The sequence below is a fragment of the Pseudomonas sp. BJa3 genome (genome assembly GCF_026343815.1).
Taxonomy (GTDB): Bacteria; Pseudomonadota; Gammaproteobacteria; order Pseudomonadales; family Pseudomonadaceae; genus Aquipseudomonas; species Aquipseudomonas soli.
Map to the genome: position 1 here is coordinate 1 of NZ_JAOXMC010000014.1, position 57,671 is coordinate 57,671.

38 protein-coding genes (1 of these 38 running past the window's edge) are annotated in these 57,671 nt (G+C 67.5%); 20 read left to right on the top strand and 18 right to left on the bottom strand.

Annotated elements, in window-relative coordinates:
* Positions 1-249, top strand: a 249-nt coding sequence (locus OH705_RS18020) for a hypothetical protein (RefSeq protein ID WP_267302679.1), incomplete at its 5' end; no start/stop codon positions are given.
* Here OH705_RS18020 and OH705_RS18025 read toward each other — a convergent pair.
* From OH705_RS18025 to OH705_RS18050, 6 genes are all read right to left on the bottom strand, one after another.
* Entirely contained in the window at positions 178-960 is a 783-nt protein-coding gene (locus tag OH705_RS18025) for an amino acid ABC transporter ATP-binding protein (protein WP_023632410.1), read from the bottom strand. The two genes, OH705_RS18020 and OH705_RS18025, sit on opposite strands and share 72 nt — an antisense overlap.
* 23 nt (positions 961-983) lie before the next feature.
* The gene (locus OH705_RS18030; RefSeq protein WP_267302680.1) at positions 984-2,228 is read right to left on the bottom strand and encodes an FAD-dependent oxidoreductase; all 1,245 of its coding nucleotides are present in this window, start codon (positions 2,226-2,228) and stop codon (positions 984-986) included.
* Positions 2,229-2,244: 16 nt separating this feature from the next.
* A complete protein-coding gene (locus tag OH705_RS18035; RefSeq protein ID WP_023632573.1) occupies positions 2,245-2,955 on the bottom strand; it encodes an ABC transporter permease in 711 nt (236 codons plus the stop codon).
* Positions 2,952-3,671 (bottom strand): ABC transporter permease, encoded by a 720-nt coding sequence (locus OH705_RS18040; protein ID WP_023632572.1) that lies wholly within the window; start codon positions 3,669-3,671, stop codon positions 2,952-2,954. The genes OH705_RS18035 and OH705_RS18040 overlap by 4 nt, the downstream gene beginning before the upstream one ends.
* A gap of 104 nt (positions 3,672-3,775) precedes the next feature.
* On the bottom strand, positions 3,776-4,528 hold the full coding sequence (locus OH705_RS18045; protein WP_267302681.1) for a transporter substrate-binding domain-containing protein: 753 nt from the start codon (positions 4,526-4,528) through the stop codon (positions 3,776-3,778).
* Between the two features lie 26 nt (positions 4,529-4,554).
* Entirely contained in the window at positions 4,555-5,427 is an 873-nt protein-coding gene (locus OH705_RS18050; protein WP_110605815.1) for a MurR/RpiR family transcriptional regulator, read from the bottom strand.
* 143 nt (positions 5,428-5,570) lie between these two features.
* Between OH705_RS18050 and OH705_RS18055 the strand changes: the two genes are divergently transcribed.
* The 5 genes from OH705_RS18055 to OH705_RS18075 all read left to right on the top strand — a co-directional run bounded on the left by OH705_RS18055 (position 5,571) and on the right by OH705_RS18075 (position 37,438).
* On the top strand, positions 5,571-6,596 hold the full coding sequence (locus OH705_RS18055; protein WP_267302682.1) for an Ldh family oxidoreductase: 1,026 nt from the start codon (positions 5,571-5,573) through the stop codon (positions 6,594-6,596).
* Between the two features lie 213 nt (positions 6,597-6,809).
* Positions 6,810-19,637 (top strand): non-ribosomal peptide synthetase, encoded by a 12,828-nt coding sequence (locus tag OH705_RS18060; protein WP_267302683.1) that lies wholly within the window; start codon positions 6,810-6,812, stop codon positions 19,635-19,637.
* Entirely contained in the window at positions 19,634-34,168 is a 14,535-nt protein-coding gene (locus OH705_RS18065; protein WP_267302684.1) for a non-ribosomal peptide synthetase, read from the top strand. Before OH705_RS18060 ends, OH705_RS18065 begins: the two co-directional genes overlap by 4 nt.
* A gap of 109 nt (positions 34,169-34,277) precedes the next feature.
* Entirely contained in the window at positions 34,278-35,432 is a 1,155-nt protein-coding gene (gene macA / locus OH705_RS18070) for a macrolide transporter subunit MacA (protein WP_267302685.1), read from the top strand.
* 2 nt (positions 35,433-35,434) lie between these two features.
* Complete coding sequence (locus OH705_RS18075; protein ID WP_267302686.1) at positions 35,435-37,438, top strand: MacB family efflux pump subunit; 2,004 nt, start codon at positions 35,435-35,437, stop codon at positions 37,436-37,438.
* Positions 37,439-37,493: 55 nt separating this feature from the next.
* Here the strand turns inward: OH705_RS18075 and OH705_RS18080 are convergent, their stop codons facing one another.
* Complete coding sequence (locus OH705_RS18080; protein WP_023632066.1) at positions 37,494-38,141, bottom strand: helix-turn-helix transcriptional regulator; 648 nt, start codon at positions 38,139-38,141, stop codon at positions 37,494-37,496.
* Positions 38,142-38,364: 223 nt separating this feature from the next.
* On the opposite strand from OH705_RS18080, the gene hisN reads away from it, so the two are divergent.
* A complete protein-coding gene (hisN, locus tag OH705_RS18085) occupies positions 38,365-39,156 on the top strand; it encodes a histidinol-phosphatase (RefSeq protein WP_267302687.1) in 792 nt (263 codons plus the stop codon).
* Positions 39,157-39,180: 24 nt separating this feature from the next.
* Positions 39,181-40,227 carry a metal-dependent hydrolase gene (locus OH705_RS18090; RefSeq protein ID WP_267302688.1) on the top strand — a complete coding sequence of 349 codons (1,047 nt, stop codon included), beginning with the start codon at positions 39,181-39,183 and terminating at the stop codon, positions 40,225-40,227.
* A gap of 80 nt (positions 40,228-40,307) precedes the next feature.
* Here OH705_RS18090 and OH705_RS18095 read toward each other — a convergent pair whose 3' ends face one another.
* Both OH705_RS18095 and OH705_RS18100 read right to left on the bottom strand, forming a co-directional pair.
* Complete coding sequence (locus OH705_RS18095; RefSeq protein ID WP_023632068.1) at positions 40,308-40,490, bottom strand: hypothetical protein; 183 nt, start codon at positions 40,488-40,490, stop codon at positions 40,308-40,310.
* 101 nt (positions 40,491-40,591) lie between these two features.
* Positions 40,592-40,933 carry a hypothetical protein gene (locus OH705_RS18100; RefSeq protein ID WP_038706052.1) on the bottom strand — a complete coding sequence of 114 codons (342 nt, stop codon included), beginning with the start codon at positions 40,931-40,933 and terminating at the stop codon, positions 40,592-40,594.
* Between the two features lie 161 nt (positions 40,934-41,094).
* On the opposite strand from OH705_RS18100, the gene OH705_RS18105 reads away from it, so the two are divergent.
* Positions 41,095-41,916, top strand: coding sequence for a shikimate 5-dehydrogenase (locus tag OH705_RS18105; protein WP_267302690.1), 822 nt, complete (start codon positions 41,095-41,097; stop codon positions 41,914-41,916).
* Between the two features lie 108 nt (positions 41,917-42,024).
* Here the strand turns inward: OH705_RS18105 and OH705_RS18110 are convergent, their stop codons facing one another.
* The 3 genes from OH705_RS18110 to OH705_RS18120 form a co-directional block, all read right to left on the bottom strand.
* On the bottom strand, positions 42,025-42,270 hold the full coding sequence (locus tag OH705_RS18110) for a hypothetical protein (RefSeq protein WP_023630255.1): 246 nt from the start codon (positions 42,268-42,270) through the stop codon (positions 42,025-42,027).
* 95 nt (positions 42,271-42,365) lie between these two features.
* Positions 42,366-42,893 (bottom strand): lactoylglutathione lyase, encoded by a 528-nt coding sequence (gene gloA / locus OH705_RS18115; protein WP_023630254.1) that lies wholly within the window; start codon positions 42,891-42,893, stop codon positions 42,366-42,368.
* Positions 42,894-43,099: 206 nt separating this feature from the next.
* Positions 43,100-43,456 (bottom strand): histone-like nucleoid-structuring protein, MvaT/MvaU family, encoded by a 357-nt coding sequence (locus tag OH705_RS18120; protein ID WP_031314950.1) that lies wholly within the window; start codon positions 43,454-43,456, stop codon positions 43,100-43,102.
* A gap of 344 nt (positions 43,457-43,800) precedes the next feature.
* On the opposite strand from OH705_RS18120, the gene OH705_RS18125 reads away from it, so the two are divergent.
* Together OH705_RS18125 and cobF are read left to right on the top strand one after the other, a co-directional pair.
* Positions 43,801-45,090 carry an OprD family porin gene (locus OH705_RS18125; protein ID WP_094012111.1) on the top strand — a complete coding sequence of 430 codons (1,290 nt, stop codon included), beginning with the start codon at positions 43,801-43,803 and terminating at the stop codon, positions 45,088-45,090.
* Positions 45,091-45,154: 64 nt separating this feature from the next.
* Positions 45,155-45,904 carry a precorrin-6A synthase (deacetylating) gene (gene cobF / locus OH705_RS18130; protein WP_031314949.1) on the top strand — a complete coding sequence of 250 codons (750 nt, stop codon included), beginning with the start codon at positions 45,155-45,157 and terminating at the stop codon, positions 45,902-45,904.
* Positions 45,905-45,940: 36 nt separating this feature from the next.
* Here the strand turns inward: cobF and OH705_RS18135 are convergent, their stop codons facing one another.
* Positions 45,941-46,246, bottom strand: a complete 306-nt coding sequence (locus tag OH705_RS18135; protein WP_038706054.1) for a hypothetical protein — start codon at positions 46,244-46,246, stop codon at positions 45,941-45,943.
* Positions 46,247-46,406: 160 nt separating this feature from the next.
* Here OH705_RS18135 and OH705_RS18140 point away from each other — a divergent pair, with 160 nt between their 5' ends.
* The 3 genes from OH705_RS18140 to OH705_RS18150 are packed head-to-tail and all read left to right on the top strand — an operon-like array spanning position 46,407 to position 48,528.
* Positions 46,407-47,030: a secretin and TonB N-terminal domain-containing protein gene (locus tag OH705_RS18140; protein WP_244916752.1), complete on the top strand. Its 624-nt coding sequence runs from the start codon at positions 46,407-46,409 to the stop codon at positions 47,028-47,030.
* A 17-nt stretch (positions 47,031-47,047) separates the two neighbouring features.
* Positions 47,048-47,590 carry an RNA polymerase sigma factor gene (locus tag OH705_RS18145; RefSeq protein ID WP_046855432.1) on the top strand — a complete coding sequence of 181 codons (543 nt, stop codon included), beginning with the start codon at positions 47,048-47,050 and terminating at the stop codon, positions 47,588-47,590.
* A 29-nt stretch (positions 47,591-47,619) separates the two neighbouring features.
* The gene (locus OH705_RS18150; protein ID WP_267302691.1) at positions 47,620-48,528 is read left to right on the top strand and encodes a FecR family protein; all 909 of its coding nucleotides are present in this window, start codon (positions 47,620-47,622) and stop codon (positions 48,526-48,528) included.
* On the opposite strand, the gene OH705_RS18155 is transcribed toward OH705_RS18150, so the two are convergent.
* The gene (locus OH705_RS18155; RefSeq protein ID WP_160290702.1) at positions 48,521-49,114 is read right to left on the bottom strand and encodes a type II secretion system protein GspJ; all 594 of its coding nucleotides are present in this window, start codon (positions 49,112-49,114) and stop codon (positions 48,521-48,523) included. The two genes, OH705_RS18150 and OH705_RS18155, sit on opposite strands and share 8 nt — an antisense overlap.
* Positions 49,111-49,545, bottom strand: a complete 435-nt coding sequence (locus tag OH705_RS18160) for a GspH/FimT family pseudopilin (protein ID WP_094012116.1) — start codon at positions 49,543-49,545, stop codon at positions 49,111-49,113. Before OH705_RS18160 ends, OH705_RS18155 begins: the two co-directional genes overlap by 4 nt.
* A 116-nt stretch (positions 49,546-49,661) precedes the next feature.
* Here OH705_RS18160 and OH705_RS18165 point away from each other — a divergent pair, with 116 nt between their 5' ends.
* Positions 49,662-50,102: a general secretion pathway protein GspC gene (locus OH705_RS18165; protein ID WP_263160251.1), complete on the top strand. Its 441-nt coding sequence runs from the start codon at positions 49,662-49,664 to the stop codon at positions 50,100-50,102.
* On the opposite strand, the gene OH705_RS18170 is transcribed toward OH705_RS18165, so the two are convergent.
* Complete coding sequence (locus tag OH705_RS18170; protein WP_023631011.1) at positions 50,084-50,563, bottom strand: GNAT family N-acetyltransferase; 480 nt, start codon at positions 50,561-50,563, stop codon at positions 50,084-50,086. The genes OH705_RS18165 and OH705_RS18170 overlap by 19 nt on opposite strands.
* A gap of 243 nt (positions 50,564-50,806) precedes the next feature.
* Between OH705_RS18170 and OH705_RS18175 the strand changes: the two genes are divergently transcribed.
* The 4 genes from OH705_RS18175 to OH705_RS18190 all read left to right on the top strand — a co-directional run bounded on the left by OH705_RS18175 (position 50,807) and on the right by OH705_RS18190 (position 55,073).
* Complete coding sequence (locus OH705_RS18175; RefSeq protein WP_267302692.1) at positions 50,807-51,427, top strand: LysE family translocator; 621 nt, start codon at positions 50,807-50,809, stop codon at positions 51,425-51,427.
* A 17-nt stretch (positions 51,428-51,444) separates the two neighbouring features.
* Positions 51,445-52,317: an alpha/beta fold hydrolase gene (locus OH705_RS18180; RefSeq protein ID WP_104443927.1), complete on the top strand. Its 873-nt coding sequence runs from the start codon at positions 51,445-51,447 to the stop codon at positions 52,315-52,317.
* Positions 52,318-52,438: 121 nt separating this feature from the next.
* A complete protein-coding gene (locus tag OH705_RS18185; protein ID WP_038706059.1) occupies positions 52,439-53,575 on the top strand; it encodes an HlyD family secretion protein in 1,137 nt (378 codons plus the stop codon).
* Entirely contained in the window at positions 53,565-55,073 is a 1,509-nt protein-coding gene (locus OH705_RS18190) for an MDR family MFS transporter (protein WP_110605727.1), read from the top strand. The genes OH705_RS18185 and OH705_RS18190 overlap by 11 nt, the downstream gene beginning before the upstream one ends.
* Before the next feature lie 3 nt (positions 55,074-55,076).
* On the opposite strand, the gene OH705_RS18195 is transcribed toward OH705_RS18190, so the two are convergent.
* Both OH705_RS18195 and OH705_RS18200 read right to left on the bottom strand, forming a co-directional pair.
* The gene (locus OH705_RS18195; RefSeq protein WP_267302693.1) at positions 55,077-55,682 is read right to left on the bottom strand and encodes an START domain-containing protein; all 606 of its coding nucleotides are present in this window, start codon (positions 55,680-55,682) and stop codon (positions 55,077-55,079) included.
* Positions 55,683-55,762: 80 nt separating this feature from the next.
* Entirely contained in the window at positions 55,763-56,599 is an 837-nt protein-coding gene (locus OH705_RS18200) for a bifunctional allantoicase/(S)-ureidoglycine aminohydrolase (protein WP_023630973.1), read from the bottom strand.
* Between the two features lie 235 nt (positions 56,600-56,834).
* Here OH705_RS18200 and OH705_RS18205 point away from each other — a divergent pair, with 235 nt between their 5' ends.
* A protein-coding gene (locus OH705_RS18205) for a hypothetical protein (RefSeq protein ID WP_023630974.1) crosses the window boundary here: on the top strand, positions 56,835-57,671 show its 5' portion. Its footprint extends 72 nt past the window's final position; the window shows 837 of its 909 coding nt (coding positions 1-837); its start codon is at positions 56,835-56,837; the stop codon falls past the right edge of the window.

Here is a 57,671-nt window from a genome sequence, read left to right on the forward strand (position 1 = left end):
GAAGTTACGGGCGGCGCCTACACTGCCGCAGCTGTCGCTAGTGAGTTTGAAACTAATCTTGAGATCAAGATCAAGATCAAGATCAAGATCAAGATCAAGATCAAATCTTCATATATTGCATCGCTGTTTTGCAGGGGGCGGCCAGGGTTGCGTGTATCTGCACAGGACCACGAACCATTAATGCAGAATCTGCTTCAAAAACGCCTGTGCCCGCGCCGTCCTGGGCTGCCCGAAGAACACTTCCGGTGAAGAGTCCTCGATGATTTGCCCACCTTCGAGAAACAACACCCGCTCTGCCACCTGTCGTGCAAAGCCCATCTCGTGGGTCACGCAGAGCATGGTCATGCCGGTACCGGCCAATTGCACAAGAACGTCCAAAACTTCGGCCACCATCTCCGGGTCGAGCGCCGAGGTCGGCTCGTCGAACAGCATGATCCTCGGCTTCATGCACAACGCCCGGGCGATCGCCACCCGCTGCTGCTGACCGCCAGAGAGCTGGCTGGGGTACTTGTTCGCCTGGCTTTCGATACCGACCTTGCTCAGGTACGAGCGCGCCCGTTCCTCGGCGTCCCGCCGCGACAGGCCGCGCACGCTCATCGGTGCCAGCAGGCAATTGTCGAGCACGCTCATGTGCGGGAACAGGTTGAAGTGCTGGAACACCATGCCGATCTCGCTGCGCACCTTGGCGGCCTCGCGGCCAGTGCTGGCAAGGTCGGTGCCGGCCACGCGAATGCTGCCCTGCTGGGCGATCTCCAGGCGGTTGATGCAGCGGATCAACGTCGACTTGCCCGAGCCCGAGGGGCCGCAGAGCACGATCCGTTCGCCCTCGCGTACCGACAGGTCGATATCGTGCAGCACATGGAACGCGCCGTAATGCTTGTTCAGGCCCTCGATACGGATCAGCTCCGGGCGCGGGTCGGGGGCAGGGTGCCGGCTGGCAAGGCTCAAGGGTGCGGTCATCTTGTTGTTCTCCCGCTCAAGGTTCAGGCGAAGCGTGCGGCGCTGTAGGGCGCAGGGTCGGTGAAGGGGCGCTCGCCGGTCATCAGCTCCGCCAGCAGGCGGCCGCTGACCGGGCCCAGCGTCAGGCCATGATGGGCATGGCCGAAGTTGAACCACAGCTGCTTGTGCAGCGGCGCCGGGCCGATCACCGGGCGCATGTCCGGCAGGCACGGGCGGCGGCCCAGCCAGGGCTTGTCGTCCAGGCGCTCGCCCAGGGCCGGGAACAGCTTGCGCGCCAGGGCCTCGCAGCGGCGCAGCTGGATCTCATTGGCCGGGGCATCGCTGGCGGCGAATTCGATGCCGGTAGTCAGGCGCACGCCCCGCGCCATCGGCGCCAGGACATAGCCGCCCTGGGTGTCGCAGATCGAGTGGCCCAGTTCGGCGCCGTCGCGGGTCGCGTAGTGCATGTGGTAGCCGCGCTTGATCCCCAGCGGAAAGCGGTAGCCCAGCCGTTCATAGAGGTCGGCCGACTGCGGGCCGAGGCAGGCCACCACCTCGTCGGCGGTCAGCGTGCCGCGGCGGCTGTCAACCTGCCAGCCACTCTCGACCTGGCGCAGGCTACGCGCATCGCCGTGGAGGAACTGCCCGCCACGCTGGACGAACAGCGCGGCATAGCCACGGGTCAAGCCGCCGGGGTTGCTCACGGTCTTCGGGTCAAGCCAGTGGATGCCACCGATCACCCCACCGTCCAGTTGCTGCTCGCGGGCCTGCAGTTGCTCGCGCTCGAGGATCTCGTAGCGCAGGCCATAGCGGGCCAGGCCTTGAAGGTCGTGCTTGGCCTGGGCGAACAGCGTGGCGTCGCGGTACACCTCGATCCAACCCTTGGCCTGCACCAGCCCTTGCAGGCCGGCGGCTTCGATCAGCGCATCGTGTTCCTCGACGCTGCGCTGCACCAGCGGCAGCATGTCGGCGGCGGCCTTGGCCAGGCGTCCGGGGGCGGACTGGCGCCAGTAGCTGAGCAGCCACGGCGCGGCCTTGGGCAGGTGGGCGAGGCTGTAGCGCACGTCGGGCTGGCGGTTCAGGCCATAGCGCAGCAGGGCGCTGTACTGGCGCGGGAAGGCATAGGGGATCACGCTGGAGCGCTCGATCAGCCCGGCGTTGCCATGGCTGGTGCCGCTGCCTGGCTCGTCGCGGTCGATGAGGATCACCTGGCGTCCGCGGGCCTGCAGGTGCAGGGCGGTGCTGACGCCGACGATGCCGGCGCCCAGGACGATGGTCTGGCAATGCATGGAAGGTTTCCTTCAGTCAGTTCAGGTGGCGGCCCAGGCGGGCTTCCAGGTGTTTCAAGGTGCGCCGGACCGCCTCGACGATCAGCAGGTAGAGCACTGCCGCCCACAGGTAGATCTGGAAGTCGAAGCTGCGCGAGAAGGCCAGCTTGGTCACCCCCATCAAGTCGTAGATCGTCACCAGCGAGGCAATCGCGCTGGCCTTGATCATCATGATCAGCTCGTTGCCCAGCGGGCCGATGGCCACCAGCAGCGACTGCGGCAGGACCACCTTGAAGAAGGTGGTCGAGCGCTTGAGGTTGAGTGCCTTGGCCGCCTCGTACTGACCCGGCGCGACCGCCATCAGACTGGCGCGGAAGATCTCGGCCTGATAGGCCGCCGTGTTGAGGGTGAAGGCGAGCAGGGCGCAATACCAGGCCTCGCGGAAGAACCACCAGAGGCCCATCTCCTGCCAGAAACCCTTGAGCGAACCCAGCCCGTAGTACAGCAGGAACAGCTGGGCCAGCAGCGGTGAACCGCGGAAGAAATACACGTAGCCAGCCGCCAGGCGCCGCAGCACGCAGCTGGGTGACATGCGCGCCAGCGCCAGGAGCATGCCCAGCAGCGCGCCGAGGGTGAACGAAATCGCCACCAGCTTGGCGGTGACCAGCAGGCCATCGACGAAACGCGCGCCGTAACGGTCCAGCAAGTCCGGGTCGAGCACGTAGGCCAGCAGTTGCTCCAGGCTCATGGGCGGGCTCCTTGCAAATGGCGGTTGCTGCGCCGCTCGAGCAGGGCGAAGACCCTGCCCGACAGCGCCGAGAACAGCAGGTAGACCAGGCAGGCGACGCTGTAGAACAGCATCGGCTCCTTGGTCACGCTGACCGCGAGGTTGGTCTGGCGCATCAGGTCGATCAGCGAGATGGTCGAAACCAGCGAGGTGTCCTTGAGCAGGCTCAGCCAGTTGTTCGACAGGCCCGGCAGGGCGATGCGCGTTAGTTGCGGCAGCACCACCTTGAAGAACCCGGTGCGCTTGCCCAGGCCCAGGGCCGAGCAGGCCTCCAGCTGGCCCTTGGGCAGGGTCTTGAAGGCCATCAGCCAGATCTCGCTGGAGAATGCGGCGAACACCAGGCTGAAGGCGGCCATGGCGGCGAGGAAGGTGTTGATCAGCACCTCGCCTTCATAGCCCAGCGCGGCGAGGAGCTTCTGCGCGGCGATCTGGCAGCCGTAGTAGATGATCAGCAGGGTGAGCAGTTCTGGCAGGCCGCGAAACACCGTGGAGAAGAGGGTGGCCCAGGCCCGCGGCAGGCGTTTGCGAGAACGCGCGGCGAGCGCCACCAGCAAGCCCAGTGGCAGGCCGATGGGCAGGCAGGCCAGGGCCAGCGACACGGTCACCAGCGCGCCGGCCAGCAACGCCTGGCCCCAGCCGCCGCTGGCGAAGGAAAGCAGGGAGAGTTGATCGAGCATGGCTAACCCCCAGGAAACAGTTGCCCTGGTGGGAGCGGGCTTGCCCCGCGATGGCGTGGTTCACTGATCAGGCGCCATCGCGCGGCAGGCCGGCCTCCACGAGATTACTGGTAGATGTCGAAGGCGAAGTACTTGCTCGCGATCTTCTGGTAGGTGCCATTGGCCACGATCGCCGCCAGCGCCTCGTTCAGCCGGGTGCGCAGGGCCGGGTCGTCCTTGCGCACGGCAATCGCCGCGTCGGCCTTGGTGCCGTCGACGTCGCCGAGGATCTTGCAGCAGTCCTTGCCATTCTTGTTCAGCCATTCGTGCAGCGGGAACTTGTCGGCGATCACCCCGTCCAGGCGCCCGGCGGCAAGGTCTGCGTTGGCTTCGTCAAGGGTCGGGTACAGCTTCACGTCCGCGCCGGCCTTGCCGTATACATCCTCGGCGTAGATCGCCTGGGTCGAGGCGGATTGCGCGCCGACCGTGTAGCCCTTGAAGTCGGTCTGCGCGTCGCTGATCGGGCTGTCCTTGGCGACGGCCACGGTCAGTGGGGTGCGGTAGTAGTGGTCGGTGAAGGCGATCTTCCGGCGCCGTTCCTCGGTGTCGATCATCGAGGCCACCACCGCGTCGTACTTGCGCGCCATCAGCGCCGGAATGATGCCTTCCCAGTCCTGGGCCACCAGGGTGCACTCGACCTTCATCTGTTCGCACAGGGCATGGGTGATGTCGATGTCGAAGCCGTGCAGCTTGTTGTCGGCGTCGACGTAGTTGAAGGGGGGATATGCGCCTTCAGTGGCAAAGCGCAGGGTCTCGGCACTGGCGTGGCCCGCCAGCAGCAGGGCGCACGCACCCACCACAGCCATGGTTCCTTTCATCTCGCACCTCGGTCATCGCACTCTTGCTATTGTTGTTTGCCCGCCGGCCACGAGGTGTAGCCGACGAACTCGTTATGTAGAGCGGCAGTTGCTTCCAAGCGTTTTTCAACATCCGGTCCGAGCTGCTTGCAGACCTCGTTGACCATCAGGTGCACCCACGACAGCATGGTCGCGGTGGATTCCCAGAACAGGTTGAATTCGGTGGGGATGCGGAACACCTCGTCGGCTTCGGCATCGGCCCAGTCACAGAAAGTGTCGGTGACCAGGGTCACCGGGATGCCCAGCGCACGGGCCTTGTGGCACAGCTGCAGGGCGTGGCGCGAATAACGGCGTGCTTCGAACACCACCAGCGCGCAGTCTTGCGGGCGCCCCAGCAATACCTCGCCGAAATGCCCGGCGCTGCCATCGACCAGTTGCACGCCGTCGCGCAGGTACTGCAACAGGTGGCTCATGCACATGGCCACGCCACGCTCGGTCTGAAAGCCGGCGACGAATATCCGGGGTCTATCGGCCAGGCGGCGGGCGACCTGTTGCCAGGTCTCGCCGCGGCTGTACTCGTGCACGCGCACCAGCGCGGCCATTTCCAGCTCCAGGCTGCCTGAGCGCTGGTCGTCCTCGGGTTGCTGGCGAAACGCCTGCAGGCGGTCGCCGGCCAGCCACGGGCCGTCGCCCAGGTCGTTCTGCAGGTCCTGCTTGAGAGCCTTGAGGTGGGCATAGCCCAGGGCGCGGCAGAAGCGGCCGACGCTCGATTCGCTCACGCCCAGCTTGGCGGCGATGCTGGCCGAGGTCTGGAAGGGCAGTTCGTGGAGGTTGGCGAGCATGTAGCTGGCGATCTGGCGGCCCGAGGCGGCAGCGCTGTGCAGGCTGCTTTCCAGGCGTTGCTTGATCGATTGGCTCATGGTCGGTTCCGGTTGATTTCTGGCGTGGAAGCCAAAATGGCTGTTTTCTGTCATCAAGTCAATATTTGACAGATAGCTGTCATTGGCGGGAAAGTCTGTGCAGTTGCGCTGTAGCGATTCCAATTCCAAGAAAGGAGCTCCAGATGTCTTCACCTTCCACCGGCCCTGTCGTGCGCGTGCCTTTTACCGAACTGCAGGCATTGCTCCAGGCAATCTTCGCGCGGCATGGCTGCAGCGCGGCAGTGGCCGCCGTACTCGCCGACAACTGCGCCAGCGCCCAGCGTGACGGTGCCCACAGCCACGGGGTGTTCCGTATTCCCGGTTATGTCTCGACCCTGGCCAGCGGTTGGGTCGATGGCCGCGCCGAGCCGCAGGTAACCGACCTGGCACCGGCCTATGTGCAGGTCGATGCCAAGGGCGGTTTTGCCCAGCCGGCCCTGGCCGCGGCCCGCGCGGTGTTGGTGGAGAAGGCGCGCACGGCCGGCATCGCGGTGCTGGCGATCCACAATTCGCACCATTTCGCCGCGCTGTGGCCGGATGTCGAGCCATTCGCCGATGAAGGCCTGGTGGCCCTGAGCGTGGTCAACAGCATGACCTGCGTGGTGCCCCACGGTGCGCGCAAACCGCTGTTCGGCACCAACCCCATCGCCTTCGCCGCGCCTTGCGCGGGGCACGACCCGATCGTCTTCGACATGGCCACCAGTGCCATGGCCCATGGCGACGTGCAGATCGCCGCCCGGGCCGGCGAACAGCTGCCGTCGGGCATGGGCGTGGATGCCGCCGGCCAGCCGACTACTGACCCCAAGGCGATTCTCGAAGGCGGCGCCTTGCTGCCATTCGGCGGCCACAAAGGCTCGGCGCTGTCGATGATGGTCGAGCTGCTGGCGGCGGCGCTGACGGGGGGCCATTTTTCCTGGGAGTTCGACTGGTCCGGGCATCCGGGGGCAAAGACCCCGTGGACCGGGCAGTTGCTTATCGTGATCGACCCGGCCAAGGCGCAAGGCGAGCGTTTTGCCCAGCGCAGCCGGGAACTGGTAGAGCAGATGCAGGAAGCGGGGCTGATGCGCATGCCGGGGGAACGGCGCTACCGTGAGCGTGAAGTGGCACTGCGCGAAGGCGTGGGATTGTCCGAACGGGAGCTGGCCGAGTTGCAAACACTCGCTGGCTGAACCCAAGTTCCATTGTTCAGGGTACCGGTGCGGACCTGCTTCGCACCGGTGTCCGGCCTTCCACCGCACTCTGCTCACACCGTGAGCGCTGCGCCTCCCTGGCGTTGAGCCCCGCTGCTCCTGCCGTTGTCCCCCCTTCCCATGTCAGCCCGCCCCCCCGCGATCCATTAGCGTTCCGAGCATTTCCGACTGGCAAAAGCAGGATGCTTACCAATGCTCTTCAGCGAACTCATGGCAGCGCTTTCCACCCGTGCGATCCGACTCCAGCGCGAGGAGGCCGACCTGATCGTCGAGGGCGATGACGACACGCTCGATGAGGTGTTGTGGGACGCATTGGCGACGCACAAGCCAGCGCTGCTGGAGATGCTCGCGGGCCTGGAGGATGGCTGGCTGAGCCCGGCGCTGCGCATAACCCCCGACATGCTGCCCCTGGCCGGGCTCGACCAGGCCGCCATCGACCGCATCGTCGCCACGCTGCCTGGGGGCGCGGCGAATCTCCAGGACATCTACCCGCTGGCGCCGCTGCAGGAGGGCATGCTCTACCACCACCTCACGGCCGCCGAGGGCGACCCCTATGTGCTGCAGGCCCAGCTGCGTTTCGCCAGCCCGGCGCACCTGCAGGCGTTCGCCGAGGCGCTCGACTGGGTGATCCAGCGCCATGACATCCTGCGCACGGCACTGGCCTGGGAATACCTGGACCAGCCGCTGCAGGTGGTGTGGCGCAAGGCGCCGCTGGCGTGCGAGGCAGTCGGGAACCTGGACGGTGACGAGCCGCTGGAGCAACTGCGCGCCCGTTTCGACTCGCGTCATTACCGCATGGACCTGGCCCAGGCCCCCTTGCTGCGCCTGGTACATGGCCAGGATCGCGATGGCCGGGTGCTGGGCCTGCTGCTTTTCCATCACACGGTCATGGACCACACCGGCCTGGACATCGTGCGCCGCGAGATCCACGCGTATCTCGCGGGTGACAGCGAGCGTCTGCCAGCCCCGGTGCCGTTCCGTGACCTGCTGGCCAGGAGCCGCCGGGCTCAGGACGACCAGGCCCATGAAGCATTCTTCGGCGCCATGCTGGCCGATATCGACGCACCGACCCTGGCCTTCGGCGTCCAGGAGGTGGCCGGCCAAGCCATGGAGGAGGCCCGGATCACCCTGGCGCCCGGCCTCAGCCAACGCCTGCGCGCCCAGGCCCGGTCGCTCGGGGTCAGCCCGGCCAGCATCATGCACCTGGGGCTCGCGCGCCTGTTGGGCGCGTGGTCCGGGCGCGGGTCGGTGGTGTTCGGCAGCGTGCTGCTGGGGCGCATGGCGGCGGGCGAGGGCGGCGAACACGCCCTCGGGATGTTCATCAATACCTTGCCGCTGCGGGTCGACCTGCAGGGGCAGGGTGTGCGGGATGCACTGTTGCTGACCCACCGCCAATTGACCGCACTGCTCGGCCACGAACAGGCACCACTGGCCCTGGCCCAGCGTTGCAGCGGTGTGGTGGCGCCGATGCCGTTGTTCAACAGCATGCTCAACTATCGCCATAGCGCGGCAGGTGACGCCGCCGCGGTGATCGCGGTGGCGCCGGGCATCGATGTGGTCGGCACCGAAGAGCGTACCAACTACCCCTTGAACCTGGCGGTCGACGATCTGGGTGACGATCTGCGCCTGACGGTCCAGGTCCTCGCTGAATGGGGCGCCGAGCGACTGTGCGGACAACTGCGACAGGTGTTCGAGGGGCTGGTGGAGGCGCTCGAGCGCGCCCCCGACCTGCCCGTGCTGGCGCTGCCGGTGCTGACGCCCGAGGAGCGCCATCAACTGCTGACCGGCTGCAACACCACGGCCGCCGAACACGATCTCGACCAGCCGCTGCACGCGTTGTTCGAGCGCCAGGCGCTGCTGCATCCACAGGCGGTGGCCATCGAGGCGGAAGGTGGACAGCTGACCTATCGGCAGCTCAACGAACAGGCCAACCGCCTGGCCCACCACCTGATCGCCCTGGGCGTGCGCCCCGACGACCGGGTGGCGATCTGCGTCGAGCGTGGCCCGTCGATGGTGGTCGGCCTGCTGGCCATCCTCAAGGCCGGTGGCGCCTATGTGCCAGTGGACCCGAGCTACCCGGCCGAGCGCATCCGCCACATGCTCGTCGACAGCGCGCCGTTGGCGGTGCTGGTGCACGCGGCCACCCGCGAGGTGCCGGGCCAACTGGCGGTGCCGCGTGTCGACCTCGACCAGGCGGGCTGGGAAAGCCTGCCGGCGACCGACCCACGGGTGGTCGGGTTGACCTCGCGCCACCTCGCCTATGTGATCTACACCTCCGGCTCCACCGGGCTGCCCAAGGGCGTGATGGTCGAGCACCGCAGCGTGGTCAACCTGGTGCACTGGAGCGCCGGGCTGTGCCCCGCGAAGGCGGGCGCCGCGGTGCTGCACAAGACCCCGATCAGTTTCGACGCCTCGGTGTGGGAGCTGTTCTGGCCGCTGGGCAGCGGCCTGCGCCTGGTGCTGGCGCGGCCGGACGGCCAGCGTGACGCGGACTATGTGGCGCGGCGGATCATCGAGTCCAGGGTCAACGTGGTGCAGTTCGTGCCGGCGCTGTTGCAGCAGTTCCTCGAACAGGCGCGCAGCGCACAGTGCGGCAGCCTCACCGACATCGTCTGCGGCGGTGGCGAGCTGACCGAAGCCCTGGTGCGCCAGGTGCGCGAGCGCTTGCCGCAAGTGCGCCTGCACAACGTCTACGGCCCCACCGAAACCACGGTCGATTGCAGCGTCTGCACCCTGGAGCCCGATCAGCCCGTGCCGGACGGCGCGCTGCCGATCGGCCGGCCGATCGACAACACCCGCCTTTACGTACTGGACGGCGCGGACCAGCCGCTGCCGTGGGGCGTGGCCGGGCACCTGCATATCGGCGGCGTGGGGGTAGCGCGTGGCTACCTGGGCCTGGCCGGGCAACAGGCCGAACGCTTCATCGACAGCCCGTTCGTGCGCGGCGAGCGCCTGTACCGCAGCGGTGACCTGGTGCGCCAGCGCGCTGACGGTTCGTTGCAGTTCGTCGGTCGCAACGATCACCAGGTCAAGCTGCGCGGCCTGCGTATCGAACCGGGCGAGATCGAAGCCTGCCTGAGCCGCGTGGACGGCGTGCGCGAGGCGCTGGTGCTGGTCCACGAACACCCGCACAGCGGCCAGCGCCTGGTCGCCTACCACACTGGCCAGGATCACGCCGCGCAGTACCTGCGCGAGCGTCTGCTGGAGCAGTTGCCCGAGTACATGGTGCCGGCACTGTTCATCCACCTCGATGGCATGCCGCTGACGCCCAACGGCAAGGTCGACCGCAAGGCCCTGCCGGCGCCCGAAGCATCGGTGCGCCAGTACCAGGCGCCCCAGGGCCCGATCGAGACCGCCCTGGCGGCGATCTGGGCGGACCTGCTGGGTGTCGGGCCAGTGGGGCGTGACGACAACTTCTTCGAGCTGGGCGGCCACTCGCTGCTGGCGGTGCGCCTGGTGGAACGCATGCGCCAGCAGGCGCTGGCGGCCGATGTGCGGGTGCTGTTCAGCCAGCCCACGCTGGCCGCGCTGGCGGCGTCGGTGGGTGGCCGGGCCGCTGTCGAGGTGCCGGCCAACCGCATTCCGGCAGGTTGCACGCTGATCACCCCGGACATGCTGCCCCTGGCCGATCTCAATCAGGACGCCATCGACACACTGCTGCGGCAGATCCCCGGTGGCGTGGCCAATATCCAGGATATCTACGGCCTGGCGCCGTTGCAGCAGGGCATCCTCTACCATCACCTGGCCAGCGAAGGCGCCGACCCCTATGTGGTGCAGGCGCGTTTCGCCTTTGCCGGGCAGGCCGAGCTGGACGCCTTCGTCGCCGCGCTGAACCAGGTCATTGCGCGTCACGACATCCTGCGCACCAGCCTGCATTGGCAGGGCCTGGACGAGGCAGTGCAGGTGGTCTGGCGCGAGGCGCCGCTGCTGCTGAGCCCGGCGCTCGAAACGCCACGGCTCGACCTCGGCCAGGCGCCCTTGCTGCGCCTGAGCAGCCAGCGGCAGGACGGACGCCTGGAGGCGACCCTGCTGCTGCATCATATTCTTGTCGACCACACCGCCGTGGAACAGCTGATGCTCGAAGTGGGGGCACTGTTGCAAGGCCCCGCAGAGCTGCCGGCCAGCATCCCGTATCGCAACTACGTGGCCCAGGCACGCCTTGGCGCGGACCCTCAGGCCGACGAGGCACTGTTCCGCGAGCTGCTGGGCGATATCGACGAACCGACCGAAGCGTTCGGCCTGCGCGAGGCGATGGCCGAAGCCCATTCGGTGGGTGAAAGCCGCTGGCCATTGGAGCCGGCGCTGGTCGCACGCCTGCGCGGGCAGGCCAGGGCGCTGGGGGTCAGTGTCGCCAGCCTGGTGCACCAGGCCTGGGGCCAGGTGCTGGCGCAGATGTCCGGCCGTGAGGAGGTGGTGTTCGGCACCGTGCTGCTCGGCCGCCTGCAGGGCGGCGAGGGCGCCGACCGGGCGCTGGGCATGTTCATCAATACCTTGCCACTGCGGGTCAGCGTGGGGGCTGCGGGCGTGGCCGAGGGCGTGCGCCTGACCCACCAGCGCCTGGCGCGCCTGCTGGCCCATGAACAGGCCTCCCTGGCCCTGGCCCAGCGCTGCAGCGGCGTGCCGGCCTCGCAGGCGCTGTTCAGCAGCCTGCTGAACTATCGCCACAGTGCTGGCCAGCCTGCGCAGGGGCCCGTCTGGCAGGGGATTGAACTGTTGACCGCGCAGGAGCGCAGCAACTACCCGCTGGTGGTCAGCGTCGACGACTATGGGGATGATTTCCGGTTGACGGTGCAGGCCGTGGCGTCGGTCGATGGCGAGCGCGTCTGCCGCTTGCTGCAGTGGGCCTTGACGCAGTTGGTCACGGCGCTGGAGCAGGCGCCGCAGGTCGCGCTGCACAGCCTGCATGGGTTGCCCATGGTCGAGCGCGACTGCGTGCTGGGTCGCTTCAATGCCACGGCACGCGACTACCCGCGCGACCTGGCCGCCCACCGCCTGTTCGAAGCCCACGCCGCGAGTACGCCAGAGGCACTCGCGGTGATCCACGGTGAACGCCAGTGGAGCTATGCCCAGCTCGATGACCAGGCCAACCGCCTGGCCGTCTACTTGCTCGAGCAGGGCGTGCGCGCCGGTGATCGCGTGGCCTTGTTGCTGCCACGCTCTTTCGACCTGTTGGCGGCCCAGCTGGCGGTAAGCAAGTGCGCGGCAGTGTTCGTACCGCTTGACGGCAATGCCCCGGTCGAGCGCCAGGCGTTCATGGTCGGTGACAGCGGGGCGGCGTTGCTGCTGACCCATAGCGACCAGCCCGAAGTGGCGGGCCCGCGCCGGGTCGAACTCGACCGGCTCGACCTGAGCACCTATGCGGCTGCGCCGCTGGGCCTGGCGGTGGACGCCGGCAGCGCGGCGTACATCATGTACACCTCCGGCTCCACCGGCACGCCGAAGGGCGTGCAGGTGCCGCACCGGGCCATCGTGCGCCTGGTGATCAACAACGGTTTTGCCGACTTCAACCACCAGGACCGCGTGGCCTTCGCCTCCAACCCGGCGTTCGACGCCAGCACCCTGGAAGTCTGGGCGCCGCTGCTCAACGGTGGCGCGGTCGTGGTGATCGACCAGGACCAGGTGCTGTCGCGCCAGGGCCTGCGCGAAGTGCTGCTGGATCAGGGCGTCACCGTGCTATGGCTGACCGCCGGCCTGTTCCACCAGTTCGCTGACGACCTGCTGCCGGCGTTGCGTGGCCTGCGTTACCTGATGGTCGGCGGCGATGTGCTGGACCCGGCGGTGATTGCCCGGGTACTGCGTGACGGCGCGCCGCAACACCTGCTCAATGGCTACGGCCCGACCGAGGCCACCACCTTCAGCACCACCCACGAAATCACCGCGGTGGGCGAGGGCAGCATCCCGATCGGCACACCGATCGGCAACAGCCGCTGCTACGTGCTCGATGCCCGCCAGCAACTGCTGCCGGTGGGGGCGGTGGGCGAGTTGTACATCGCCGGCGACGGCGTGGCCCTGGGTTACCTGGGCCAGCCAGAGCTGACCGCCGAGCGCTTCCTGCCCGATCCGTTCAACGGCGGCACGATGTACCGCAGTGGCGACCTGGTCAGTTGGCAGGCCGACGGCACCCTGCGCTACCTGGGCCGTGCCGACCAGCAGATCAAGCTGCGCGGTTTCCGCATCGAACTGGGCGAAATCGAGGCGCGCCTGGGCGAATGCCCGGGCGTGCGCGACGCGGCGGTGATCGTGCGTGAGGACGCGCCGGGCGACAAACGCCTGGTGGCGTACTTCACCGGCGAGACCCCGGCCATCGGCGAACTGCACGAGCGTCTGCAAGGTGTACTGCCGGACTACATGCTGCCGTCGGCTTATGTGCGACTTGAAGCCTTGCCATTGACCGCCAATGGCAAGCTCGACCGCCGTGCGTTGCCGCAGCCGGGCAGCGAGGCCGTGGTCAGCCGCGCCTTCGAGGCGCCGCAGGGCGAGGTGGAGACGGCACTGGCCGCAATCTGGGCCGAGGTGCTCAAGGTCGAGCAGATCGGTCGCCACGACCACTTCTTCGAGCTGGGCGGCCACTCGCTGCTGGCGGTGAGCCTGGTCGAGCGCATGCGCAAGGCCGGCCTGGCTGCCGACGTGCGCGTGCTGTTCGCGCAGCCGACCCTGGCCGCGCTGGCGGCGGCAGTAGGTTCGGGGCGTGAAGTCAAGGTGCCGGCCAACCGTGTCCCCCACGATGCGACCCGGATCACGCCAGAGATGCTCAGCCTGATTGATCTCGACCAGGCCAGCATCGACTGCATCGTCGCCAGCGTGCCGGGCGGCGCCGCCAATGTGCAGGAGATCTACCCGCTGGCGCCGTTGCAGGCGGGCATCCTCTATCACCACCTGAGCGCGGAGCAGGGCGATCCGTACCTGTTGCAGTCGCGCCTTGCCTTTGACAGCCTCGAGCGCCTGCTTAACTGGGCAGCGGCCTTGCAACAGGTCATCGACCGCCACGATATCCTGCGCACTTCGGTGGTCTGGGAAGGCCTGGCGGAGCCGGTGCAGGTGGTCTGGCGCCAGGCCGACCTGGCGCTCAGCGACGTCACCGGCCTGGGTGAGGCGTCCGTGATCGAGCAGTTGCTGGCGCGTTTCGATGCCCGCCAGCAGCGTCTGGACCTGACTCGGGCGCCCTTGCTGCGGCTGGTCTATGCCGAGGATCCGCGCCAGGGCGAGTGGGTGGCGCTGCTGCAGTTCCACCACCTGACCCTCGACCACGCCGCCATGGCCGTGGTCGGCGAGGAGATGCAGGTGCTGCTGGACGGGCGTGGCGCCACGCTGCCTGCCGCGGTGCCGTATCGCAATTATGTCGCCCAGGTCTGCCTGGGCGACGATCAGGCCAGCCATGAGGCGTTCTTCCGCGCCCAGTTGGGGGATGTCGAAGAACCGACCCTGCCCTTTGGCCTGGCCGATGTGCAGGGCGATGGCGGGCGGGTCGAGCATGCTGCCCTGATGCTGCCTGACGCCCTGGCCCAAGGCCTGCGCGAGCAGGCCCGGCAGCGTGGCGTCAGCGTCGCGAGCCTGGTGCACCTGGCCTGGGCGCGGGTGGTGGGCGTGCTGGCAGGGGGTCGCGATGTGGTGTTCGGCACCGTATTGATGGGCCGCCTGCAAGCCGGCGAAGGCGCCGACCGCGCCCTGGGCATGTTCATCAACACCTTGCCACTGCGGGTGGACACCGCGCTGCCGGTGGAGCAGGCCGTGCGCGTCACTCATCAGCGCTTGTCGGCCCTGCTCGGTCACGAGCATGCGCCCTTGGCACTGGCCCAGCGTTGCAGCGGCGTGGCGGCTTCGGCGCCGTTGTTCAGTGCCTTGCTCAACTACCGGCATAGCGCCGAGGCGGCCCGGGACGGTGAAGGTATCTGGCAGGGTGTGCGCCTGCTGGGCGGCGAGGAGCGCAGCAACTACCCGTTGACCCTGAGCGTCGATGACCTGGGCGAGGGTTTCTCGCTTAGCGTGCTGGCCGCCGAGGGATTGCCTGCGGCGCAGGTCGGCACGTGGATGGTCAATACGCTAGGCCAACTGTTGCAGGCGCTGGAACGGGCGCCGGGCCAGGGACTCGATCATCTGCCGATGCTGGATGACGAGGCTTTGCGCCAGGTGGTGGAGGGCTTCAACGCCACTGCCGTCAATTATCCGCAAGGCCACACCGTGCATGCGCTGGTCGAGGCCCAGGCGCCCGAGGCGCTGGCCGTGGTGCAGGGCGAGGAAGGCCTGAGCTATGGCGAGCTGAACCAGCGCGCCAATCGCCTCGCCCATTACCTGATCAAGCGTGGCGTGGCGCTGGGCGACCGTGTCGCGCTGTGCCTGCCGCGCGGTCCGCAGCGGCTGGTGGCGATGCTGGCCGTGCTCAAGGCCGGCGCGGCCTATGTGCCGGTCGATCCGGGCTATCCGGCGGAGCGCATTGCCTATCTGCTCAGTGACAGTGCGCCGACGCTGGTGCTGGTCGAATCGAGCACTGAGTCGCTGGTGGGCGAGGTGGCCAAGGTTGCGCTGGATGGCGATGACTGGGCTCATGAAGCCGACAGCAACCCCGTCGTCACCGGTCTGGATGCGGATCAGCTGGCTTATGTGATCTACACCTCCGGCTCCACCGGCCAGCCCAAGGGGGTGATGGTCGAGCACCGTACCCTGGCCAACCTGGTCCACTGGCATTGCCAGGCCTTCGACCTGGGCGCCGGCAGCCACACCTCCAGCGTCGCCGGCTTCGGCTTCGACGCCATGGCCTGGGAGGCCTGGCCGGCGCTGTGCGCCGGGGCGGTGCTGCACCTGCCGCCGGTGCAGATTGGCGGCGAGCATGTCGATGAATTGCTCGACTGGTGGCTGCAGCAGCCGCTGCAAGTGAGCTTCCTGCCGACCCCGGTGGCCGAGCAGGCGCTGCGCCGCGAACGCCAGCACCCGACCCTGCGCACCTTGCTGGTGGGCGGCGACCGCCTGCGCCAGTTCGACCGCGATCCGGGCTTCGTGCTGGTCAACAACTACGGCCCGACCGAGACCACGGTGGTCGCAACGTCCGGTCAACTTCAGCCGGGCGGCGCGCTGCATATCGGCAAGCCGACCGCCAACACCCGCGTCTATGTGCTGGATGCGCAGCGCCAGCCGGTGCCGGTCGGCGTGACCGGCGAGCTGTACATCGGTGGCGCGCAGGTGGCACGCGGTTACTTCAACCGCCCTGACCTTACCGCCGAGCGTTTCCTTGACGACCCGTTCGCTGCTGGCCGGATGTATCGCACCGGCGACCTGGTGCGCTGGAACGCCGACGGCACCCTGGACTACCAGGGGCGCAACGACGACCAGGTGAAGATCCGCGGTGTGCGGGTCGAGCTGGGCGAGATCGAGGCCGCGCTCAAGGCCCAGCCGGGCATCGCCGATGCCGTGGTGCTGGTGCGTGACGAGCGCCTGCTGGCGTGGTTTACCGAAGCGGCGGCGGTCGATATCGAGCGCCTGCGCGAGGGCTTGCAGGCCAGCCTGCCGGCGCACCTGCTGCCGCAAGCCTTGGTCCGCCTGGACGCACTGCCACTGACCAGCCACGGCAAGCTGGACCGCAAGGCGTTGCCGCAACCGGCCATGCTCGCCGCCCAGGACTACGTCATGCCGCAAGGTCCTGTGGAAACTGCCATCGCTGCGCTCTGGGCCGAAGTGCTGGGTATCGAGCGGGTTGGTCGCCACGATAACTTCTTCGAACTTGGCGGCCACTCGCTGCTGGCGGTCAACCTCACTGCGCGTCTGCGTCAGGCCGGCCTGCAGGCCGACGTACGCACCTTGTTCGGCCAGCCGACGGTGGCGGCGCTGGCGGCGACCCTGGGCCAGAGCCATCAGGTCGAGGTCCCGGCCAACCGGATCCCGGCCGGCTGCACCCGGATCACCCCGGACATGCTGCCGCTGGTGGAACTGGAGCCAGCCGCCATTGAACGCATCGTCGCCACGGTGCCGGGCGGCGCGGCCAACGTGCAGGACATCTACCCGCTGGCGCCGTTGCAGGAAGGCATCCTCTATCACCACCTCAGCTCGCTGGAGTACGACCCCTATGTGCTGCAGTCGCCCATGGCCTTCGACAGCCTGGCGCGGCTCGAGGCCTTCGCCGCTGCGTTGCGCCAGGCCATCGCACGCCACGATGTGCTGCGTACCGCCGTGCTCTGGGAGGGCCTGGAGCAACCGCTGCAGGTGGTCTGGCGCGAGGCGCCGCTGCTGGTCGCACCGCTCGAAGGGCAGGACCTGCAACGCCTGGAGCTGAGCCAGGCACCGCTGATTCGCCTGCTGTACAGCGCCGATGCCGGCAGCCAGCGGGTCGAGGCACTGCTGCAGTTCCACCATATCGTCCTCGACCACACCGCCCTGGAGATCATCGGCGCGGAACTGCTGGGCTACCTGCAAGGCACCACGGCACCGCTGCAGGCCCCGGTGCCTTACCGCAACTACGTGGCCCAGGCGCGCCTGGGCGTCAGCCAGGCCGAGCACGAGGCGTTCTTCCGCGAACTGCTGGGTGATATCGACGAGCCGACGCTGCCCTACGGCCTGAGCGACGTGCAGGGTGATGGCCAGGCTATCGAGGAAGCCCAGCTGTGGCTGGACGAGACCCTGGCCGCGCGCCTGCGCCAGCAGGCCCGGCAACTGGGCAGCAGCCCCGCAAGCCTGTTCCACCTGGCCTTCGCCCGCCTGCTGGCCGCCACCAGTGGCCGCGACAGCGTGGTGTTCGGCACCGTGCTGCTGGGTCGGCTGGAGGCCGGCGAGGGTGCCGAGCGGGCGCTGGGCATGTTCATCAATACCCTGCCGCTGCGCCTGGACCTGCAGGGCGCGGCACTGCCCGAGGCGGTGCGCCAGACCCAGCAGCGCCTGAGCGCCTTGCTGGTCCACGAGCACGCGTCGCTGGCCCTGGCCCAGCGTTGCAGCGGCGTACCAGCGCCGGCGCCGCTGTTCAGCGCCATGCTCAACTACCGCCATGGCCAGGAGGCCAGCGAAGCCCGGCGCCTGGACTGGCAGGGCATCGAGTTCCTCGACGGCCAGGAGCGCAGCAACTACCCGCTGAGCCTCAGCGTGGACGACATGGGCCAAGGGTTCCGCCTGGTGGCCATGACCCCGGCGACGGTTGGCGCCCAGCGGGTCTGCGCGCAGCTGCGGCAGGTACTGCTGGCGTTGGTCGAAGGCCTGGAGGCACAAACCGGGCAGACGGTGCTGCAACTGCCGGTGCTGCAGGACGATGAACGCGCCTACCTGTTGCAGGGCTGCAACGCCACGGCGCGGGCCAATGATTCCGAGCAGCCGATCCAGGCGCTGTTCGAGCGGCAGGCAGCACGCGCCCCCGAAGCGATTGCCGTGCACGCTGAAGCGGGGCAACTGAGCTACCGCGAGCTCAACGTCCAGGCCAACCGCCTGGCTCACCACCTGATCGCGCTGGGCGTGCAGCCCGACGACCGGGTGGCGATCTGCGTCGAGCGCGGCCTGCCGCTGCTGGTCGGCCTGCTGGCGATCCTCAAGGCCGGTGGCGCCTATGTGCCGCTCGACCCGGACTATCCGGCCGAGCGCCTCGGCCATATGCTCGCCGACAGTCAGCCGCGGGCGCTGCTGGTGCAACAGGCCACCCGCGCCCTGGTGGGCTCGTCGGCGACATTGGTCGACCTCGATCAGCCGACTTGGGGTGACCTGTCGGACAGCAATCCGCAGGTGCCTGGCCTGACCTCGGAGCACCTGGCCTATGTGATCTACACCTCCGGCTCCACTGGCGTGCCCAAGGGCGTGATGGTCGAGCACCGCAACGTGGTCAACCTGGTGCACTGGAGCACCGGGCTGTTTCCGAACGAAGGTGCGGTGCTGCACAAGACCCCGGTGAGCTTCGACGCCTCGGTGTGGGAGCTGTTCTGGCCGCTGTGCAGCGGGTTGCGCCTGGTGCTGGCGCGCCCGGATGGCCAGCGCGACCCGCAGTACCTGGTGGAACTGATCGAACGGCAGCAGGTGAACGTGGTGCAGTTCGTGCCGGCCTTGCTGCAGCAGTTCCTCGACGAGAACGTCAGCGCCGCCTGCGCCAGCCTCACCGACATCGTCTGCGGTGGTGGCGAGCTCACCGAAGCCCTGGCCCGCCAGGTACGCGAGCGCTTGCCGCAGGTGCGCCTGCACAACGTCTATGGCCCCACCGAGACCACGGTGGATTGCAGCGTCTGGACCCTGGAAGCGCGGGATCCGCTGCCGTCCGGCGCGCTGCCGATCGGCCGGCCGATCGACAACACCCGCCTTTACGTCCTCGACGCCCACGACCAGCCCGTGCCGTTCGGCGTTGCCGGTCAGTTGCACATCGGCGGAGCCGGAGTGACGCGGGGCTACCTGGGCTTGCCGGAGCAACAGGCCGAGCGTTTCATCGCCAGCCCGTTCGTTGACGGTGAGCGTCTGTACCGCAGTGGCGACCTGGTACGCCAGCGCCACGACGGCGTGCTGGAGTTCCTCGGCCGCACCGACCACCAGATCAAGCTGCGCGGCCTGCGTATCGAGCCGGGCGAGATCGAAGCCTGCCTCACCCGTGTGGCCGGGGTGCGCGAAGCCGTGGTGCTGGTGCACGACGCCCAGCCGGCCGGCCCGCGCCTGGTGGCTTATGTCACCGGCGACGTGCCGCCGGCCGAGGCATTGCGCGAAGCGTTGCTCGGGCAACTGCCGGAATACATGGTGCCCGCACTGTTCATTCCGCTGCCGGCCCTGCCGCTGACCGCCAACGGCAAGCTCGACCGCAAGGCGCTCCCGGCAGTTGACCTGCCTACCCGCGACTACGAGGCGCCGGCCGGCGACACCGAACAGCTGCTGGCGCGGATCTGGAGCGAGCTGCTGGGCGTGGAGCGGGTAGGGCGCCATGACAACTTCTTCGAACTGGGCGGCCACTCGCTGCTGGCGGTGACCCTCACCTCGCGCCTGCGCGAAGCGGGCCTGGAGGCCGACGTGCGCAGCCTGTTCGAACACCCGACGCTGGCAGGCTATGCCGCCATCACAGACAGAATGGAGATCGTCCTGTGAGCATCAACGAACTACTGGCGACACTGACCGCCAACAATGTCCAGCTGGCCCTCAAGGATGGCCAGCTGGTGGTCCAGGGCAATCGCCAGGCCTTGACCGACGCGGCCCTCGTGGCACGCTTGCGCGAGCACAAGCCGGCGCTGGTCGCCCTGCTGGAGCGCGGCGAATACGTGGCGGCGCGCCAGGGTAGCGTCGAAGTGCCGGAAAACCGCATCCCCGACGATTGCGAGCGCATCACCTGCGCCATGCTCAGCCTGGCCGAACTCGACCAGGACAGCCTCGACCAGCTGGTCGCGGCCATCCCCGGCGGGGCGGCCAACGTGCAGGACATCTACCCGCTGGTGCCGCTGCAACAGGGCATGCTGTTCCACCACGCCAGTGCCGGTGAGCATGATCCCTATGTGATGCAGGCGCGCTTCGTGTTTGCCGACAGCAGCCGGGTCGAGGCCTTCGCCCAGGCGCTGCAAGGAGTGATCGAACGCCACGACATCTTGCGCACCTCGGTGCACTGGAAGACCCTGGAAACGCCGCTGCAGGTGGTCTGGCGCCAGGCCCGGCTGCGTGTTGTGCAACTGGCTCCCGGCGCGTTGCCCGACACCGGCTTCGACCTGACCCAGGCCCCGCTGATCCGCCTGCAGTGCCAGGCGCCGGAGCCCGGCGGGCAGGTCCACGCCACCCTGCAGTTCCACCACGTGGCCATGGACCACAGCGCCCTGGAAGTGGTGCGCCACGAGATGCTCGCCTTCCTGCTCGGCGAGAGTGCCCATCTGGGCCGGCCGGTGCCGTTTCGCAACCACGTGGCCCAGGCCCTGCTGGGCGTGAGCGAGGCCGAGCACGAGGCGTTCTTCCGCGACATGCTCGGTGCTGTCGACGGGCCGACCCTGGCCTATGGCCTGGGCGATGTGCAGGGTGACGGCGCGGCGCTGAACGAGCACGCCCTGGATCTCGACCTGGCGTTGTGCCGCGACCTGCGCAGCCAGGCGCGCAGCCAGGGGGTGAGCGTCGCCAGCCTGTTCCACCTGGCCTGGGCGCGGGTGCTGGGTGGCCTGACCGGGCGCGAGCAGGTGGTGTTCGGCACCGTGCTGATGGGGCGCCTGCAAGGCGCCGAGGCCACCGACCGGGCGCTGGGCATCTTCATCAATACCTTGCCGCTGCGGGTCGACCTGGATGCCGCCGACCTGGCCACGGCGATCAAGGCCACCCACCAGCGTCTGAGCACGCTGATGCGCCACGAGCATGCGCCCCTGGCCCTGGCCCAGCGCTGCAGCGGCGTGGCGGCGCCGACCCCGCTGTTCAACGCCTTGCTCAACTACCGCCACAGCGCGCCCTCAGGCTCCGAGGCGGTGCGCCGGGCAGGCTGGGCAGGTATCGAGATCGTGCATGCCGCCGAGGCCACCAACTACCCGCTGACCTTGAGTGTCGACGACTTCGGCGAAGCCTTCCGCCTGACCTTGCTGGCCAGCCCCGAGGTGCCGGCGCAACGCGTCTGCGCCTATCTGCAGCAGACCCTGCGCAGCCTGCTTGCAGCCTTGAACCAGGCACCCGGGGTTGCAGTCCGCGCGTTGCCGATGCTGCCGGACGAAGAGCGCGAGCACATACTGCAAACCTTCAACCAGACCCCTGGCGCCACGGATGCTCATGGGCCGTTGCACCAGCGTATCGAAGCCGTGGCCCAGGCCCATCCGCAGGCCCTGGCCGCCACCTGCGACGACCAGTCGCTGAGCTACCAGCAGTTGAATCAGCTCGCCAACGCCCTGGCCCATCAACTGATCGGCCTGGGCGTGCGCCCCGACGACCGGGTGGCGGTGTTCGCCCGGCGCGGCCTGGACACCTTGGTCGGCCTGCTCGCGGTGCTCAAGGCCGGCGCCGCCTACGTGCCGGTGGACCCGGCACACCCCGATGAGCGCGTGCGCTACCTGCTGGATGACAGCGCGCCAGTGGCCGTGCTGACCCAGCAGGCGCTGCGCGGTCGCCTGGGCACGCGCGCGACGCCGGTGCTGGCACTCGACCAGCCGGACTGGCCAGCGCGCCACGACGATCCCCTGGTGAGCGGCCTGGGCCCGGCGCACCTGGCCTATGTGATCTATACCTCAGGCTCCACCGGCCAGCCCAAAGGGGTGATGGTCGAACACCGCAACCTGAACAACCTGGTGGACTGGCACTGCCGCGCGTTCGACCTGTGCCAGGGGCGCCACACCTCGAGCCTGGCCGGCTTCGGTTTTGACGCCATGGCCTGGGAAGTCTGGCCGGCGCTGTGCGCGGGGGCGACCCTGCACCTGGCCCCGTCCAGCGAAGGCCATGAAGACCTCGACGCGCTGCTGGCCTGGTGGCGTACCCAGCCGCTGGATGTCAGTTTCCTGCCCACGCCGGTGGCCGAGTATGCCTTCAGCCACCAGCTCGAACACCCGACCCTGCGCACCTTGCTGATCGGCGGCGATCGCCTGCGCCAGTTCAACCGCACCCAGACCTTCGCCGTGGTCAACAACTACGGCCCCACCGAGACCACCGTGGTGGCCAGCTCTGGCGTGGTGGAGGCGGGCGGCACCCTGCACATCGGCGGCGCAGTGGACAACGCCCGCTTGTACGTGCTCGATGCGTACCAGCAGCCCGTGCCCCTGGGGGTGCCCGGCGAGCTCTACATCGGCGGCGCCGGGGTCGCCCGTGGCTACCTGGACCGCGCGCAACTGACCCGCGAACGCTTCCTCGACGACCCGTTCAGCGCGACACCCGGTGCACGCATGTACCGTACCGGCGACCTGGTGCGGTGGCTGGCCGACGGCACCCTCGATTACCTGGGCCGCAACGACGACCAGGTGAAGATTCGCGGCGTGCGCATCGAGCTGGGCGAGATCGAAAGCCGCCTGAACGGCCTGCCGGGCATCGGCGAGGCGGTGGTGATGGCCCGCGAGGACCAGCCCGGCCAACCGCGGCTGGTGGCCTACTTCACCGCCCAGGCGGGCCTGGAGCCGGCCCAGCCTGAGCAACTGCGGGGGCAGTTGCTGGCCCATCTGCCGGAGTACATGGTGCCGGTGGCGTATGTGTCGCTGGACGCACTGCCCCTGACCGCCAACGGCAAGCTCGACCGCCGTGCGCTGCCAGCGCCGGAACGCTCGGCCCTGTTCGAGCGTACCTACGTGGCCCCCGAGGGTGAGCTGGAAGAGGCCCTGGCCCAGGTGTGGGGCGAGCTGCTGCACGTGGAGCGGGTTGGTCGGCATGACCACTTCTTCTCGCTGGGCGGGCATTCGCTGCTGGCCATGCGCATGGTTTCCCAGGTGCGCTTGCGCCTCGGCGTGGAACTGGCCCTGGCCGACCTGTTCGCCAACCCCGAGCTGGCGGCGGTGGCCCAGGTGCTGGCCGGCGCCGGGCGCAGCGAGCTGCCAGCGCTGGTCGCGGTGTCCCGTGAGCAACCCTTGCCGCTGTCGTTTGCCCAGCAGCGCCTGTGGTTCCTCGCTCAGCTGGAAGGCGGCAGCCAGGCCTACAATGTGCCGCTGGCGCTGGGCCTGCGCGGAGCACTGGATGCCGATGCGCTGGAGGCCGCCTTGCTGCGCATCGTCGCGCGCCATGAGAGCCTGCGCAGTCGCTTCGTACCCTGCGGCGACAGTGCCGAGGTGATCATCGCCGCGACCCCGCAATCCGGCTGGCTGCAGCGCCGGACACTGGCGCCGCAGGCATTGGCCGGGCACCTGCGCGACGAGGCCGCCGCGCCCTTCGACCTGACAACGGGGCCATTGCTGCGGGCCAGCCTGCTGCGCCTGGGTGAGGCGCACCATGTGCTGCTGCTCACCGTGCACCATATCGTCGCCGATGGCTGGTCCCTCGGCGTGCTGACCCGCGAATTGAGCGCGCTGTATCCGGCGCTGCGCGAGGGCAAGGACGACCCGTTGCCGGCGCTGGCCATCCAGTACGCCGACTACGCCGTGTGGCAGCGGCGCTGGCTGGCCGGTGAGCAACTGCAACGCCAGGCCGACTATTGGCGCCAGGCCTTGGACGGCGCGCCGACCTTGCTGAGCCTGCCCAGCGACCGGCCACGACCGACGCGCCAGGATTTCAGCGGCGCCAGCCTGGCGCTGCAGCTGGATGCGCGCCTGGGGGCCGGCCTGCGGGCCCTGGCGCAGCGGCACCAGGTGACCCTGTACATGGTCCTGCTCGGCGCCTGGGCCGCTACCCTGGCGCGGCTTTGCGGGCAGGCCGAGGTGGTGGTGGGCTGCCCGGTGGCCGGGCGCGGGCGCGCCGAACTGGAGCCGTTGGTCGGCCTGTTCGTCAATACCCTGGCCCTGCGTATCGATACCGCCGGCGCGCCAAGCACCGAGCGCCTGCTGGCGCAGGTCAAGGCGCGCCTGCTCGACGCCCAGGCGCACCAGGACCTGCCTTTCGAACAGGTGGTGGAGATCGTCCGGCCGGCGCGCAGCCTCGGCCATACCCCGTTGTTCCAGACCACCCTCAACTGGCTGGCCACCGAGGGCGCCGCGCCGACCCTGGCGGGGCTGCGGCTGGAAGGCGTGGAACAGGTCGGCCAGGTAGCCAAGTTCGACCTGTCGCTGAGCATGGGCGAGCAGGGCGAGGCACTGGTCGGGAGCCTCGAGTACGCCACAGCGCTGTTCGATGAAAGCACCGTGCGCCGCTTCGCCGGGTATTTCGACAGCATGCTGCGCGCCATGCTGGCCAATGACCAGGCGCCGCTGGCCGAGGTCGAACTGGTGGGCGAGGCCGAGCGCAAGCGCCTGCTGGATACCTTCAATCGCAGTGCCCTGGCGTTCCCGAACGGGCAGACCGTGCATGGCCTGGTTGAGGCCCAGGCGGCCCGTACACCGCAGGCACTGGCCGCCAGCCAAGGCGAAATGTCCCTGTCCTATGGCGAGTTGAACCAGCGCGCCAACGCCCTGGCCCAGTACCTGCTCGGGCAGGGTGTCGGCCCCGACGAGCGGGTGGGGGTGGTGGCCCGCCGGGGCCTCGACACCCTGGTGGCGTTGCTGGCGGTGCTCAAGGCCGGCGGCGCCTATGTGCCGGTGGACCCGGCGCACCCGGACGAGCGGCTGCGCTATCTGCTCGAGGACAGCGCTCCGGTGGTGGTGTTGGCACAGCAGGCATTGTTGTCGCGTCTTGCAGCACTGGGCGTGGCGGCGCAGGCACTGGACAGGCCGCACTGGCCGGAGCGTGCGGAAAACCCCGAGGTCCCCGGCCTGCAGGCTAGCCACCTGGCCTACGTGATCTACACCTCTGGCTCCACCGGCCAGCCCAAGGGCGTGATGGTCGAGCACCGCACCCTGGCCAACCTGGTGCACTGGCACTGCAAGGCCTTCGAACTCGGCGCCGGGGATCATACCGCCAGTGTCGCCGGCTTCGGTTTCGACGCCATGGCCTGGGAAGTATGGCCGGCCCTGTGCGCCGGGGCGGTGCTGCACCTGCCACCGGCGCAGTTGGGCAACGAGCAGCTCGACGGACTGCTGGCCTGGTGGCTGGAGCAACCCCTGAAGGTGGCGTTCCTGCCGACCCCGGTCGCCGAGTACGCCTTCGCCCAGGGGCTGCGCCACCCGACCCTGCGCACCTTGCTGATCGGTGGCGACCGTCTGCGCCAGTTCAACAGCGATCCCGGCTTTGTCGTGGTCAACAACTACGGCCCTACCGAGGCGACCGTGGTCGCCACCTCGGGCCTGGTGCTGCCGGGCGGCGTGCTGGACATCGGCCGGCCGATCGCCAATACCCGCGTGTACCTGCTGGATGATGCGCGGCAGCTGGTGCCGTGCGGTGTGGCCGGCGAACTCTACGTGGGTGGCGCCGGCGTGGCGCGGGGCTACCTGAACCGCGCAGAGCTGAGCGCCGAGCGCTTCCTCGACGATCCGTTCAGCGAGGTGCCCGGGGCACGCATGTACCGCACCGGCGACCTGGCGCGCTGGAATGCCGACGGTACCCTGGACTACCTGGGCCGCAACGACGACCAGGTGAAGGTGCGCGGCCTGCGCATCGAGCTGGGCGAAATCGAGGCGCAGTTGCTCGCCCTGGAGGGTGTCGCCGAAGCGCTGGTGCTGGCCCGCGAGGACCAGCCCGGGCAGCCGCGGCTGGTGGCCTACTACATTGCCGGCGCCGAGGCGCAGCCGGTGGGTACCCTGCGCGCCGCGCTGCAACAGCGCCTGCCCGCCTACATGGTGCCGGCAGCCTGGGTACGGCTGGATGCCTGGCCGTTGACCGCCAATGGCAAGGTCGACCGCAAGGCCCTGCCGTTACCCGAGCGCGAGGCGCACAGCCAGGCCTACGAGGCCCCGGCTGGGGCCTTGGAGGTTGCCTTGGCCGAGCTGTGGTGCGAGTTGCTGCAGTTGGAACGGATAGGCCGTCAGGACCGCTTCTTCGAATTGGGCGGCCATTCGCTGCTGGCCATGCGCATGGTTGGCCAGGTGCGCACGCGGCTGGGCCTGGAGTTGTCGCTGGGCGAGCTGTTCGCCGACGACCGCCTGCTGGCGGTGGCGGCGACCGTGGCCGAGGATCGCCATGACGTACTGCCGGCCATCGAGCCGGCGCCGCGCGGCCAGTCCCTGCCACTGTCGTTCGCCCAGCAACGGCTGTGGTTCCTGGCACAGATGGACGATGCCAGCGCCGCCTACCATATCCCCCTGGGCCTGGCCTTGCGCGGCCCGCTGGACCGTGCCGCCCTGGAGCGGGCGCTGGAGCGCATCGTCGAACGCCACGAGAGCCTGCGCAGCCACTTCACCCAGGCAGGCGCCGAGGCACGGGTGCGGGTGGCGCCCGGACGGGGCGGCTTCGCCCTGGCCTGGCATGACCTGCGCGGCGCGGCGCAGCAGTTGCCCGAGCTGATGCAGGCCGAGGCGTTGCTGCCATTCGACCTGGCGCACCAGCTGCCGGTGCGCGGCCGCCTGCTATGCCTGGCGGCGGAGCACCATGTGCTGCTGCTGACCTTGCACCATATCGTTGCCGACGGCTGGTCGATGGGGGTGTTCACCCAGGAGCTGGCGGCGTTGTACCAGGCCTTCAGCGAAGGCCGCGACGACCCGTTGCCGGCGCTGGCGATCCAGTACGGCGACTATGCCCTGTGGCAGCGTCGCTGGCTGAGCGGTGACGCCTTGCAGCGCCAGGGCGACTACTGGAGCCAGGCCCTGGCCGGCGCGCCGGTGCTGCTGACCCTGCCCACCGACCGGCCGCGACCGGCCCGTCAGGACTACCTGGGCGACCGCGTCGAAGTGCGCCTGGACCGGCGCCTGAGCGAAGACCTGCGGGCGCTGTGCCTGCGTCATGGGGTCACTCCGTTCATGCTTTTCGCCGGCGCCTGGGCGGTGCTGCTGGCGCGCCTGTCCGGCCAGGCCGAGGTGGTGATCGGCACCCCGGTGGCCAACCGCCGGCAAGCCGAGGTCGAGGGGCTGATCGGCTTGTTCGTCAACTCCCTGGCGCTGCGCATCGATACCGCCGGCAGCCCCGATGTCGGCGCGCTGCTGGCCCGGGTCAAGGCCTGCGTGAGCCAGGCCCAGGACCATCAGGACCTGCCGTTCGAACAGGTAGTGGAACGCTTGCACCCGCCGCGCAGCCTGGCCCACACACCGCTGTACCAGGTATCGCTGGCGTGGAACGGCGTGCCGGGCGAGGCCCTGCGCCTGGGTGAGCTGCAACTGGAGGCGCTGGGCGGCGCGCAGACCTTCGCCAAGTTCGACCTGACCCTGAGCCTGGGCGAGACCGCCGATGGCTACGGCGGCGCCCTGGAGTTCGCCACCGCGCTGTTCGACCGGGCGACCATCGAGCGGCACCTGGGTTACCTGGAGCAACTGCTGTGGGCGATGGCGGGCAGCGACCAGGCCGTGCCGGCGAAAGTCGAGTTGCTCGGCGCCGCCGAGCGTCGCCAGGAACTGGTGGCCTGCAACGCCAGCGAGCGGATCGGCGGCCTGCAGCAACCACTGCATGCGCTGTTCGAGGCGCAGGTGGCGCGTACGCCGCAGGCCGTCGCGGTGCAGACCGAGGACGGGCAACTGACCTATGCCGAACTGAATGCGGCGGCCAACCGCTTGGCCCACCGCCTGATCGAACAGGGCGTGATCGCCGACAGCCGCGTCGCCGTGTGCCTGGCGCGAGGGCCAGGGTTGCTGGTCGGGCTGCTGGCGGTGCTCAAGGCCGGCGGAGCCTACGTGCCGCTGGATCCGGGCTACCCGGATGAGCGCCTGGCGTACATGCTCGAAGACAGCGCGCCGCTGGCGTTACTGGTGGATGCCGCCAGCAACCGGCGCTTCAGCGACAGCCCGGTGGCGCGGCTGGACCTCGACCAGCCGGACTGGACCGAGCAGTCGCCGGACAATCCACAGGTGCCGGGCCTTGGCGCCCGCCACCTGGCCTACGTGATCTACACCTCCGGCTCGACCGGCACGCCGAAAGGGGTGATGGTCGAGCACCGCAGCCTGTGCAACCTGGTGCACTGGAGCTCGCGACTGATCGCCCCGAGCGCCGCAGGCGCGCTGCTGCACAAGACCCCGGTGAGCTTCGATGCGTCGGTTTGGGAGCTGTTTTGGCCGTTGTGTGCCGGCCTGCGCCTGGTGCTGGCGCGCCCGGATGGCCAGCGCGACCCGGACTACCTGGCGGCGCTGATCCAGCGCCAGCGGGTCAGCGTGGTGCAGTTCGTGCCCGCGCTGCTGCAGCAGTTCCTCGCCCTGGAGGCCAGCGCGGCCTGCGACAGCCTCACCGATGTGGTCTGTGGCGGTGGCGAGCTGACTTCGGCGTTGCTGCGCCAACTGCGTGAGCGCCTGCCGCTGGTGCGGCTGCACAACGTCTACGGTCCCACCGAGGCCACCGTCGACTGCAGCGTCTGGACCCTCGAGCCCCGGCAACCCGTGCCCGAAGGGGCGCCACCGATCGGTCGGCCGATCGCCAACACCCGGCTGTATGTGCTCGACAGCCATGGCCTGCCGGTACCGCGGGGCGTGGTGGGCGAGCTGTACATCGGCGGCGTCGGCGTGGCGCGTGGCTATCTGGGCCTGCCGGCGCTGGAGGGCGAACGTTTCGGTGCCAGCCCGTTCGTGGTCGATGAGCGCCTGTATCGCAGCGGCGACCTGGTGCGTCGTCGCGCCGATGGCGAGCTGGAGTTCCTTGGCCGCAACGATTTCCAGGTGAAACTGCATGGTCTGCGTATCGAGCTGGGCGAGATCGAGGCCTGCCTGGCCAGCCATCCGCACGTGCGCGAAGTGGCGGTGCTGCTGCGCGACGAGCGCCTGGTCGCCTGGTTCACGGCCGACGATGGCGCGCCGGGCGTGGCGACATTGCGCAAGCATGCCCAGGCAGGTTTGCCGGACTATATGGTGCCGTCGGCCTACGTGGCACTGCCGGCCATGCCGTTGACGGCCAATGGCAAGCTCGACCGCCAGCGGCTGCCCGACCCCGGTGCCGACGCGGTGCTCAGCCGTGCCTACGAGGCGCCGCAAGGCGAGGCCGAGCGCCATCTGGCGGCGCTATGGGCCGAGTTGCTCAACGTGCCGAGGGTAGGGCGCCAGGATCATTTCTTCGAGCTCGGTGGCCACTCGCTGCTGGCCGTGACCCTGATCGCCCGATTGCGCGCCGAGGGCCTGGACGCGGACATCCGCGTGCTGTTCGCCGAACCGACCCTGGCCGCCGTGGCCGCGACCCTGGGCCAGCATGGCGCAAGCCGGGTGCCGGCCAACCGCATCGGCGCCGATTGCCGGCGCATCACGCCGGACTTGCTGCCGTTGGTGGCGCTGGAGCAGTCGCACATCGAGCGGATCGTCGACCAGGTGCCTGGCGGTGCCGCCAATGTACAGGACATCTACCCGCTGGGACCGTTGCAGGCGGGGATCCTCTATCACCACTTGGCCAGCGAGGGTGACGACCCCTACCTGCTGCAGGCGCGTTTCGCGGTGGCTGACCAGGCTCGGTTGGAGGCATTGCGCCAGGCGCTGGACCAGGTGATCGCCCGGCACGACATCCTGCGCTCTTCGTTGTACTGGGAAGGTCTGGCGCAGCCGGTGCAGGTGGTATGGCGCCAGGCGGCGTTGCCCGTGCAGGAACTGGCCGCGGATGAGCCGATCAGCTTGCGCCTGGACCTGACCCGCGCGCCGCTGCTGCGCCTGATACACCGCGAGGACCCGAGCAGCGGGCGGATCACCGCCACCTTGCTGTTCCACCACCTGGTCCTGGACCACGTGGCCCAGGACGTGTTGCGCGCCGAATTGCAGGGCTGCCTGCTCGGCGAGCAGCTGCGCTTGCCGCCGCCGGTGCCGTACCGCAACTACATCGCCCAGGTGCTACAGGGTGCCGGCGAGGCCGAGCATGAGGCGTACTTCCGCGAGCAGTTGGGCGATATCGACGAGCCAACCCTGGCCTACGGTCCGCATCCACTGGCCCACGCCGACGCCGTGGCCGAAGCCCAGCACTGGCTCGACGACGGGCTGGCGCGGCGGGCCCGCGAACAGGCGCGGCTGCTGGGTGTCGGCGCGGCCAGCCTGATGCACCTGGCCTGGGGCCTGGTGCTGGGGCAGTTGTCGGGGCGCGACAGCGTGGTGTTCGGCACCGTGCTGCTCGGTCGCCTGCAGGGCGGTGAAGGCATGGAGCGGGCCTTGGGTGTGTTCATCAACACCTTGCCGCTGCGCCTGGACGTGGGCCGCCTGCCGGTGCGCGAGGCGCTGCTGGACACCCATCGCCGGCTGACCGGGCTGTTGGTGCATGAGCATGCGCAACTGGCCCTGGCCCAGCGCTGCAGTGCGTTGCCGCCCGGCGCGCCGCTGTTCAGCGCCTTGCTCAACTACCGCCACAGTGCCGCCGCGCTGGCCCATGACACTGCCAGTGGGCGTGCCTGGCAGGGCATCGAGCTGCTGCATGCGCAGGAACGCAGCAACTACCCGCTGGCCCTGAGCATCGACGACCTCGGGGAGCGCTTCAGCCTGACCGCGCAGTGCGCGGCGGGCCTGGACGCCCGGCGGCTGTGCGGTTACCTCGAGCAGGCTCTCGCACACCTGGTCGAGGCCCTGGCGCATGATCCCGAGCAAGGCCTGGAGCGGCTGGACATCGTACCGGCCGAGGAGCGCCGCCGATTGCTCGGCTACAACGCCACGCAGCGCGACTACCCCAGGTCGGTGCCCGTGCACCGCCTGTTCGAGCAACAGGTGGCGCGCCATCCGTTGGCGCTGGCGGCGCTGCATGATGAGCGCCAGCTGAGTTACGCCGAGCTCAATGAGCAGGCCAACCGCCTGGCGCACTGGCTGATCGGCGAGGGGGTGGCGGCCGGCGCTCATGTGGCGATCCTGCTGCCACGCTCGCTGCCTTTGCTGGTCGCGCAGTTGGCCGTGCTCAAGTGTTCAGCGATCTACGTGCCGCTGGACATCAACGCCCCGGCCGAGCGCCAGGCGTTCATGGTCCAGGACTGCCAGGCGGTGATGCTGCTGACCCTCGGCAGCCTGGCGGCGGATTGCGAGACGCGGCGCATCGACCTGGACTGCCTGGCGCTGGACGAGCAGCCCGCGCACAACCCGGGCCTGGCCCTGGAGGCCGACGCGGTGGCCTACGTGATGTACACCTCCGGTTCCACCGGCACGCCGAAAGGCGTGAGGGTGACTCATCGCGGCATCGCCCGGCTGGTGCTGAACAACGGCTATGCCGACTTCAACGCCACGGACCGTTTCGCCTTCGTCGCCAACCCGGCGTTCGACGCCGCGACCATGGATGTCTGGGGCGGCCTGCTCAACGGCGGCCAGGTGCTGGTGATCGACCACCAGACCCTGGTAGAGCCGGCGCAGTTCGCCGCCGCCCTGCGCCAGGGCGGCGCCAGCGTGATGTTCGTCACCACGGCGCTGTTCAACCAGTATGTGCAGTTGATCCCCGAAGCCCTGGCCGGGCTGCGCATCCTGCTGTGCGGCGGCGAGCGCGGCGAGCCTGCCAGCTTCCGCGCCTTGTTGGCCCGGGCGCCGCAGTTGCGCCTGGTGCACTGCTACGGGCCTACCGAGACCACCACCTTCGCCACCGCCAGCACTGTACGTGCGGTAGTCGACGGCACCGAGCATGTGCCGATCGGCGGCCCGATCGGCAACACCACGGCCTATGTCCTCGATTGCCACGGGCGCTTGCTGCCCGAGGGCGTCACCGGCGAGCTGTACATCGGTGGCGACGGCGTCGCCCTCGGCTACCTGAATCGTCCGCAGTTGACAGCCGAACGCTTTCTCGACGATCCGTTCGGCACCGGGCCCGGCGCCAGGCTGTACCGCACCGGTGACCTGGCCCGTTGGCGCGAGGATGGCCAGCTGGAGTGCCTGGGGCGCAGTGACGACCAGGTGAAGATCCGTGGTTTCCGCATCGAGCTGGGCGAGATCGAGCAGCAGCTGGCCCAGTGCCCGGGCGTGGATGAAGTCGTGGTCATGGCCTTGCGCCTGGAACAGGGCCCGCTGCGTTTGGTGGCCTGGTACACCCGCACCGACGCGGCACTCGACGGTGTGGCGCTGCGCGGCTTCCTGCGCGAACGGCTGCCGGAGTACATGCTGCCGGCGGCATTCGTTGTGCTCGAGGCGTTGCCGTTGACCAACAATGGCAAGGTCGACCGGCGGGCGCTGCCGCTGCCGGGCGCGCAAGACCTGGCCGTGGCGGTGTTCGAGGCGGCGGTTACGCCCGTGGAGTTGGCGTTGGCCGCGCTGTGGGCGCAGGTGCTGGAGGTCGAGCGGGTGGGGCGGCATGACAGCTTCTTCGAACTGGGCGGGCATTCGCTGTCGGCGATCCGCCTGGTGGGCGAGATGCGCCAGGCCGGCCTGCACACGACCCTCGCCCAGCTGTTCCAGCACCCGACCATCGCCGCCCTGGCGCCGCTGCTCGACGAGGTGGCGGCCGAGGACGAGGCGCAAGGCCTGGTCACGGTGCGCGCCGCCGGCAGCCAGCCTGCACTGTTCCTGATCCATGAGTTCAGTGGACTGGACCTGTATTTCCCGGTCCTGGGGCGGCATATCGAAGGTGATTTCCCTGTCTATGGGCTGGCCGGCGTCGCCGTCGGGCAGGCGCAACTGAACACCATGGAGTGCCTGGCGGCGCGCCTGGTGCGGCAGATTCGCGCCGTGCAGCCACACGGGCCGTATCGCCTGGCCGGCTGGTCGTTCGGTGGTGTGCTGGCCTACGAGGTGGCGGCGCAATTGCTGGGCGCGGACGAGCCGGTGGCCTTCGTCGGCCTGATCGACACCTACGTGCCGCGCCTGAGCGACCAGGGCAAGGCGCGCTGGCAAGGGCCGCACCTGGTGCAAGCGCAGTTGCTGCTGCATTGCCGCGTGCACTGGCAGGCGCAGGGCGAGGCGGGGGCTATGCAACTGGCCGAGATCGAGGCGTTGCAGCCGGGCGCATTGCCCTTCGAGGCACTGCTTGCCCTCTGCCGTGAGCGACAGTTGCTGGTGCCGGGCCTGGCCCAGGCCAGCGATGGACAGTTGCGCCACTTCTTCGAACGTCACCTGGCCCATGGCCAGGCACTGGCTCACTATCGCCTGGCGCCGTTGCCGGTGCCACTGCACCTGTTCATCGCCGAACAGCGCAGCGCCGGTATCGTCACCGACAGCCCGAGCCTGGGCTGGGCCGAGGCCTTGCCTGGGCAGGAGCTGAAGTGCCAGAGCGTGCCGGGCGATCACCAGAGCATGGTGCAGGACCCGCAAGCCGCCGTGCTCGGCCAGGCCATCGCCCAGGCGATGCAGGCCGCGTCGGCGCTCGCGCCGGCGGCGCACCAGCCGCTACTGGCAATCCAGAGCGGCGTGCCGGGCCATGTGCCGGTGTTCTGCGTGCCGGGCGCCGGCGACAGCGTGACCAGCTTCATCGGCCTGGCCGAGGCGCTGGGGCCGGACTGGCCGGTGCATGGCCTGCAGGCGCGCGGCCTGGCTGCGGGTGAAGTGCCCCATTGCTCGGTCGAGGTGGCTGCGGCGTGCCATGTCCAGGCCATCGAGGCGCTGTACCCCGAAGGGCCGTTGAACCTGGTCGGGCACTCGTTCGGAGGCTGGGTGGCCCATGCCATGGCGATACGCCTGCAGGCCAAGGGGCGCGAGGTGCGCTCCCTGACCCTGATCGACAGCGAGGCGCCGGGCGCGGGGGGCAGTTGCGGCAAGCCGTACACCTATACCCAGGCCCTGCAGCGGCTTATCGAGTCGTTGCAACTGTCCACCGGCAAGACGTTGGGCATCGAGCCTGTAGCCTTCGCCGAAGCCGACGATCAGGAGCAGCTGCGCCAGTTGCACGCGGCGATGGTACGGGTCGGCCTGATGCCGTCGCGCTCTTCGCCGCAGGCACTTGAAGGCGTGGTGCGCACCTTCGCCACGGCGCTGCGCACGGTGTATCGCCCCGAGGGTGGCTTCAATGGCTTGGCGCGGCTGGTACTGGTGGCCGATCCGAGCTTGGACGCCGCCGGCAACCAATGCGAGCAGCAGGCGATGGAAGACGGTTGGCGTGAATGGCTGCCGCAGTTGGAGGTGTGGCAGGGGCCGGGCAACCACTTCAGCATCCTCAAGGTGCCGGATGTGTTCAGCCTGGCGGCGTGGTGGCATGACGGGCAGGCCCTGTATCACAGCAGGGTGAAGCAGTAACACCGTCGTGAGAGCGGGCTTGCAAAGCGATGGCGTCACCTTGGAGTGGCGTTATCGCGGGGCAAGCCCGCTCCCACGGGACCTCATCAGCTTCAGGAAGAACGGTTTCATGGAAAAGACGAAGTTTCGCAAGATCACCCTCGGTGTCGCCGTGGCCCTGGTCGCCGGCATCGCGCTCTACGCGGTACAGGCCCCAGCCAAGCCGCCGCAGTACATCACCGCCACGGTCGAGCGTGGCGATATCGAAAACGCGGTGCTGGCTACCGGCACCCTGGAAGGTATTCGCCAGGTCGACGTCGGTGCCCAGGTTTCGGGGCAGCTCAAGTCGCTCAAGGTCAAGCTTGGCGACAAGGTCACCGAAGGCCAGTGGCTGGCCGAAATCGACCCGCTGGTGCCGCGCAACTCGCTGCGCCAGGCCGAGGTCGACGCCGAGAAGCTGCAGGCCGAGCGGCGCTCGGTGCAGGCCAAGCTCAAGCAGGCCAAGCGGGTCTACGAACGCTACGACGTGCTCCAGGCCGACGAGTCGATCTCGCGCCAGGACTTCGAGAACGCCGAGTCCGAATTCGAGGTGCAGCAGGCCAACCTGCGCTCGCTGGACGCGCAGATCAAGAGCGCCCAGGTGCAGATCGATACGGCGCGGGTCAACCTCGGCTACACCCGCATCGTCGCGCCGATCGATGGCCATGTGGTGGGTATCGTCACCCAGGAAGGGCAGACGGTGATCTCCAACCAGCTGGCGCCGGTAATCCTCAAGCTCGCCGACCTCGACACCATGACCATCAAGGCCCAGGTGTCCGAAGCCGATGTGATTCATATCAGCCCCGGCCAGCAGGTGTACTTCACCATCCTCGGTGACGACAAACGTTACTACGCCAAGCTGCGCGGCACCGAGCCCGCGCCGCAGAACTACCTGGAAAGCAGCGACAAGAGCGGCGGCGCCGCCAAGCAGGCCAGCGCGGTGTTCTACAACGCGCTGTTCGAGGTGCCCAACCCCGAGCACCGCCTGCGCATCTCGATGACCGCCCAGGTGCGTATCGTCCTCGACACCGCCCTGGGCGTGCTCACCGTGCCGGTGGCGGCGCTGGGGCCGCGTGATGCCGACGGCAGCTTCCCGGTGCGGGTGCTCGACGGCAAGGGCTTCGCCCAGGTGCGCAAGGTCCAGGCGGGGATCAACAACAACGTCAAGGTGCAGGTCAAGGACGGCCTGGCCGAAGGTGACCGCGTGGTGATCGGCGAGCCGGTGTCGGGCGAGGCGGGGGCGTGAGCATGAACATGAACGTGGAACTGTCGCCGGCACGGGCGGTGTCGGCGCTCGAGGACCAGCCGCTGCTGCGCCTGGACGGGGTCAGCCGCAGCTTCATGGCGGGCGACCGCGAGTTCCTGGCTCTCAAGGGCATCGACCTGGAGATCCATGCCGGCGAGCTGGTGGCAATCATCGGCGCTTCGGGTTCGGGCAAGTCGACGCTGATGAACATCCTCGGTTGCCTGGACCACGCCAGCGCCGGCAGCTACCAGGTCAGCGGCAAGGAAACCCGCGATCTCGACGACGACGCCCTGGCTGCGCTGCGCCGTGACCACTTCGGTTTCATCTTCCAGCGCTACCACCTGTTGCCGCACCTGGATGCCCTGCGCAATGTCGAGATCCCGGCGGTGTACGCCGGCGTGGCGCAGGCCGGGCGTCATGCCCGGGCGCGGGAGCTGCTGGGCCGCCTGGGCCTGGGCGGACACCTGGCGCACCGGCCCAGCCAGCTGTCGGGGGGCCAGCAGCAGCGAGTCAGTATCTGTCGGGCGCTGATGAACGGCGGCGAGGTGATCCTCGCCGACGAGCCGACCGGAGCCCTCGATACCGCCAGCGGCAAGGAAGTGATGAACATCCTGCTGGAACTGCACGGCGCCGGGCACACGGTGATCCTGGTGACCCACGACCCCAAGGTCGCCGCCCATGCTGAGCGGATCATCGAGGTCAGCGATGGGCAGATCGTCAGTGACCGGCGCACCGGCGCCGAGCCGCCCGCGCCGATCGCTGAGGCGGCGCCGGCCCGCGAGCAGGCGCCACGGCGGCTGGTGGCCAGCCTCGGGTTGTTTCGCGAGGCCTTCAAGATGGCCTGGATCGCCCTGGTCTCGCACCGCATGCGCACCTTGCTGACCATGCTCGGGATCATCATCGGCATTACTTCCGTGGTGTCGATCTCGGCCATCGGCGAGGGCGCCAAGGGCTACGTGCTCAAGGATATCCAGGCGATCGGCAGCAACACCATCGACATCTACTCCGGCACCAGTTTCGGCGACAGTCGGGCCAAGGCCATCGAGACCCTGGTGCCGGCCGGCGTGATCGCGCTCAACGAACTCTATTATGTCGACAGCGCCACCCCGGTGATCGGCCAGAGTTCGCTGGTGCGCTACCGCAACATCGACGCCGACGTGCAGCTCAACGGCGTCAGCGAGCAGTACTTCCAGGTGCGCAACATCCCCCTGGCCGCGGGGATCGTGTTCAGCGCGGACGATGCCCGGCGCCAGGCCCAGGTAGTGGTGATCGACCACAACACGCGCAAGCGCCTGTTCGGCGACGGCGTCAACCCGCTCGGGCAGGTGATCCTGGTCGGCAACTTGCCGTGCACGGTAATCGGCGTGACCGCCGAGAACAAGAACCTTTTCGTCGCCGGCAACACCCTGAACGTGTGGATGCCCTACGAGACTGCCGCCGGGCGTGTGCTTGGCCAGCGCCACCTGGACAGCATCAGCGTGCGGATCAAGGACGGCATGCCGAGCAAGCGGGTGGAGGAGGAGGTCAACAAACTGATGCTGCAGCGCCACGGCACCAAGGATTTCTTCACCAACAACCTCGACAGCATCATGCAGACCGTGCAGAAGACCAGCCGCTCGCTGACCTTGCTGCTGTCGCTGATCGCAGTGATTTCGTTGGTGGTGGGGGGGATCGGGGTGATGAACATCATGCTGGTGTCGGTCACCGAGCGCACCCGCGAGATCGGCATCCGCATGGCGGTGGGGGCACGGCAGTCGGATATTCGCCAGCAGTTCCTGGTGGAGGCGGTGATGGTCTGCCTGATCGGCGGCGTAATCGGGATCGGATTGTCGTACGGGATCGGCTATCTGTTCGCGCTTTTCGTCAAGCAGTGGGAGATGGTGTTTTCACTGGGGTCGGTGGTCACGGCGTTCGTCTGCTCGACCTTGATCGGCATCGTGTTCGGCTTCGTGCCGGCGCGCAACGCGGCGCGGCTGGACCCTATCGAGGCATTGGCGCGGGATTAGGCCTGAAGGCGAGCGCTATATGCATGGCGCTCGCTCCCAAGTGTCCTGCGGGAGACTAGATTTCGGCATACATCCAGCGCATCAGCGAGTGGCGTCCGCTGATGCCCAGCTTGATCGCCGCCCGGCGCAGGTAACTTTCCACCGTATTGACCTTGAGCCGCAGATGCTCGGCCTGCTGCGGCGCCGTGCGCCCGGCCAGCAAACCCTCGCACACCTGCATTTCGCGCTCGGACAGGCGGATGCCGGTCTGACGCAGGCGCTCGAGAAAGCGCTGTTCGAGGCTGTCGGGGTCTGCGGGTAGCGGCGCGGCAGGCTGCAGGGCATTGATGTGTTTTTCCAGCATGGGCAGCAGCAAGGGCGAAATGTCCTCCAGCCGGCTGCGATCGGTTGCTGAGAAGCCAGCGCGGGTGTCGGCCCGCAATACGGTGATTTCGTAGCGGAAACCATCCTTGCGCCGGGCCAGGTGCAGGCGCGCCGGATCGTCGAAGCCGTCACCCGTATCGCCGGCGCTGAACACCGTCTCGCTGATCAAGGTCGCGTCTGGCTGGCTGGCGCAAGCCGGGTCGATGCGCAGTTGGCGGATATGCGTGGCATCGATGGTCAGGTGGGTCTGGATCAGGTCGTGCAGGTGCCGGGGGAAATGGCGGCTGCCGGTACTGGCTATGACTTTGCCGATCTGCGGAAAGAGCAGGTGCGAATTCATCGTGTCATCCATGATAGGCGGTGGAACGGAGGCCCTTGCGCCAGCAACCAGCATCCTTGACTGTCGGCCGGGCCATTGGGCTGCTAGCTATCCTAGTACAACGAATCAGTGACGGTTAAATGAAGCGGCGATAATGGCATAACAATATCATGGGTGACGCCAGAGGTGTGTCAAGGCACGACTCGGGTATGATGCGCATCCCATCCAACAACGAGACCGCCCCATGTCCCTGAGCGCTGAACAGATCGGCGAATTCCGCTCTTTCTCCGAGCAACTGGCCGATGCCGCCGCGGCGGCGATCCAGCCGTACTTTCGCGCCAGCCTGGATGTCGAGGACAAGGGGGGGCGCCTGTACGACCCGGTGACCATCGCCGACAAGGCCGCCGAAGAGGCGATGCGCGCGCTGATCCAGGCCCGCTATCCCACCCACGGCATACTGGGTGAAGAGCAGGGCGCGGCATTGGGCAGCAGCCCTTTGACCTGGGTGCTCGACCCGATCGATGGCACCCGCGCCTTCATTACCGGCCTGCCGCTTTGGGGCACGCTGATCGCCCTCAACGACGGCACCCGCCCGGTGCTCGGGGTGATGAACCAGCCGTTCACCGGCGAACGCTTCATCGGCACCCCGCACGGCGCCTGGCGCAATGATACGCCGCTGAAGACCCGCGCCTGCGCCGACCTGGCGTCGGCCACGCTGATGTGCACTACCCCCGACATGTTCGACACCCCGGCGCGCAAGGCGGCGTTCGAGGCGGTCGCCGGCAAGGCCCGGCTGATGCGTTATGGCGGTGATTGCTATGCCTACTGCATGCTCGCGTGCGGATTCGTCGATGTGATCGTCGAGGCCAGCCTGCAGCCCTACGACGTGCAGGCGTTGATGCCGATCATCGAAGGCGCGGGCGGGGTCATCACCTCCTGGGATGGCGGCTCGGCCCAGGACGGCGGCTGCGTGGTGGCGTGTGGCGATCCGGCGTTGCATGCGCAGGTACTGGCGATGTTGCGTCACGCCATCTGATAGCCCCTGCACGAGACGTTTGCCGTGGACTCAATCACCCAAGCCGTGCTCGGCGCCGCCCTGCAAGGCGCCGTCCTGGGCCGTATCCAGGGCCGCCGTTCGCTGATCTACGGCGCCGCCCTGGGGACATTGCCCGACCTGGATGTAGTGATCCGCTATGCCGATCCGGTGTCGCAGATGACCTTCCACCGTGGCTTTTCCCATTCGATCTTCGTCCTGACCGGCCTGGCCCTGTTGCTGGCCTGGCTGGTCACCTGGCGTTGGCCAGGCCGAGGCTATACCCCTGGCAGGCTGTTCCTGGCCTTCTGGCTGGCGCTGGTCACCCACCCGGTGCTCGATGCCTTTACCGTCTACGGCACCCAGTTGTTCTGGCCCCTGCACCTGACGCCGGAGAGCTGGGCGGCGGTGTTCATCATCGACCCGGTGTATACCGTGCCGTTGCTGCTGGCGGTGGGCTATGCGGCGATCAGGGGCCTGAAGGGCAGGGCGACCGCGATGTTGTGCCTGGCACTGGGATTCAGCACGCTGTACCTGGGTTTTGGCCTGGCCGGGCGCATGGCCGCCGAGCAACGTTTCCATCTGGCCTTGCAGGCGCAGGGGATCGAGGCCAGTGAGGTCCGGGCGGTGCCCATCGCCTTCAACAGCCTGATCTGGCGGGTGCTGGCGAAAACCCAAGACGGCGATTACTACGAGGGCGTGAGCAGCGGGTTCGATCGCGAACCTCCGGAGATGCTGAAGCAGTCGCGCAATCTGCAGGTAGCCAAGGTGCTTGCGGGCGCACCGCTGTACGAGCGTCTGCGCTGGTTCACCGACGACTGGCTGCGCTACGACATCATCGGTGACTCGCTGGTGGTCACCGACCTGCGCATGGGCATGCCGGGCAACTACAGTTTCCGTTTCGAGATGGCCCGGCGTGACGCCGCTGGGCGATGGGCGGTGATCCAGCCCAGGGGCTGGGTTGGTGGCGGTGCCGCCTCCCTGTTCGATGGCGAGCGGTTGGGCTTGATCTGGCGCCGTATCCTCGACCAGCAACCGCCACTGCCACTTGCCATGTGGGCGGGGCATTTGTAGGCGGCTGGTTGGCGAGCAAAAAAAGCCCGCCGGGTGGCGGGCTACAAGGGCTTAGGGAGCAACACACAACAAATTCGGGGTCAGGCGACCAAGGTCTGGTCTAGCAAGCGGCCGGCCAGGGTCTCGGCGCAGCGGCGGCTGGTCAACGGGCCACTGATGGCTTCACCGTCGCGCAGCAGGTACCAGCAGGCCAAAAGGCCCTGTTGGCGCAGGCTGCTGGGGACTGCGCTGCCGACAACGGACATGATCTGGATCGGGGCCATGGTGGATCTCCTCTCGAACATGGCCCTACCTTACCCAGGCGCCTTCGGGGTTTGAAATCAATGTCCTCGATAGTGGTCATTGCTTTTATCAACTATGCCGCTTACCAGCGCGGCGGGCCGTAGTACACCGGCGGCGGGCCGTAATAGCGGCGGTAGACCGGCGGCGGGGCGGGCACATAGCGCTCGACCACGTAGGGCTGGTAATACACCGGCGGTGGCGGCGCCTGTACATAGACCGGTGGCGGTGGATAGTAGGCCGGCTGGCGTTCGACGTAGACGGTGCGGTCGTGGCCGCCCGATACGGCCGCCCCGACCACCGCGCCCACCACGGCCGCGCCGATTACCGGCCCCGGGCCGTACCAGCCGCCACCATGGGCCGAGGCTTGCCCGCTGATGGCCAGCGCGCCGACCAGCAGGGCGATTCCGGGAATGAAACGCTTCATGGTGACACCTCGCAAGACAACCCCACGTTCGGGGTCTGTCTACTATGACCGCAGCCTCGGTCAACTGCGCCCTGGCAAAGGGTAAAGGTTGTGTAAGGGGCGACCGGCGGCAGGGTCTGGTACGCTGGCGCAATCGATTCAGCCATGACAGAGGAACCGCGATGAGCCATTCACCGAGCAGGGACACCGTGTTGTGCATTTCCCTGGCCGGGCGCCCCGGTACGTTCGGCGTGCGCTTTCACAACCATCTGTATCAGCAGTTGGGCCTGGACTATTACTACAAGGCCATGACCACCCAGGATCTGCCGGCCGCAGTGGCCGGCATCCGCGCCCTGGGTATTCGCGGTTGTGGCGTATCGATGCCCTACAAGGAAGCCTGCCTGGCCCTGGTGGACGAGATCGACCCCTCGGCGGCGGCCATCGACTCGGTGAACACCCTGGTCAATACCGCAGGCCATCTGAAGGCCTACAACACCGACTACCTGGCGGTACGGCAACTGCTCGCCGAGCGGCGGGTCGATCCGGCGACCGGCTTCGCCCTGCGCGGCAGCGGTGGCATGGCCAAGGCGGTGGCCAGCGCGCTGCGCGACGCGGGCTTTGGCGACGGCATCATTGTCGCCCGTAACGAGCAGGCCGGGCGGCAATTGGCGGATGTCTGCGGCTATCGCTGGCTGCCTGAACTGCAGGACCGTTGCCCGCCGATGCTGATCAATGTCACGCCGATCGGCATGGCCGGGGGCCCTGAGGCCGACCAGCTGGCCTTCAGCGAAACCGCCATCGCGGCGGCCGAGCGGGTATTCGATGTGGTTGCCCTGCCGGCACGCACACCGCTGATCCGCGCCGCCGAGGCGCTGGGCAAACCGGTGATCACCGGCCTCGACGTCATCGCGCTACAGGCGCTGGAGCAGTTCGTGTTGTACACCGGGGTTCGGCCGACAGCCGAACAGGTGGCGGCTGCCGTGGCGTATGCCCGTGAAGGTTGATTGGGTATAGAAGGGTGCCGTATCGCCGGCAAGCCGGCTCCCACACTGTTCGCTTCGCCTGTGAGCGAAGCGCAATCTCTGTGGGTGCCGGCTGCTGGCGTAGGGTTATCAGAACACCCGCTGATCCTTGTCATCCAGCTGTTGGTCAACCAGCGCCCGGCCATGGGCCAGGGACACGTGCTGGGCATTCTCCAGGTCGGCAAAGAACTTCATCGGCATCGATAGTCGCCTGCTGCTGTGGCCGGCAGGGTCGGTGATCACGCAGCCTGCAGCATAGGGCAGGGGCGAGTCGGGGTGGGGCATCACGCTGGCGGTGATGGTGTGGTCGCGGTATTCACAGTGAAGGGTTTGCATTGTCCTTACCTCGCTGTGGCTTGGAACAGGAGTTAGTTCCATATACCACAGCGAGGGGCCGGGAGTTCCCGGCCCGACGAGCGCACCTGTGGGTATCAGCCCTTGAGTTCGGTCGGCTGGATGACTTCGACCCAGTAGCCGTCCGGGTCCTTGACGAAGGCCAGGTGGTTCATGCGGCCATCCTGCAGGCGCTTCTGGAACGGGACGTCCAGCGCCTCGAAGCGGGCGCAGGCAACACGTACGTCCGGTACCGAAATGCAGATGTGGCCGAAACCGCGTGGGTCGGTGTTGCCATTGTGGTAGGCGAACTCGGGGTCGTTCTCGGTGCCGTGGTTATGAGTCAACTCGAGTACGCCGGGGATCGATTTCATCCACTGATGACGCTCGGCGTCATCGGCAGGAATCTGCGCCGGGTCGACCAGGGCCAGGAAATACAGGCTGAAAGCCGCTTCCGGGAAGTCGCGCTTGTCTACCAGGCGAAAGCCCAGCACGCGCGTGTAGAAATCCAGGGACTTCTCGATGTCCTTCACCCGCAACATGGTGTGGTTGAACACGAATTGGGCGGTGGCGGTATCGGGTTGGGCGGTAACGCCGGGCAGGGTTTGCAGATCGTGCAGGCTCATGGGAACTCCGGAATCAGGGCCTTGAACAGGTTTGCCATGATACGGAAGTCAACCGGCAGCGCAAATGAAAGCGCCCCGCACGAGTGCGGGGCGCCAGAATTAGAGGCCCGCATGTGCGGGCGCGTGATGGGGTCGCTAGTCCTTTAGCTGGTTCGATACTGGGCCTGCGGGTGTGAAAAAAGTGTGAAGCGGGTGTAGAGGTTTCATCAGCGCACCCAACTTTCCACCGTCTGTGCCCCGTACTGTTCCTTCCAAGCCTTCAGCCCGCGGTGGTTGCCGCCTTTGGTCTCGATCAACTCGCCAGTGTGGGGGTTCTCGTACACCTTCACGACCCGTGGGCGGCGTTGCTGCTTGACGGCGGTCGGTGCACGGGTCACGGCTTTCGGATCGAGAATGGCGATGATATCGCGCAGGCTCTTGTCATAGCTCTTCATCAGGCCGACTAGTTTCTGCTCGAATTCGATTTCGCGTTTAAGGCCGGCATCCTTTTTTAGCGCTTCCAGTTGTGCCATTTGTTCCTTGAGCGCTTTTTCGGCAGCACGAAACTCTGCAAGTCTGGACACTGTCATCACTCCTGTAAGTGCCGTGGCTTGGCGTGACGAACATAAACCTGGACTAAACGCCGGCCACGTGGATGGGTATAGCTGTTCGTTGATTGTGAGTGTAGTAGTCGACTGCACGAGGGTAAACAGCAAACTTTTAATGCATTAGCCGGGAACTTTGCAGGTTTCTCGCGCGGTGTTCGACGGGGCCCGGCACAAGGCCTTAGACCATCGTCCCATGGCCTGGACTAGAGCCTTTGGTGGAAAATTACCGATGATGGTCGAGATGTATTCGGCTTTCGCGTAGTGCCGGTGCAGATGACTGCCCGGATGGTTTTTCGTCTTTCTTCTGGATGTTCCCTCGCATGTTTGCCCCTTTCCCCCTCGCCCCCGGGCGCCGAGTTGCCGGCTTGTTCTTCCTGTGTGCCGGTGTCAACGCCCAGGCCGCCGGTTTTCTTGAAGACAGCAGTGCCAAGGTCGAAGCACGCAATGTCTATTTCAACCGAGATTTCCGTGACGGCCACACCACTTCCAAGCAAGGCGCGTCGAAGCGCGAAGAGTGGGCGCAGGGTTTTATTCTCAATGTCCAGTCCGGCTATACCCAAGGCCCGGTCGGATTCGGCGTGGATGCGCTGGGCATGCTCGGTTTCAAGCTCGACTCCAGTCCCGCCGACAGCAATAGCGGGCTATTGCCGTCGTCCGGGCATGATCCACGCCACTCCGCCGACCAGTACGCCAAGATGGGCGTCGCCGGCAAGGTGAAGGTCTCCAATACCGTGCTCAAGTACGGCTCGATGATGCCAGATGTGCCCCTGTTGAAGTACAACGACGGACGCCTGCTGCCGACCATGTTCCATGGTGCCTGGCTGACCTCCGAGGAAGTTCGCGACCTGAAGTTCACCCTGGCGCGTTTGAACCAGTACACCGCACGGGACTCCACCGACCGCCAGGACATCCGCGTGCACTGCAAGAACAAGCGCTATGCCTGCGATATCGAGGCCGACCACTTCGACCTGGCCGGCGTCGACTACCGCTTCAACGACCGTGTCAGCGCGCAGTACCAGGTGTCCAAGCTTGAAAACATCTACCGCCAGCACTTCCTCGGGCTGGTCGCCAGCCAGCCACTGGAAGTCGGAACGCTGTCGGCGGACCTGCGGGTGATCAAGAGCGACGACATCGGTAATGCCCGTGCCGGGCGCATCGACCACCGCGCCTTCAGCGGCATGCTTGGCTACAGCCTGGGTGGGCACAAGCTAAGCGCCGGCTGGCAGCGCATGTACGGCGACAGCGCCATGCCGTACTTAGACGGCACAAACCCCTACCTGGTCAACTATGCCCAGGTCAACGACTTCGCCGCCGCCCAGGAGCGCTCCTGGCAGGTGCGCTACGACTACGATTTCAAGGCCCTGGGCGTGCCCGGCCTGACCTTCTTCACCCGCTACATCAATGGCGCCAATGTGAAGGTCCCTGGCAGCAACGCCGAAGGCAAGGAATGGGAACGCGACAGCGAGCTGAAGTACCAGGTGCAGAGCGGCACCTTCAAGGACGTCAGCGTGCGCCTGCGCAATTCCACCTACCGCAGCAACTACGAGAAGTGGGCGCGTGACATGGACGAAACCCGGGTCATTGTCAGCTACAACTTCTCGATCTTCTGACCCGCTTTGCCAAACGGCTGGTGGTCGGTCGACAATGACCACCGGCAACCAGGCAGGGCAGGCGATGAAACAGCTTCTACTGATCGGCATCGGACCGGGTGATCCTCGCCAGGTCACCTACGAGGCGGTGGAGGCGCTGCGGCGCGCCACGGTGTTTTTCGTCCTCGACAAGGGCAGCGACAAGGACGAACTGGTGCACCTGCGCCGGGCCATCCTGGAGCGCTACCTGCCCGAGGGCGGTTATCGTCTGGTGCAAGTCGAGGACCCGCGCCGAGACGGCCAGGCGCCGGACTATGTTGGCGCCGTGCAGGACTGGCATGCCCAGCGCGCCGCGTTGTACGCCCGGCTGATCGAGGATGAGCTGGGCAGCGATGATATCGGCGCGTTCCTGCTATGGGGCGAGCCGGCGCTGTATGACAGCACCCTGCGAATTCTCGACCTGGTCCGCGAACGCGGCCTGGCGCTGGCCTTGCAGGTGATTCCCGGCATCAGCAGCATCCAGGTGCTGGCCGCCCGTCACCAGATCCCGCTCAACCGTATCGGCGAGCCGCTGACCGTGCTGCCGGGCCGACGCCTGGGCGAACAGTCGCGGATCGACAATGTGCTGGTGATGCTCGACGGCCAGTGCGCGTTCGCCGCCCTGGATGATCCGCAACTGGTGATCTACTGGGGCGCCTACCTGGGCACGCCGGACGAGCTGCTGGTGAGCGGGCCGTTGCAGGCGGTGAAGGCGCGCATCCTCGAGTTGCGCGATGAGGCGCGGCGGCGCAAGGGGTGGATCATGGATACCTATCTGCTGCGTCGTGAAGAGTAACCCGGGGCAGGTGATTCGAAACGCCTGTCAGGCACTTCAAGGCCGCTGTGGCACCACCGAACTGCCAAAGCTGCTGCCCATGCGCGTCGAGGTCGCCGCCGGTGTCGCCAAGCCCATCTGGTTTGGTGCCCTGCGCTGCATCTGCCTGACCGGGTCGAGCTGATCGCGCAGGCCCTTGGCGGCGCGCGGATCGGCCCCTTGCAACTGTCGGGTCAGACAGTCGTAGGCCAGTGCCCGCGCCTGCCCGACCTGCACGTCGATGCAGCCCTTGGGCGGTTCGGCCAGCGCCGGCAGGGCGCAGGCCAGCAGCAGGGGCAAAGTGATCAGCGACAGTCGGGCCATGATGCTTCTCCGTGCAGTCATTCCTTGCGCCAGTCTATCCGCTGCCGGCATGGGACGGGGTGAAGCTTTGATTGCCGCGGCCTGTCACCACAGCGTCATACACAGGCCCCAGGATGACGTTTCCCCGGCGACGGCGGCCAGCAAGGAGGCCTGATCTCCCGTGCGTGCATTGATTGTGGTCGGCGCGCTGATACTGGCTTGGTTGGTGGCGGCGCCAGGGGCGCGTGGCCAGCCGTTACTGACCTTCGACATACCGGCGCAGGCGCTGGACCGGGCGCTGGACACCTTCGGCCGGCAGAGTGGCCTGGCGGTGCTGGTCGACCAGGCGTTGCTCGCCGGCCAGCGCTCCAGCCTGCTGCGCGGCCGCTACACGGCGCGCGAGGGTTTGCAGCGCTTGTTGCAAGGAACCGGCCTGCAGGCGCGTCACGGCAGCGGTGGATTCACCCTGCAACCGTTGCGCCTGCGCACAACGCCCGGGCGTGGACGCAGTGAAGGCCCGGCGTCGGGCAGTTATGCGGTGGCATTGCAACACGCGGTGGAGCGCGCCCTGTGCGCTTGGCCGTCGACCCGCCCGGGCAGCTACCGGGCGGCCATGCAGGTCTGGATCGATGCCAGCGGGCAACTGGTGCAGAGCCGGCTGTTGGCCTCCACCGGCGACTTCGCCCGCGATGCCGCGCTGGTCGAGCGCTTGCAGGCGGTACGCCTGGAGCAGGCGCCGCCGACTTCACTGGCACAGCCGCTGACCCTGTTGCTGCGCCCGGAACCTATGGATTGCCCTCTTTAGCAAGGAGCTGTGGCGGCATGAACAAACCTCGGGACAGTGCGCTGGTCAAGCTGTTTCTGACCTCCTACGACACCTTCAGGGTCCGCCTGAGGCGCCGGCTTGGCTCGGATGACCTGGCCAACGACGTGCTGCAGGAAACCTACCTGCGGGTGGATCGCATGGACGCCGCGCACGACCTGCACAAACCCGGTGCCTACCTGTACCGCATGGCCTTGAACGTCGCCGCCGACCGCCGCGAGGCCGATGCCCGGCTGCTCACTGGCGCCGAGATCGAAACGCTGCTGCAGGTGGCCGAGGACCAGGACCCGGCTCGCATCGTCGGTGGCCAGCGCGAGATCCAGAACCTGCTGGGCGCGCTCTACGAGTTGCCAGCCCGGCGCCGGCGGATCTTCATCGCCGCGCGGCTGGAGGAGGCCTCGCACCAGGAAATCTCCCAGCGTTTCGGCATCTCCACACGCACCGTAGAAAAGGAACTCAAGGCGGCACTGGGGCATTGCGCGATGCGTCTGGACAGAAAAGTGTTTCAGCGCTTCGGTCCTGGCGCGGGAAAACCGTCTTGAACGATAGTCGACCTCTTCATGTGAGCACCATGCCCCAGATTCCGCCCGATCCCGACTTGCAGCGCCAGGCCCAGGGCTGGCTGTTGCGGCTGACCTCCGGCCAGGCCACCCAGGCCGATGCCCGGGCCCTGCACCATTGGTGCGCGCGCAGCCCCGCGCACGCCGAGGCGTTCGCCCAGGCGCGTCAGCTCTGGTGTTTGCTCGGGCCTGCGGCGCAACAGGTCAGCCAGGCGCCATCGGCGCCGCAGCTCGGGCGTCGGGCACTGCTGGGCGGGGCGCTGGCCGCGTCGCTGGCGGTGGTTGCCTGGCGTGGCGGCTGGCTGGACGAGGCCATGGCGCCGCCTGCGGCGTTCGCCACCCAGGTGGATGAGCAGCAACGGGTGGAGCTGGCGCCAGGGATCAAGCTGGAACTGAACGTGCGCACGCGCGTCAGCCGCGAGGCACAGGGTATCGCCCTGCTGGCGGGCGAGATCGAAGTGCAGGCCCACCAGCCCATGCAGGTGCGGGCGCAGGAGGGGGTGATCAGTACCGAACAGGCTCGATTCAATGTGCGCGAGGACGACGATGGCGTCTGCGTCACCTGCCTGAGTGGCGAGCTGCGCATCTTTGCCCAGGGCCGGCTCGAGGCGCTGCCGGCCGGCCGCCAGTTACGTTATGGCGCGCAAGGCGTCGGCGTGCCCGAGGCCTTCGACATTGGCCAGGTGACGGCCTGGCGCGAGCGCATGCTGGTGTTCCGTGATGCACCATTGACCCAGGTAATCGACGAGATCAACCGCTACCGCCCCGGGCGCCTGGTACTGCTCAACCCGTCACTGGGGCGCCGCCGGGTGCAGGCGCGGTTCAGTTTCGATCAGTTGCGCCAGGCCGCCGAACTGATCCGCGTCGCCTATGGCGCGCGCTGCCTGGAACTGCCCGGCGGGGTGGTGCTGGTCAGTTGAATGGCCCCAGCACCTGGCGGTAGTGTTCCTCGCCCTGGGGACCGCGCCGGTTCAGGCGCACCTCGAGCCCGACGGGGTTGTCGTCGGCCTCGCTGGCCGGGGAGCGCCAGCCGCCCTTGGCCTGCCAGGTGCGCAGGCTGAATGCGCTGACGTTGTCCAGCACCGCCACCGCGGCTTGCGGCGCGGGCAATGGGAAGCCTTCGCGCAGTGGCGCGGCGGCGCGGTACAAGGTGCTGCCGCGCACATACCAACGCACCCGCTGCAGGCCGCTGCCAGCCACGGCACCGGCGCGCACCAGCTCCAGGCGCTCGGCGCGGGCACGCATGGCGGGCAGCAAGGGCTTGCCCGGCGGCTCGTGGCCGGGCAACACCGGCTCGGCCAGTTCCACCGTGGCACGCAAGGCCAGGTCGCGCTCCAGCTGCTGCAGCACACGCATCACCGCCTGATGCTCATCGCTGGCCTGGCGTAGATGCTGGTCGGCGCGGCTGACGCTGTCCAGGCCACGCCAGGCGATCAGGCTGACCACCGCCATCAGCAGGATGGCGATCATCACTTCGATCAAGGTTAAACCGCGTTGGCGGGTCATGGTTGGCTCACCCGCACCTGCCCGGCGGCGTTGCGCGCCAGTTCCAGGCGCAGCGTGCCGCTGTGCAGGCGCAGTGTCAGGGGGGCGCCGATCCACTCGCCATCGAGCCATACCGCGCCACGGGGCTCGGCCTGCACCTTCACTGTCTCGGCCTGCCAGCGGCGCGGCTTGAGTGGTCCCTCCGCCAGCACCTGGCCATCGGCGCGTACGAAGCGGTAGCCGTCGCGGTCGCTCTGCCAGCGCAGCGGCTGACCGTCGGCCTGGGCTTCGCTTTGCGCCAACTCCAGCAAGCGCGCCAGGCGCTCGCCGTCTGCGCGCAACTGCTTGCCCGGATCGGGGCGGATGTTCAGGCTGATGGCGGCACTGGCGATACCGACGATCACCAACACCACCATCAGTTCTATCAGGGTGAAACCACGTTGTCCGTTCACGGCGCGCTCCTTGTCCTGGCAAGGCAGCTTGCCCGAGCAAGATGATCGGCGTGTGAAACAAAACCGTGAGAATCACCCGGTATGCTTGGGCGCAGGCACACAAGGAGCGCGTGACCATGCGTATCGTTCGTCCCAACTTGTCACTCGGGCTGTTGTTGCAGGCGCTGGGGTTGCTGGTCGCCATGGCCGGGCTGGCGACCTGGGGGCAACTGTTGTGGCCGCCAGCGGCGGGACAGGCCACGGCCCGGGCTGCCGACGCCCCGGTAGTGGCCGAAACAGCGGCCGGGCGATGGTTTGCCGATATTCCCATGCAGGTGCAGATCCAGGTCAGCGGGGTGATGGCCGGCAGCCAAGGCGCCGTGGCCATCGTCAGCCTTGACGGCGGCCCGGCACGCGCCGTGCGCAGTGGCGAGGAGCTGGCTCGCGGGGTGCGCCTGGTGGCTATCGAGAGGCGCGGCCTGGTGATCGAGCGCGGCGGCCAGCGCAGCCGCGTCGAGGTGCCGGTACTGGCCCAGACGGCGTTTCCGGGCGAGGCGCCTCAGCCTTCGGCGAACTGACGCAAGCGTTCGCCGTCGAGACGATAGCGGATCCACTCGTCCTGCGGCTCGGCGCCCAGAGACTGGTAGAAACCGATGGCCGGCTCGTTCCAGTCCAGCACGCTCCACTCCATTCGCCCACAGCCGTTTTCGACAGCTTCGCGGGCGATATGCCGCAGCAGCTTGCGCCCCGCGCCGTCACCGCGTTGCTGCGGGGTGACGTAGAGATCCTCGAGGTAGATACCGTTGCGCCCCAGCCAGGTGGAGTAGCTGTAGAAATAAACGGCGAACCCGATGGCCTGGCCGTCGCGCTCGCAAATCAGGCTACGCACCGTGCTGCCTGCGTCGAACAGGCTGTGCTTGATGTCGGCGAGGGTCGCCACCACTTCGTGACGGGCGCGTTCGTAGTCGGCCAGCTCGGTGATGAAGGCCAGGATCTGGGCAGCGTCGGCAAGGACTGCGGGGCGGATGGTCACGGGCATGATGGGGCTTCCTTGTGCGGGATAGGTTGCGCAGGCTTCAGTAGTGTCAGGTAGGACGAGGGGAGGCCGCCAGGTGTCTGGCGGAAGATTTGCCGCGCTTTGCTGTGACGATGGCGTGGAGGCACGCAATTGAGTGAAACAGAAATGTGTATTCATTCAATTTCGCTTAACTGTACCGGTCATTTCCTACAAGCCTCCGCTACCGTGGCATTTCGATAATCAGAAAAGCCGGAAACCGCCGCCATGCTTGCCTCGCTCGATCTGCTCAGCGCGTTCGTCCTGTTCGCCTTTGTCTCTTCCATCACCCCCGGTCCGAACAACACCATGCTGCTGGCCTCGGGAGTCAACTTCGGCGTGCGTCGGACGATTCCCCACGCGCTGGGCATCAGCGTCGGCTTCATGGTGATGGTGCTGGCGGTTGGTCTCGGGCTTGGCGAGGTGTTCAAGGCCTGGCCACCGTTGTACAGCATCCTGCGCTACGCGGGCGCGGCCTACCTGTTATACCTGGCCTGGAAGATCGCCACCTCCGGGCCGATGTCCGGCGACATCGATGGCAGCCGCAAACCGCTCGGGTTCTGGGGGGGCGCGGCGTTCCAGTGGGTCAACCCGAAGGCCTGGGTGATGGCGATCGGGGCGATCACCACCTACACCCCGGCCCAGGGCTACATATTCAACGTGATCGTCATCGCCACGGTGTTCGCCCTGGTGAACCTGCCCAGCGTCGGCATCTGGGTGATGTTCGGCAGTGCCTTGCGCAACCTGCTGCGCAATCCGCGCGCGGTGGTGCTGTTCAATGTCCTGATGGCCGTGCTGCTGGTGATTTCACTGTATCCGCTGCTGTTTGTAGAATCGGCGTTTTCCTAGAGCCATGAGTGCAGTCGATGGAGTTGATTCCCTGGTCCCATGAATGCGCCGAAGGCTTCACCTTGCGCGGATGGCGAACCCCCGCCAGCGGTAGGCCGCTGCTGCATTTTCTGCATGGCAACGGCTTCTGCAGCCTGGCCTACCAGCCCATGCTGATGCGCCTGGGTGAACATTTCGACCTGTGGCTGAGCGATGTCCAGGGCCATGGTGACAGCGACCATGGTGGCGTGTTCCTTGGCTGGAACCGCACCGCAGCACTTGCGGTGGAAGCCTTCGAGGCCGGGCGTGGCGAATACGGCGACGTGCCTCGCTTTGCCTTGGGCCATAGTTTCGGCGGCGTGCTCACCGGCTTGATCCTGGCCGCCGAGCCGCAGCTCTTCCAGCGTGCGGTGTTGCTGGATCCGGTCCTGTTCAGCCGGCGCATGATCGGGGTGATGGGGGCCGCCGCCATGGTCGGCTTGCATCGCCGTCATGCCCTGGCGCGCAAGGCGGCCACCCGCCGCAGTCATTGGCCCGACCGTGAGGCGGCCCAGGCCTCGCTGCAGGGGCGCGGTATCTTCAAGGGCTGGACCGATGCGGCCTTGCAGGCTTATGTGGAACATGCCATCGGCGATTGCGGGGAGGGAGTGGTGCTCAAGTGCCGGCCCAGCCGCGAGGTGGAGATCTTCAGCTCGTTCCCTGAGCGCATGTGGCAGCAATTGAGCCGTATCCAGACGCCGACACGGATCCTGTACGGCGAGCACACCTATCCGTTCGTGCCGCACTCGGTGCAGCGCCTGGTGGCACTCAATGGCCAGGTGAGCGCGCAGCAGGTAGCGGGGGGACACTGTTTCATGCAGGAAGATCCGGTAACGGCCACAGAACAGGTGGTCGCTTTCCTGCAGCATTGAAAGTGGTCCGCTCGCAGGGCTGATCTGCTGTCCATTTTGCGACGATTGAAGGTCTGTTCGCGAGCGAACGACAATCTCAGATTCCGTAATCTGGCGCTCCCCCCACCGGATGGAGCCCAGCATGAACCAGGCGGTCAGCCCAGATCCCCAGCTCACCCTCGAGCAAATTGGTACCCGGCGCCGCCAGCGCCTGTTGCGCTTCGGCCTGGCCGGGGGCCTAGGTTTGCTGGTGGCGGCATATGGCGCCTACTGGTGGCTCGACGGGCGTTTCCTGGAGCAGACCGACGATGCCTACGTGCGCGCTGACTGGGCGCCGATCAGTGCCCGGGTCAGTGGCTACGTGGCCGAGGTGGCAGTGGCGGACAACGCCACGGTCAAGGCCGGCGACCTGCTGGTACGCCTGGACGCGCGCGATTTTCGCGACCGCCTGCGCAAGGCCGAGGCGCACCTGGCGGTGAGTGAGGCGGCGTTGCAGGTGCAGCGTATGCGCCTGCGCGCTTTCGTCGCCGAGCAAGAAGAGCAGACCCACGCCATCGCCCGCGCCGATGCCGAACGCGGCGGTAGCCGAGGCGAGGCGCAGCGGGCCGAGGCCGACTGGCAGCGTTACCAGCACCTGGCGCAATGGCAGGCGGTCAGTGTGCAGCGGATGGAGCAGGCCCGCGCCACCCGCATCCAGTCTCAGGCGCTGCAGCGCGCCGCCGATGCCGAACTGGCCCGCCAGCACGCACGCAAGGCGATGCTGGAGCAGCAGGGCAAGCAGTTGGAGGCCGAGTTGCTGCAGCGCCAGGCCGACCTCGACCAGGCTGCCGCCGAGGCCGACCTGGCCCGCAGCGCCCTGGCCGACACCGAGATTCGCGCGCCCTTCGATGGTGTGGTAGGCCAGCGCAAGGTGCGCCAGCAGCAGTACGTCACCCCCGGCCTGCCGTTGCTGGCCGTGGTGCCGGTAGCGCAGGCGTACGTGGTCGCCAACTTCAAGGAAACCCAGCTGGCGCACATGCGTCCCGGCCAGGCGGTGACGCTGGAGGTCGATACCTTCGGCCAACACTGGCGCGGCACCGTGGACAGCGTCTCGCCAGGCTCCGGCGCCGTGTTCGCCTTGCTGCCGCCGGACAACGCCACCGGCAACTTCACCAAGATCGTCCAGCGCTTCCCGGTGCGTATCCAACTCGACCCAGAGGGCGATGACAGCCCACGGTTGCTGCCCGGCATGTCGGTGATCGCTACCGTCGACACCCGGCAGGCCCGCCATGAGCGCTGAGGACAAAGTCTCCCTGCGGGCCTGGGTGGCGGTGATCGGCGGCTTGTTCGGCTGCTTCATGGCTGGCATGAACGTGCATGTCACCAGCGCTGCCTTGCCCGAGATCGAGGGTGCGCTGGGAGCCAGCTTCGAGGAAGGGTCCTGGATCTCCACCGCCTACCTGGTGGCCGAGATCAGCATGATCCCGCTGACCGCCTGGCTGGTGCAGGTGTTCTCGCTGCGCCGGGTGATGCTGGTGGGCTCAGCGGTGTTCCTGGTCAGCTCGGTGAGCTGCGCCATGGCCGGCAGCCTGGAGGCGATGATCGCCTTGCGGGTGGTCCAGGGCGCCTCGGGCGCGGTGCTGATCCCGTTGTCGATGCAACTGATCATCACCGAGCTGCCGGCCAGCCGCTTGGCCTTGGGGATGGCGCTGTTCAGCCTGTCCAACAGTGTGGCCCAGGCCGCCGGCCCGTCGATCGGAGGCTGGCTCACCGACATGTATTCCTGGCGCTGGATCTTCCTGCTGCAATTGCCTCCAGGGGTGGCGCTGCTGGCGGCGGTGGCCTGGTCGATCAAGGGCCAGGCCGGTGATCGTGGCGCCCTGCGCCGGGCCGACTGGCTGGGTATCGCAGCCATGGCGCTGGGGCTGGGGGCATTACAGGTGGTGCTGGAGGAAGGAGGGCGCAAGGATTGGTTCGAATCGCGCTTCATCGTTGCTTTCAGCATCGTTGCGGTGATCGCCCTGGCCCTGTTCATCCAGCGCCAGTTGTCGGGGGAACGGCCGTTCATCAACCTGCGGCTGCTGGGCAGCTACAACTTCGGCGTGTCGAGCCTGGCCATGGCGGTGTTCGGCGCGGCCACCTTCGGCCTGGTGTTCCTGGTGCCCAACTACCTGTCGCTGGTGCAGGGCTACAGCGCCAGCGAGATCGGCAAGAGCCTGATCGCCTACGGCATGGTCCAGCTACTGCTGGCGCCGCTGCTGCCCCGGCTGATGCGCTGGCTCAACGCCAAGCTGCTGGTGGCCAGCGGCTTCGCCATCATGGCCCTGGGCTGTTGGCTGGGATCGACGCTGACAGTGGACTCGGGCAGTAATGTGATCATCCCCTCGACCGTGGTGCGTGGCATCGGCCAGCCGTTGATCATGGTGGCGCTGTCGGTGCTCGCGGTGAAGGGCCTGGACAAGGCCCAGGCCGGCTCGGCCTCGGCGCTGATCTCGATGCTGCGCAACCTCGGCGGCGCGCTGGGCACGGCGTTGCTGACGCAACTGGTGTCGCAGCGCGAGCGTTTTCATTCGGTGCGGGTCGGCGAAGGGCTGACGCTGTTCGACGGCGCGCTGCAACAGCGCCTGCCGGGTGGCATGGTCGACCCGCAGTCGCCGCAGGTCATGCAGACCCTGGCGTTGATAGACCAGAGCGTGCGCGAGCAGGCGTACCTGATGGCCTATTCGGATGCGTTCTACCTATCGTGTGTGGCGCTGCTGGCCTGCGCCGCAGCGTCGCTGCTGCTGCGCAGCCGGTGAGCTTTACGGCTGGCGTTCGGCCACGGCGCGCAGGGTGCGCAGGGTGACCATCGGCGCATCCACCACGAAGCGGTTGGCCAGCCAACCCGGCACATCACCGGCCGGGTCGGCACGCAGCTGGTAGGTGACCTCGGTATCGCGCTCGCCCAAGGGGCGCATGATCCATTCGCCGCTGAGCCGGCGCACACGGATCAGCCCGGGTTCGGTCGGCACCCGCCCGGGCTCGGCGCTCAGGTGGCGCACCAGGGAGTCGTCGTCCAGGCGCTCGGTACGCACCTTGAGCACCATGTCCCTGGGCTTGGCCGGCCAGGGCAGGGCGGTGGTCAGGTAGACCCAGGTGGTATCGCCGTCCACTTCCAGCAGACGCATGTCGGCGCAGGCGTACAGCCATTTGCAGGCCACGCGCAGGTTTTCCTGCAGGTCGCTCAGGGCACGGACGCTAGCCTTGATCCGGGCGACGCCGCGAAATTGCTGGTAGGCCGAACCGTTGACGCTTGCCAGGTAGACATCGATGCCGTCTTCCTGATGCGCGAGTTGCCAGTCGTCTGCCCACGGCAACGCGCCCGGCAACAGGAGCAGCAGGGCAAGTAGAGGGCGATGGAAGGTCATGGCGGGAGGCCGGGAAGGGGCGGTCCGCTCAGTATGGCTCAAGACTGCAGGAGCGGCGGGCTGCCGCTCCTGCAAGGTCATCAACGCTGCGGGTTGAGCGTCAGGTGCACGTGACGGTTGACGTCCTTGTACAGCAGGTAGCTGAACGGGCCCGGGCCGCCGGAGTAGCAAGCTTGCGGGCAGAAGGCGCGCAGCCACATGAAGTCACCGGCCTCGACCTCGACCCAGTCCTGGTTCAGGCGGTACACCGCCTTGCCTTCCAGGACGTACAGGCCGTGTTCCATGACGTGGGTCTCGGCGAACGGGATCACGCCGCCGGGCTGGAAGGTCACGATGTTCACGTGCATGTCGTGGCGCATGTCGGCCATGTCGACGAAACGGGTGGTCTTCCACGCGCCTTCGGTGCCCGGCATCTCGATGACGGTGGCATTGTCGCGGTGGGTGACGAAAGACTCGGGTACCGGCAGGCCCTCGACTTTCTGGTAGTGCTTGCGCAGCCAGTGGAAGGTGACGTTGGCCTTGCTGTTGTTGCGCAGGCTCCAGTCGGCGCCGGGTGCGAGGAAGGCATAGCCGCCCGGCACGAGGGTGTGGTGCTTGCCTTCGACGGTTACGTCGATCTCGCCTTCGACCACGAACAGCACCGCTTCGGCGTTCGGGTCCAGTTCAGGACGCTCGCTGCCGCCTTCGGGGGCGACTTCGACGATGTACTGAGAGAAGGTCTCGGCGAAACCGGTCAGTGGGCGGGCGATTACCCACATGCGCATCTTGTCCCAGAACGGCAGGTGGCTGGTGACGATGTCACGCATCACGCCCTTGGGGATCACGGCATAGGCTTCAGTGAACATGGCACGGTCAGTCAGCAGCTCGGTCTGAGCCGGGTGCCCACCGTGGGGGGCGAAGTAGGAAGGTTTCGACATGAACGGTCTCGACTTTGTTGTTCTCTCCCCATGCCTTGGACCACACCGGCCGGTGCGTGCAGGGGATGCCGGGACAGCATAGGGGGCGAGCGCTGTCATCCACAAATTAAATGTTGAAATACACGGTATCCATTTCTTGAATGACATGTGTAGAGAATCGCCTGGAAATCTTGGCGTCGACATTTTTTTCACATCACCTTGCTAGCATCGCCCGCACTTTCCAGGAGCCGACTTGATGATGCATGTGCTACGCAAACGCGGTGTTCGCCTCGCCCTGGCGTCCTCCACGGGCCTGGTGGCCTGTGCCTTGGGCTTTTTCGCCTGGCAGACCTTCTACCCGGTGCAGGCCGCCGAGGGCTGGAACGTGCAGGTACTGCACAACTCGGTGACCCGGGCCGCTTCGCTGCTGCCTCAGGCCGACGGCAGCCTGCTGGTCAGCCGCGAGCTCAACGGCGGCAAGGGCAGCATCCTGCGCATTACTGCCGAGGGGGACCGGATGGTAGTGCTCGAAGGCTTGTCCAAGCCGGACGGCATGGTCGCCGTCGACGGTGGCTGGGCGTTCAGCCAGGAGGTCGGCGGGGCACCGGTCAGCATGTCGCGCGATGGCCAGGTCAGTCAGCTGTTCGACGGTAACAATGTGCAGGGGTTGTATAACGATGGCCTGCACCTCTACGCCATTGAGGACCGCAAGGGGGATGGCCGGTTGATGCGTTATGACTGGCAGAGCGGCGAGCTTGATGTGTTGCGATCGGGGCTTACCGAAACCGAGGGCCTGACCCGTTGCGCCGACGGGCGCCTGCTGTATACCGAAAAGGCCACCGGCAAGATTCGTGCGCTGAGCGAAGGCGGAAATGACCCGGTGGTGATCGAAGGTCTGCGCAACCCGACCTTCCTGCTCTGCGACCAGCGCGGGCTGTGGATCAGCGAGGATTCGAGCCATCGTGCGCGGCTGTTGCGTATCGATGGTGATGGTACGCGCCACACGGTTCTCAGCTACTTGAAGGCGCCGCAGGCCATCGTTCCGGATGGCAAGGGCGGATACCTGCTCGCCGAGGGCGGCCGCGACCGGGTG

Bases quoted from the DNA above. Each gene is read 5' to 3' on its own strand.
- OH705_RS18025 (WP_023632410.1), bottom strand. From the start codon at position 960: ATGACCGCACCCTTGAGCCTTGCCAGCCGGCACCCTGCCCCCGACCCG.
- OH705_RS18030 (WP_267302680.1), bottom strand. From the start codon at position 2,228: ATGCATTGCCAGACCATCGTCCTGGGCGCCGGCATCGTCGGCGTCAGC.
- OH705_RS18035 (WP_023632573.1), bottom strand. From the start codon at position 2,955: ATGAGCCTGGAGCAACTGCTGGCCTACGTGCTCGACCCGGACTTGCTG.
- OH705_RS18040 (WP_023632572.1), bottom strand. From the start codon at position 3,671: ATGCTCGATCAACTCTCCCTGCTTTCCTTCGCCAGCGGCGGCTGGGGC.
- OH705_RS18045 (WP_267302681.1), bottom strand. From the start codon at position 4,528: ATGAAAGGAACCATGGCTGTGGTGGGTGCGTGCGCCCTGCTGCTGGCG.
- OH705_RS18050 (WP_110605815.1), bottom strand. From the start codon at position 5,427: ATGAGCCAATCGATCAAGCAACGCCTGGAAAGCAGCCTGCACAGCGCT.
- OH705_RS18055 (WP_267302682.1), top strand. From the start codon at position 5,571: ATGTCTTCACCTTCCACCGGCCCTGTCGTGCGCGTGCCTTTTACCGAA.
- OH705_RS18060 (WP_267302683.1), top strand. From the start codon at position 6,810: ATGCTCTTCAGCGAACTCATGGCAGCGCTTTCCACCCGTGCGATCCGA.
- macA (WP_267302685.1), top strand. From the start codon at position 34,278: ATGGAAAAGACGAAGTTTCGCAAGATCACCCTCGGTGTCGCCGTGGCC.
- OH705_RS18075 (WP_267302686.1), top strand. From the start codon at position 35,435: ATGAACATGAACGTGGAACTGTCGCCGGCACGGGCGGTGTCGGCGCTC.
- OH705_RS18080 (WP_023632066.1), bottom strand. From the start codon at position 38,141: ATGAATTCGCACCTGCTCTTTCCGCAGATCGGCAAAGTCATAGCCAGT.
- hisN (WP_267302687.1), top strand. From the start codon at position 38,365: ATGTCCCTGAGCGCTGAACAGATCGGCGAATTCCGCTCTTTCTCCGAG.
- OH705_RS18095 (WP_023632068.1), bottom strand. From the start codon at position 40,490: ATGGCCCCGATCCAGATCATGTCCGTTGTCGGCAGCGCAGTCCCCAGC.
- OH705_RS18100 (WP_038706052.1), bottom strand. From the start codon at position 40,933: ATGAAGCGTTTCATTCCCGGAATCGCCCTGCTGGTCGGCGCGCTGGCC.
- OH705_RS18105 (WP_267302690.1), top strand. From the start codon at position 41,095: ATGAGCCATTCACCGAGCAGGGACACCGTGTTGTGCATTTCCCTGGCC.
- OH705_RS18110 (WP_023630255.1), bottom strand. From the start codon at position 42,270: ATGCAAACCCTTCACTGTGAATACCGCGACCACACCATCACCGCCAGC.
- gloA (WP_023630254.1), bottom strand. From the start codon at position 42,893: ATGAGCCTGCACGATCTGCAAACCCTGCCCGGCGTTACCGCCCAACCC.
- OH705_RS18125 (WP_094012111.1), top strand. From the start codon at position 43,801: ATGTTTGCCCCTTTCCCCCTCGCCCCCGGGCGCCGAGTTGCCGGCTTG.
- cobF (WP_031314949.1), top strand. From the start codon at position 45,155: ATGAAACAGCTTCTACTGATCGGCATCGGACCGGGTGATCCTCGCCAG.
- OH705_RS18135 (WP_038706054.1), bottom strand. From the start codon at position 46,246: ATGGCCCGACTGTCGCTGATCACTTTGCCCCTGCTGCTGGCCTGCGCC.
- OH705_RS18145 (WP_046855432.1), top strand. From the start codon at position 47,048: ATGAACAAACCTCGGGACAGTGCGCTGGTCAAGCTGTTTCTGACCTCC.
- OH705_RS18150 (WP_267302691.1), top strand. From the start codon at position 47,620: ATGCCCCAGATTCCGCCCGATCCCGACTTGCAGCGCCAGGCCCAGGGC.
- OH705_RS18155 (WP_160290702.1), bottom strand. From the start codon at position 49,114: ATGACCCGCCAACGCGGTTTAACCTTGATCGAAGTGATGATCGCCATC.
- OH705_RS18165 (WP_263160251.1), top strand. From the start codon at position 49,662: ATGCGTATCGTTCGTCCCAACTTGTCACTCGGGCTGTTGTTGCAGGCG.
- OH705_RS18170 (WP_023631011.1), bottom strand. From the start codon at position 50,563: ATGCCCGTGACCATCCGCCCCGCAGTCCTTGCCGACGCTGCCCAGATC.
- OH705_RS18175 (WP_267302692.1), top strand. From the start codon at position 50,807: ATGCTTGCCTCGCTCGATCTGCTCAGCGCGTTCGTCCTGTTCGCCTTT.
- OH705_RS18180 (WP_104443927.1), top strand. From the start codon at position 51,445: ATGGAGTTGATTCCCTGGTCCCATGAATGCGCCGAAGGCTTCACCTTG.
- OH705_RS18185 (WP_038706059.1), top strand. From the start codon at position 52,439: ATGAACCAGGCGGTCAGCCCAGATCCCCAGCTCACCCTCGAGCAAATT.
- OH705_RS18190 (WP_110605727.1), top strand. From the start codon at position 53,565: ATGAGCGCTGAGGACAAAGTCTCCCTGCGGGCCTGGGTGGCGGTGATC.
- OH705_RS18195 (WP_267302693.1), bottom strand. From the start codon at position 55,682: ATGACCTTCCATCGCCCTCTACTTGCCCTGCTGCTCCTGTTGCCGGGC.
- OH705_RS18200 (WP_023630973.1), bottom strand. From the start codon at position 56,599: ATGTCGAAACCTTCCTACTTCGCCCCCCACGGTGGGCACCCGGCTCAG.